Origin of the sequence: Streptomyces composti, assembly GCF_012034205.1 — a bacterium.
GTDB classification, from domain to species: Bacteria; Actinomycetota; Actinomycetes; order Streptomycetales; family Streptomycetaceae; genus Streptomyces; species Streptomyces composti.
Window position 1 is genome coordinate 1 of record NZ_JAATEM010000045.1, and the last position, 40,387, is coordinate 40,387.

29 protein-coding genes are annotated in these 40,387 nt (G+C 72.7%); 15 read left to right on the forward strand and 14 right to left on the reverse strand.

Annotated elements, in window-relative coordinates:
* Window positions 1-10 precede the first annotated feature (10 nt).
* On the forward strand, window positions 11-526 hold the full coding sequence (locus HCJ93_RS27575; protein ID WP_167998572.1) for a putative immunity protein: 516 nt from the start codon (window positions 11-13) through the stop codon (window positions 524-526).
* A 161-nt stretch (window positions 527-687) separates the two neighbouring features.
* Here the strand turns inward: HCJ93_RS27575 and HCJ93_RS27580 are convergent, their stop codons facing one another.
* Window positions 688-1,101 carry an organic hydroperoxide resistance protein gene (locus HCJ93_RS27580; RefSeq protein ID WP_167998548.1) on the reverse strand — a complete coding sequence of 138 codons (414 nt, stop codon included), beginning with the start codon at window positions 1,099-1,101 and terminating at the stop codon, window positions 688-690.
* A 160-nt stretch (window positions 1,102-1,261) separates the two neighbouring features.
* On the opposite strand from HCJ93_RS27580, the gene HCJ93_RS27585 reads away from it, so the two are divergent.
* Together HCJ93_RS27585 and HCJ93_RS27590 are read left to right on the forward strand one after the other, a co-directional pair.
* Complete coding sequence (locus HCJ93_RS27585) at window positions 1,262-1,735, forward strand: MarR family winged helix-turn-helix transcriptional regulator (protein WP_167998549.1); 474 nt, start codon at window positions 1,262-1,264, stop codon at window positions 1,733-1,735.
* 67 nt (window positions 1,736-1,802) lie between these two features.
* Window positions 1,803-3,422: a glycosyltransferase family 2 protein gene (locus HCJ93_RS27590; RefSeq protein ID WP_167998550.1), complete on the forward strand. Its 1,620-nt coding sequence runs from the start codon at window positions 1,803-1,805 to the stop codon at window positions 3,420-3,422.
* An 82-nt stretch (window positions 3,423-3,504) separates the two neighbouring features.
* Here the strand turns inward: HCJ93_RS27590 and HCJ93_RS27595 are convergent, their stop codons facing one another.
* Window positions 3,505-4,149: a TetR/AcrR family transcriptional regulator gene (locus HCJ93_RS27595; protein ID WP_167998551.1), complete on the reverse strand. Its 645-nt coding sequence runs from the start codon at window positions 4,147-4,149 to the stop codon at window positions 3,505-3,507.
* Between the two features lie 203 nt (window positions 4,150-4,352).
* On the opposite strand from HCJ93_RS27595, the gene HCJ93_RS27600 reads away from it, so the two are divergent.
* The 4 genes from HCJ93_RS27600 (at window position 4,353) to HCJ93_RS27615 (ending at window position 10,093) form a co-directional block, all read left to right on the forward strand.
* Window positions 4,353-5,291, forward strand: a complete 939-nt coding sequence (locus HCJ93_RS27600; RefSeq protein ID WP_167998552.1) for an ABC transporter permease — start codon at window positions 4,353-4,355, stop codon at window positions 5,289-5,291.
* Window positions 5,284-6,108 (forward strand): ABC transporter ATP-binding protein, encoded by an 825-nt coding sequence (locus tag HCJ93_RS27605; protein WP_309141524.1) that lies wholly within the window; start codon window positions 5,284-5,286, stop codon window positions 6,106-6,108. The genes HCJ93_RS27600 and HCJ93_RS27605 overlap by 8 nt, the downstream gene beginning before the upstream one ends.
* A gap of 125 nt (window positions 6,109-6,233) precedes the next feature.
* Window positions 6,234-8,429 carry a CDP-glycerol glycerophosphotransferase family protein gene (locus HCJ93_RS27610; RefSeq protein ID WP_167998553.1) on the forward strand — a complete coding sequence of 732 codons (2,196 nt, stop codon included), beginning with the start codon at window positions 6,234-6,236 and terminating at the stop codon, window positions 8,427-8,429.
* On the forward strand, window positions 8,426-10,093 hold the full coding sequence (locus HCJ93_RS27615) for a glycosyltransferase family 2 protein (RefSeq protein WP_167998547.1): 1,668 nt from the start codon (window positions 8,426-8,428) through the stop codon (window positions 10,091-10,093). The genes HCJ93_RS27610 and HCJ93_RS27615 overlap by 4 nt, the downstream gene beginning before the upstream one ends.
* A gap of 28 nt (window positions 10,094-10,121) precedes the next feature.
* On the opposite strand, the gene HCJ93_RS27620 is transcribed toward HCJ93_RS27615, so the two are convergent.
* The 4 genes from HCJ93_RS27620 to HCJ93_RS27635 all read right to left on the reverse strand — a co-directional run bounded on the left by HCJ93_RS27620 (window position 10,122) and on the right by HCJ93_RS27635 (window position 19,038).
* Entirely contained in the window at window positions 10,122-11,624 is a 1,503-nt protein-coding gene (locus HCJ93_RS27620; RefSeq protein ID WP_373563622.1) for a hypothetical protein, read from the reverse strand.
* Between the two features lie 129 nt (window positions 11,625-11,753).
* Window positions 11,754-16,682, reverse strand: a complete 4,929-nt coding sequence (locus HCJ93_RS27625; RefSeq protein WP_167998554.1) for an NAD-glutamate dehydrogenase — start codon at window positions 16,680-16,682, stop codon at window positions 11,754-11,756.
* 1,082 nt (window positions 16,683-17,764) lie between these two features.
* A complete protein-coding gene (locus HCJ93_RS27630) occupies window positions 17,765-18,430 on the reverse strand; it encodes an HAD family hydrolase (protein WP_167998555.1) in 666 nt (221 codons plus the stop codon).
* A gap of 92 nt (window positions 18,431-18,522) precedes the next feature.
* On the reverse strand, window positions 18,523-19,038 hold the full coding sequence (locus HCJ93_RS27635; protein ID WP_167998556.1) for a DUF6912 family protein: 516 nt from the start codon (window positions 19,036-19,038) through the stop codon (window positions 18,523-18,525).
* Window positions 19,039-19,358: 320 nt separating this feature from the next.
* Here HCJ93_RS27635 and HCJ93_RS27640 point away from each other — a divergent pair, with 320 nt between their 5' ends.
* Entirely contained in the window at window positions 19,359-20,024 is a 666-nt protein-coding gene (locus HCJ93_RS27640) for an Rv3235 family protein (RefSeq protein ID WP_167998557.1), read from the forward strand.
* A 174-nt stretch (window positions 20,025-20,198) separates the two neighbouring features.
* Here the strand turns inward: HCJ93_RS27640 and secA are convergent, their stop codons facing one another.
* Window positions 20,199-23,039, reverse strand: a complete 2,841-nt coding sequence (gene secA, locus HCJ93_RS27645; RefSeq protein WP_167998558.1) for a preprotein translocase subunit SecA — start codon at window positions 23,037-23,039, stop codon at window positions 20,199-20,201.
* A gap of 483 nt (window positions 23,040-23,522) precedes the next feature.
* On the opposite strand from secA, the gene HCJ93_RS27650 reads away from it, so the two are divergent.
* Together HCJ93_RS27650 and HCJ93_RS27655 are read left to right on the forward strand one after the other, a co-directional pair.
* Window positions 23,523-24,092 carry a GNAT family N-acetyltransferase gene (locus HCJ93_RS27650; protein ID WP_167998559.1) on the forward strand — a complete coding sequence of 190 codons (570 nt, stop codon included), beginning with the start codon at window positions 23,523-23,525 and terminating at the stop codon, window positions 24,090-24,092.
* Between the two features lie 117 nt (window positions 24,093-24,209).
* Window positions 24,210-25,394: a winged helix-turn-helix domain-containing protein gene (locus tag HCJ93_RS27655; RefSeq protein ID WP_167998560.1), complete on the forward strand. Its 1,185-nt coding sequence runs from the start codon at window positions 24,210-24,212 to the stop codon at window positions 25,392-25,394.
* A gap of 90 nt (window positions 25,395-25,484) precedes the next feature.
* Here HCJ93_RS27655 and HCJ93_RS27660 read toward each other — a convergent pair whose 3' ends face one another.
* The 7 genes from HCJ93_RS27660 to mtnA form a co-directional block, all read right to left on the reverse strand.
* Window positions 25,485-26,231 (reverse strand): response regulator, encoded by a 747-nt coding sequence (locus HCJ93_RS27660; RefSeq protein ID WP_167998561.1) that lies wholly within the window; start codon window positions 26,229-26,231, stop codon window positions 25,485-25,487.
* Between the two features lie 202 nt (window positions 26,232-26,433).
* Window positions 26,434-27,126, reverse strand: coding sequence for a ribosome hibernation-promoting factor, HPF/YfiA family (gene hpf, locus HCJ93_RS27665; RefSeq protein ID WP_167998562.1), 693 nt, complete (start codon window positions 27,124-27,126; stop codon window positions 26,434-26,436).
* Window positions 27,127-27,436: 310 nt separating this feature from the next.
* Window positions 27,437-28,309: a ComF family protein gene (locus HCJ93_RS27670; RefSeq protein ID WP_167998563.1), complete on the reverse strand. Its 873-nt coding sequence runs from the start codon at window positions 28,307-28,309 to the stop codon at window positions 27,437-27,439.
* 127 nt (window positions 28,310-28,436) lie between these two features.
* Entirely contained in the window at window positions 28,437-30,281 is a 1,845-nt protein-coding gene (locus tag HCJ93_RS27675) for an LpqB family beta-propeller domain-containing protein (protein WP_373563623.1), read from the reverse strand.
* Window positions 30,271-32,475 carry an MtrAB system histidine kinase MtrB gene (mtrB, locus tag HCJ93_RS27680; RefSeq protein WP_167998565.1) on the reverse strand — a complete coding sequence of 735 codons (2,205 nt, stop codon included), beginning with the start codon at window positions 32,473-32,475 and terminating at the stop codon, window positions 30,271-30,273. The genes HCJ93_RS27675 and mtrB overlap by 11 nt, the downstream gene beginning before the upstream one ends.
* Before the next feature lies 1 nt (window position 32,476).
* A complete protein-coding gene (gene mtrA / locus HCJ93_RS27685; protein WP_003975799.1) occupies window positions 32,477-33,166 on the reverse strand; it encodes a two-component system response regulator MtrA in 690 nt (229 codons plus the stop codon).
* A gap of 135 nt (window positions 33,167-33,301) precedes the next feature.
* Window positions 33,302-34,450 carry an S-methyl-5-thioribose-1-phosphate isomerase gene (gene mtnA, locus HCJ93_RS27690; RefSeq protein ID WP_167998566.1) on the reverse strand — a complete coding sequence of 383 codons (1,149 nt, stop codon included), beginning with the start codon at window positions 34,448-34,450 and terminating at the stop codon, window positions 33,302-33,304.
* A 140-nt stretch (window positions 34,451-34,590) separates the two neighbouring features.
* Here mtnA and HCJ93_RS27695 point away from each other — a divergent pair, with 140 nt between their 5' ends.
* Genes HCJ93_RS27695 through HCJ93_RS27715 form a run of 5 tightly spaced genes read left to right on the forward strand, consistent with a single transcriptional unit; the run spans window position 34,591 to window position 40,312 of the window.
* On the forward strand, window positions 34,591-36,060 hold the full coding sequence (locus tag HCJ93_RS27695; protein ID WP_167998567.1) for a DUF7847 domain-containing protein: 1,470 nt from the start codon (window positions 34,591-34,593) through the stop codon (window positions 36,058-36,060).
* Between the two features lie 40 nt (window positions 36,061-36,100).
* Window positions 36,101-36,820: a DUF4129 domain-containing protein gene (locus HCJ93_RS27700; protein WP_167998568.1), complete on the forward strand. Its 720-nt coding sequence runs from the start codon at window positions 36,101-36,103 to the stop codon at window positions 36,818-36,820.
* Window positions 36,817-38,013, forward strand: coding sequence for a DUF4350 domain-containing protein (locus HCJ93_RS27705; RefSeq protein ID WP_167998569.1), 1,197 nt, complete (start codon window positions 36,817-36,819; stop codon window positions 38,011-38,013). The genes HCJ93_RS27700 and HCJ93_RS27705 overlap by 4 nt, the downstream gene beginning before the upstream one ends.
* Entirely contained in the window at window positions 38,013-39,002 is a 990-nt protein-coding gene (locus HCJ93_RS27710) for an AAA family ATPase (RefSeq protein WP_206318046.1), read from the forward strand. The genes HCJ93_RS27705 and HCJ93_RS27710 overlap by 1 nt, the downstream gene beginning before the upstream one ends.
* Window positions 39,002-40,312 carry a DUF58 domain-containing protein gene (locus HCJ93_RS27715; RefSeq protein ID WP_167998571.1) on the forward strand — a complete coding sequence of 437 codons (1,311 nt, stop codon included), beginning with the start codon at window positions 39,002-39,004 and terminating at the stop codon, window positions 40,310-40,312. The genes HCJ93_RS27710 and HCJ93_RS27715 overlap by 1 nt, the downstream gene beginning before the upstream one ends.
* Window positions 40,313-40,387 lie beyond the last annotated feature (75 nt).

The following is a 40,387-nucleotide window of genomic DNA, read 5'->3' on the forward strand; positions in this document are numbered from 1 at the left end:
AACCCCTCGCGTGATCCTCCCGAAGGTCAGGGACCCCCGTTTCGTGACGATCCGCCGCGGTGGGACCCTCACCGACGCGGACCACCATCTGCTCGCCCTCTGGGCGGCGGACTGCGCGGAGCACGTGCTCGGCCTGTTCGAGGCTGCCCGGCCCGAGGACCCGCGGCCCCGCGAGGCGATCGAGGCCGCCCGTGCCTGGGTGCGGGGCGAGCTGAAGATGATGCAGGCGCGCGCCGCGGGCGGTCACGCCATGGGTGCCGCCCGGGATCTGCGGGGCGCGCCCCGGTTCGCCGCCTACGCGGCCGGCCAGGCCGCGGTGGTGGCGCATGTCGCCGCGCACGAACTGGGCGCGGCCGCCTATGCGATCAAGGCGGTGCGGGCCTCGGTGCCGAAGCAGGAGAGCGAGGCCGCGGGGCGGCGCGAGTGCCGGTGGCAGCGGGACCGCCTGCCGGAGGCGATCCGCGAGCTGGTGCTCGACGACCAGCGGCTGCGCAACGACATCTGCTGGTCGGTGTTCGACTGCTGAGCGCCTGTCGGTCCCCGTGGGCTGCCCCGGGGCGACACACGGCGGCGCCCCGCCCGGTCGGTGACCGGTGGGGCGCCGTCGTCGTGTCCGTCCGTGCGCTGGTGGTTCCGTGGCGGCCACGCGGCCGCCCGTGCGCAGGTACGCCCGTACGCCGCCGGTGACTACTCGATGACGAGGTCGACCGGGATGTTGCCGCGGGTGGCGTTGGAGTAGGGGCAGACCTGGTGGGCCTGCTCGACGAGCTTGCGGCCGGTCGCCTCGTCCACGTTCTCCGGCAGCTCCACGCGCAGCGTCACCGCGAGTCCGAAGCCCTCGCCCTGCTTGCCGATGCCGACCTCGGCGGTCACCGCGGCGTCGCTGACGTCGATCTTCGCGGCCCGGCCGACCAGGCCGAGGGCGCTGGCGAAGCAGGCGGAGTACCCGGCGGCGAACAGCTGCTCGGGGTTGGTGCCCTCGCCGGAGCCGCCCATCTCCTTCGGGATGCCCAGCTGGAGGTCGAGCTTGCCGTCGGAGGAGACGGCACGGCCCTCGCGGCCGTGGGTGGCGGTGGCGACGGCGGTGTAGAGCGCGTCCATGGGTGAACCCATCCTCTCGTCGGGGCGCGTCGCATCGGCGACAGCGGGGGGCCTCGTCGTGCCGTTTCCGGCGCGACGTCATCGAGTAGAGCACACAATTCGGTTTGACGCAATTAGATTGCGCGCAACTCAATGGCCCGCAGAGGGCTACCCTGGAGGCATGACACCGAGCTCCGCCGACGACTGGCTCCGCCTGGACCAGCAGATCTGCTTCTCCCTGAACGCGGCCTCCCGCGCCTTCAACAGCGTCTACCGCGTGATCCTGAAGGATCTCGGGCTCACCTACCCGCAGTACCTGGTGATGCTGGTGCTCTGGGAACACGGCACCCTGCCGGTGAAGAAGCTCGGCGAGCATCTGCGGCTGGACTCCGGCACACTCTCGCCGCTGCTCAAGCGACTGGAGGGGGCCGGCCTGGTGCGCCGGGAGCGCAGCGCGCACGACGAGCGGTCGGTGGAGGTGCGGCCCACCGAGGAGGGGCTCGCACTGCGCGAGCGCGCCCGCGAGGTGCCTCGTCGGATCGCCGCCGCGACCGGTTTCGATCCGGCCAGGATCCAGTCCCTGCGCGCCGATCTCGACCGGCTCACCGAGGCCCTGGACGCGGCGGCGGCCACGGCCGCGACCAGCGAAGCGTGACGAAACGCCCCGGAAGGGGCAGAAGTCCCATGACCGGCCCGCCACCCCCAGGGATGCCAGGGACGCCATGGAATACCTCCACGCCGCCCAGGTGGCCGTCGTCGTCATCGGGTACGACGACGCCGCCCATGTGACCGACGCCGTGCGCTCGGCGCTCCGCCAGGGACCGGCCGTACGCGAGGTGATCGCGGTGGACGACTGCTCCTCGGACGGCAGCGCGGACCTGCTCGCCCGGCTCGCCGAGCACGAGCCCCGGCTGCGGGTGATCCGGCTCCCGGCCAACAGCGGCGGCTGCGGCACCCCCCGCAACACCGGCCTGGACGCGGTGACCGCGCCCTATGTGATGTTCCTGGACAGCGACGACGTCCTCCCGCCCGGCGCGGTGGAGGCCCTGCTCGCGGCGGCGACCCGGGCGGGCGCGGACGTCGCGGCCGGCCTCTGCGTGCGGCGGGAGCTGCCGTCGGGCCGCGAGGTGCCCTGGGAGCCGGAGCTGTACACCGCTCCCGCCGCCCCCTCCGTCGTGGACCGCCCGGCGCAGTTGCAGCGACTGGTCCGCGACACCCTCTGCGTCAACAAGCTGTGCTCCACCGCGTTCCTGCGCCGGCACGCCGTCCGCTTCCCCGAGGGCCGCTTCCCCTACGAGGACATCGTCTTCACCGCCCGTCTGTGGGCCGCCGCCCCGCGCGTCGCCCTCGTCCCCGACCGGGTCTACATCTGGCACGTGCGCCGCCAGGCGCCACGCCTGTCCATCTCGCTGGACCGCGCCGGCATCGCCAACTGGCAGGCCCGCACCCGTGCCTGCCGCACGGCCTACGACATCCTGCTGGGGGCGGGTCACAAGCGGCTCGCCCGGGAGGCGCGGGCCAAGTTCCTCGACCACGACCTGCGCATGTACGTGCGCGAGCTGGGGCTGCGCGAGGAGGGGTACCGCCGGCAGTGGTGGGCGCACACCCGGGACGTCCTCGCCGAGTTCGACGCGGCCGACTGGGCCCGGGACCCGGTCGCGCCCGGCCGGCTGATCGGGCGGGTGATCCTGCTGTCGCCCGAGCCGCGCGACCTGCCCCGGCTGGCGGAGCTGGCCGCCCGCCCGGCCCGCCTGTGCCCGCCGTACGCGCGCGCCGCGGACGGCTCGCCCTGCTGGTCCCCTGACCTGCCCGCGGTCGGCCTCGAGGGGCTGCTGACCCGCCCGGTGCGGCTGCTCCCGGTGGCCGTCGACGCGGAGCTGCGGCCCTCCGTACGCGGCACCCGGATGCGGCTGCGCCTGCACGAGCTGTACGGGCGGGTGGCGCGTGCGGAGCCCGAGGAGGCGGAGGTGGAGTGGCGCCACCGGGAGGTGGCCGGCGCGGTGGTGCGCCGCACGGTCCCGCTGCGCCCGTCCGGCCGGGGCACGTGGGTCGCGGAGACGGCCCTGCGCCCGGCCCGGCTGGCCCGCCTCGGCACCGGCACCTGGGATCTGCGTCTGCTGCTGCGCTTCAGCGACGGGGCGACCCGCACCACCACGGCCCACGCCCTCACCGGGCCCGGCCTGCTGCGGCGCGGCGCGGTGCCCAGCCTCCGGCACGGCCTGGTCCTGCTCCGCCCCTACGCCACCACCTCGGGCTCTCTGGCCCTGCGTGTGGCGCCCGGCCTGTCCGGCGCCGCCTCGCTGCTGCGCACCCGGCTGCGGCGGCTGACCGGTTCCGCCTGACCGGTTACGCCTGGCCGGTTCCGCCTGACCGGTTGCGCCCGGCCGGTCCTGCCTGACCGGGACCGCCTGGCCGTTCCTGCGGCTACAGCGCCCTGAGTGCCGCCGTGGTGGCGCGGGCCAGGGATGCCAGGTAGTCCTTCGGCAGTTCGGGGGCGCGGATGACCACCGAGCGCCAGTAGAGAGGGCCGGAGATCAGGTCCAGGGCGAGGTCCTGGTCCAGGCCGGGACGGAGGTCGCCGCGGGCCGCCGCCGCGGTGACGATGCCCCGGGCGACCGAGTCCTGGCCTTCGCGCAACGCCTTCTGCAGAGCCTGTGCGATGTCGGGATTGCGGGCCGCCTCGGCCTGCAGGTCGGGGATGATCTGCGAGGCCAGGGGGTGGCGCAGGGCGCGGGCGGAGACCTCGTAGAGCAGGCGCAGATCCTCCTCCAGACAGCCCGTGTCGGGCACGGGCAGGCCCTGGACGGCGAGGGCGGAGACCAGGTCCAGGACCAGGTGCAGCTTGGAGCGCCAGCGGCGGTAGACCGCCGTCTTGCCGACGCCCGCGCGGCGCGCGATCCCCTCGATGGACATGCGGGCGTAGCCGACCGCCGCGAGTTCCTCGAAGACGGCCGCGCGGATCGCCTGGGTCACGTCCTCGCGCAGCACCGCCGCCCCCGCGGGGGCCCGGCGGCGCGGACGGAGGCGCGGCTGCGGCTCGTCGGCGTTGGTCGTCATGCGCGCAAGCATAGGGCCGGTGGCGTTACGACGATACGGTTGCGTTCCGACGGTGGGCGGACTTACGCTCACGTTTCGACGATACGGTCCCGTCCCGACGTGTTCCGTCGACGTGACCCGCCCCGACGCGCCCGCGTCCCGGTATGGCGCGGCCGTCACCTCATGCCCCTCCTCCAGCGAAGCCCAGCGAGAAGCCCCCAGGGAAAGCAGCGGACGTGAGTCAGGTCCTTCACACACCACCCCCCGCACCGGCCGCCCCCGCGCCGGTCCCCGCCGCCGAGCACGACCTCGCGGCGCTCGCCGCCCGCCACGGCCTGAGCGTCAGCGGCGCCCGCCCCTCGCTGCCCGGCTATGTCCGCCAGTTGTGGGCGCGCCGGCACTTCATCACCGCGTTCGCCACGGCCAAGCTCACCGCCCAGTACAGCCAGGCCAAGCTGGGCCAGCTCTGGCAGGTGATGACTCCGCTGCTGAACGCGGCGGTCTACTACTTCATCTTCGGCGTGCTGATGCAGACCAGGGACGGCGTCCCGGACTACGTGCCGTTCCTGGTCACCGGCGTGTTCGTGTGGACGTTCACGCAGAGCTCGCTGCTGGCCGGCACCCGCGCCATATCCGGCAACCTGGGTCTGGTCCGCGCCCTGCACTTCCCGCGCGCCGCGCTGCCGCTGTCGTTCTGCCTCCAGCAGCTGCAGCAGCTGCTGTTCTCGATGGCGGCGCTGGCGGTGATCCTGCTGGCCTTCGGTGTGCCGCCGGCCGCCTCCTGGCTGCTCGCGGTCCCGGCGCTGGTACTGCAGTTCACCTTCAACGCGGGCGTGTCCATGATCCTCGCCCGGATCGGCGCCAAGACCCCCGACATCGCCCAGCTGATGCCGTTCGTGCTGCGCACCTGGATGTACGCCTCCGGCGTGATGTTCAGCATCGACCACATCGTCGCCAAGCACGGCGACGGACTGCCGTCCTGGGTGGGCCCGGTGCTGCAGGCCAACCCGGCCGCCGTCTACATCGACCTGATGCGCTTCGCCCTGATCGACAGCTTCCGAGCGCACCAGCTGCCCGACCACGTCTGGCTGATCGCCACCGGCTGGGCGCTGCTCGCCGGCATCGGCGGCTTCATCTACTTCTGGAAGGCTGAGGAGACCTACGGCCGTGGCTGACATCGCACCGGACACCGCACGCGAGCGGATCCCCACCGTCATCGCCGACGGCGTCGACATCGTCTACCGGGTCAACGGCACCGGCGCGGGGCGCGGCTCCGCCACCGCCGCCCTCAACCGCATTCTGCGCCGCAAGCAGGCCGAGAAGGCGGCCGGGGTGCGCCGGGTGCACGCCGTGCGCAATGTGTCCTTCGTGGCGTACCGGGGCGAGGCGATCGGCCTGATCGGCACCAACGGCTCCGGCAAGTCCACCCTGCTGAAGGCCGTCGCCGGGCTGCTCCCGGTGGAGCGGGGCCGCATCTACACCGACGGCCAGCCGTCCCTGCTGGGCGTGAACGCCGCCCTGATGAAGGACCTCACCGGTGAGCGGAACGTGATCCTCGGCGGGCTGGCGATGGGCATGTCCCGCGAGGAGATCAAGGCGCGCTACCAGGAGATCGTCGACTTCTCCGGCATCAACGAGAAGGGCGACTTCATCACCCTGCCGATGCGCACCTACTCCTCCGGCATGGCGGCCCGCCTGCGCTTCTCCATCGCCGCCGCCAAGGACCACGACGTGCTGCTCATCGACGAGGCGCTGGCCACCGGCGACCGGAAGTTCCAGAAGCGGTCCGAGGCCCGCATCCGCGAGCTGCGCAAGCAGGCCGGCACGGTGTTCCTGGTCAGCCACAACAACAAGTCCATCCGGGACACCTGCGACCGGGTGCTGTGGCTGGAGCGCGGCGAGCTGCGCATGGACGGGCCGACCGACGAGGTGCTCAAGGAGTACGAGAAGTTCACCGGCGACGGCGCGAGCAAGAAGCCGGCGAAGGCCTGAGGCCCACCCACACTCCCCCGCGGGGCGCACACCAGGCAGCCCATGCGTCGCATTGATGCCACTATGACCCGTATCACCCGAAAGGGAGTCCCCCGCAGTGCGACGGCGAGACGGAGGAGCGCCCGATGCCCGAGCTCAGCGTCATCGTCCACGGCCCGAACACGCAGGACCACCTCACCGGTCTGCTGGACTCCCTCGCCGCGCAGCCCCTCGCCGGAGTCGAGGTCGTCGTGGCCGCCGTCGGCGACTGGGCGCAGGAGACCGCCCAGCGGCACGCGCCCGAGCTGCGCATCCTGCCCCTGCCCGAGAGCACCGGCGACGCGGCCTCCCGGGCGGCCGGGGCCCGGCTCGCCACCGGCCGCCGGCTGCTCTTCGTGCACTCCAAGGACGGGCTGCCGCCCGGCAGCGTCCGCACCGTCGCCGAACGCGCCGCCGAGCTGCCGGACACCGTGGACGTGCTGCTCCTCGACCATGTCCGCAGCTCATGGCGCGCCTCCTCGCTGCCCTCGCCGGACGGCCCGCTGCTGGCCCGGGCCGGCCGCACCGGTCTCGCCCTCGACGACAACGCCTACCTGCTCCGGCTCACCCCGCTGCTCGGCACCCGCGTACTGCGCGCCGGCTTCTGGCGCACCCACGAGGCACGGCTCAACACCGACGACGAGGCCTACGCGGCGCTCGCCGCGCTGCTGCTCGCCGACCGCCTGGCCTGCCTGCCCCACCCGGCCCTGGAGGACCGCAGGCTCCGCCCGGCCAGCCTCCCGCCGCCCACCCCCGAGCAGCGCTACGCCCTGATCCGGCGCTACGAGTCGCTGCACGCCCTGGCCCGCGAGCGCCCGGCCGTCCGGTCCGTGCTGTACGAGGTGATGGTCCGGGACCTGCTGCGCACCTTCGCCCGGGGCGGCATGCCCGAGGAGGTGGCCCGCGAGTTCTTCCGGCGCGCCTCCCGCGCCGCCGTCCGGCTGCGCCCCGAGGGGCACCAGCGCCCCGCGGGCCCCGAGGGCGTGCGCCGCGCCCTGCTGGAGCAGGGCGCCTACCGCCGGTACCGCGCCTTCCAGGCCGCCAACCGGGCCCGGCGCACCGTCCGCTCCACGGTACGCACCCGCGGCCGGCGCCTGGGCACCCGGCTGCGTGAGGAGCAGTACCGCCGTGCCCTGCACCGCCCCGTCGACGAGCACCTGGCGGTGTTCGCCGCCTACTGGAACCGCGGAGTCGCCTGCAATCCCGCCGCCATCGCGGCCAAGCTCGCCGAACTCGCCCCGCACATCCACCCGGTGTGGGTGGTCACCGCCGAGAACACGGCGCTGCTGCCGCCCGGCACCGACCACGTCGTCCCCGGCACCCGCCGCTACTGGGAGACCCTCGCCACCGCCAAGTACCTGGTCAACAACGTCAACTTCCCCAACTCGGTGGTCAAACGCCCCGACGCCGTGCACGTCCAGACCCATCACGGCACCCCGCTCAAGCGCATGGGCCTGGACCAGATGTCCTACCCGGCGGCCGCGCAGGGCCTGGACTTCCAGGCGCTGCTCGAGCGCGTCGACAAGTGGGACTACAGCATCTCCAGCAACAGCCACACCACCCGGATGTGGGAGCGCGCCTACCCGTCCCGGTACGTCTCCCTGGACTACGGCTATCCGCGCAACGACATCTACTACACCGCCGGCGCCGACGAGATCCGCGCGGTGCGCGAACGGCTCGGCATCGCACCGGGCCGCCGCGCCGTCCTCTACGCGCCCACCCACCGCGACTACGAGGCCGGCTGGACGCCTCGCGTGGACCTGGCCGCGCTCGCCGACCGGCTCGGCGAGGACACCGTGCTGCTGGTGCGCGCCCACTACTTCTACACCGGCACCGCCTCCCCGCTGACCGGGCTGCGCCGCTCGGGCCGCATCATCGACGTCTCCTCCTACGACCCGGTCGAGGAGCTGTGCCTGGCCGCCGACGCGCTGGTCACCGACTACTCGTCGATCATGTTCGACTACGCCAACCTGGACCGCCCCATCGTCATCCACGCCGACGACTGGGAGACCTACCGCACCACCCGCGGCGTCTACTTCGACCTGATCGCCGACGCGCCCGGCCCGGTCGCCCGCACCCAGGGGCAGCTCGCCGAGATCCTCACCACCGACGCCTGGCGGGACGAGAGCGCCGCCAAGGCGCGCGCGGTGTTCCGGCGCAGATTCTGCGAGTACGACGACGGCCGCGCCGCCGAACGCGTGGTGCGCCGGGTCTTCCTCGGCCAGGACGAGAGCGAACTGCCGCCGGTGCTGCCCCTGGAGCAGCGCACCCCCGCGCCGGCCCCGGAGGAGGTGGACGCGTGACGCCCCCGCCCGATGTGACGGTGACGGTCATCGTGCACAACGACGCCGAGCGCCTGCCCCGCGCCGTGGCGTCCGTGCGCCGCCAGAGCCACCGCGACCTGGAGATCGTCATCAGCGACGACCACTCCACCGACGCCACCCCCGAGGTCGCCCGCCGCCTCGCCGCCCAGGACCCCCGCGTCCGCTATCTGCGCCTGCCGGAGAACAGCGGCGGCTGCAGCGCCCCGCGCAACCGCGCCCTGGAGATCGCCCGGGCGCCGTATCTGATGTTCCTCGACAGCGACGACGAGCTCCCGCCGGACGCCGTCGCCTCCCTGCTCGCCGCGCACCGCGAACGGGACATCGACTTCGCGATGGGCGCGGTGCAGCGGATCCGCGTCGACACCGGGCGCCGCTCCACCTGGATGCCGCACCTGGTGCAGGAGCGCCGCACCCTGGACGGCATCGAGGCCGACCCGCGGCTGTTCTTCGAGCACCTGGCCACCAGCAAGATGTACGCCCGCGCCTTCCTGGACCGGCACCGGCTGCGCTTCCCGGAGGGCATCCACTACGAGGACCAGCTGTTCTCCGCGCAGGCCTACTGCCTGGCCGAACGGTTCACGATCATCCCCGAGCCCGTCTACGTCTGGTACGTCGCCCCGTACGCCTCCTCCGACACGGCGTCCATCTCCAACCAGCGGCACCGCATCGCCAACGTCCGCGACCGCGTCCACGTCCAGCGGCTCATCGACGCCTTCCTCGCCGACAGCGGGCACCAGGCGCTGCGCGAGGACAAGGACCACAAGTTCCTCAAGCACGACTTCCGCATGTACGCCGGTGACCTGCCCTACCGGGACGACGCCTGGCTGGAGGCCTTCGCCGACGTGATGAACCCGTACCTGGACACCCTCTCCCCCGGCGCCTACGCCCGGCTGCCGCGCGCCGAACGGGTGGTGCTCCAGCTGGTGCGCGACCGCCGGCTCGACGAGGCCCGGCTGGCCGCCCGGGGCCTGGGCCGCGGGGTCGCCCCGCGCCGGGTGGTCACCGACCCGGAGGGCCGCACCTACTGGGGCGAGCGCGTCCCCGAGACCGAGGCCGCCCGCCGCGAGCTGGACCTCACCGACCTGGACCTGGACACCCGCCCGTTCTTCAGCGCCCAGTTCCGCCACGAGATCACCGAGATCGTCCGGGGCCCCGGCGCCTCCGTCGACCTGACGGTACGCACCTACGACCCGGCGCTGCGGCTCCCGGTCGGACCCCAGCGCGCGGCCCTGCTCATCGCCCCCGGGCCGCGCCGTCTGACGGTGCCCTTCCGGATGGACCCGGTCCGCCCGGGCGTCTTCGAGGGCCGGGTCCACTTCGACATGGCGACCGCCCCCCTCTCCCCCGCCGGCTTCGCCGGCACCCGCCACCCCCTCCTCCGCCTCACCCACCAGGGCCAGGCCAACACGGGCCTCCTCCTGGCCCCCCTCGACTTCCCCCCGCTGACCACCCGCGTCCCCTACCACTCGGGCGCCGCCCCGCATCGCGTCACCATCGAACCGGAGGGGCACGGCCCCGGTCGTCTCCAGGTCCGCTGGGAGCCGGTCGGAGTGACGGCCCGCGTCCTTCGCCCGGTGGTCCGCAAGGTGGCCCGCCCCGGGGTGAAGCGCGCGGTCCGGCTGGTGGCGAGCGCGGTGCGGTGAGGCACCTGCGGAAGCACGGCGGGGCCGGTCAGGGCCCCGGCACCCGGTAGAGCACCTGGCCGTCCGGGCCGGTGGCGACCGGGCGCAGGCCGGTGTCGTCCAGGACGTGGTAGGCGTCGACCACCCAGCGGGCCCCGTAGGTGCGCTCGACGTCCCGGCGTACGGCAGCGGGCGTGCCCGGGGTGAAATAGCGCTCGACGGCCGATGTGCGGCGGTCCGCGTCGGGCAGGAAGACGTCCGGGTAGCCGGGGGCGACCGTGTAGGGGCCGTAGGCGGGGATGCGGCGGGCGGGATGCTTCTCCGCCAGGACCACGTCTCCGTAGCGGACCCACGGGGTGATCCAGTGGTAGCCGTTCCACGGCTCGCGGTACCGGGCCTCGACCGGCGCGGGGAGTGCGTCGCGCGGCAGGACATAGCCAAGGGTCCCGGACTGCACCCAGGCCCCGGCCAGCAGCACACCGGTGAGGAGGACCGCCCACGCGGCCCGCAACCACCTCCGGCCCGCCTCCAGCGCCTCCAGGGCCAGGGCGAGCTGGGCCGGGATCAGGGCGGCGGGCAGGGCGCGGCCCCATGAGTGGCGGCCGGTCAGCCAGCCCGCCGCGACGAACAGCAGGCCCAGGGCGAAGAAGAGCAGCAGCGGGTCCCGCGGGTCGCGCCGCGCCCGCGCGGCCAGCGCGGCCACTCCGGCGAGCACCAGGCCGTAGCGCACGGGCCAGTCCCGGTACAGCCCCCGGTGCGTGTCCGCCAGGTCGTCGCCGGCGCCGACGAGCGCGAAGAAGTCGTAGTACGGCCAGGCCGCCAGCAGCGCCGCGCCCAGCAGCAGTGCCGCCGCGAGCTGCGGCCAGGGAATGCTGCGGGGGCGGCGGACCGCGAGCAGGGCGGCGAGGGCGCCGATGCTGGCCACGACGCCGGTGAACTGGTGGCAGAGAAGGACGACCGCCCAGACGGCACCCAGGCCGAGCCACGTCCCCCACCCTCCCGCGCCCCTCAGCGCGGTGGTGAGCCGGGCCCACAGGTGGAAGGCGAGGCCGAGCGCGAAGGTGCTCGGGTACGACACGGTCAGCGCCAGCGAGCCGAGCCCGGGGAAGCCGCTCCAGGTGTACGCGGTGGTGCCCCACACCAGCAGCAGGCTGAGCAGCCCCAGCGCGGGCGCCGCCCGGTGCGCGCTCAGTGTCCGTACGTACCGCCACACGCCGGTCACCAGCAGGGCGAGCCCGGCCACGGCGGCGATCCGCAGCACCACGAAGACCGACCAGCCGCTCGCCCGGGCGAGCAGCCCGAGCAGCAGCATCCAGGGCGAGTAGTACGGGCTCGGGGTGTCCGCGTCGACCAGCGGGTTGCCCGGGTGGAGGGGGTCGTGCCGCAGCCGCTGCAGGGTGGCCGCGTGCATGCCCAGGTCACCGGCCCAGGGCAGCCGGACGATCACCGCGAGCAGCAGGACGACCACGAGTCCCGCGGCCGTCCAGGACACCGCGGCCGCCCAGGGCACGGGCACGGCGGACCGGTAGCGGATCCGGGTGCTGACGGACACCTCACAGACATGCCCACAAACCAGACATGTCCACCGCTTCTGGGTGCGAGCCCCACCGAAGGCAGCACAACGCGGGGGCGCCCCGGGCCGGCCGGACCCGGGGCGCCCTCACATCGACGCGGCCGCTGTCTAGGTGTGAGCCCGCAGCAGGGTGCGCATCGTCCGCATGGCCACCGACAGGTTGGCCAGGTCGAAGCTGTCCGAGTTGTGAATCTCGTCGAGCGTCGCGCGGGCCCGGGCGAGCAGCGCCGCATTCTTCTGCTCCCACAGCTTGAACCGCTGGTGCGGGGTGTCGGAGCCGTTGCCGACCGCCAGCACGTCCGCGGTGACCGCCGCGTGCGCCGCGTACAGGTCCTCGCGGATCGCCGCCCGGGCCATGGACTGCCAGCGGTCCGCGCGCGGCAGCTCGATGATGCGGTCCATCAGCTGGGTGATGCGCAGCCGGTCGGCGAGGTCGTAGTACACCTCGGCGACCTCCAGCGGCTCCTTGCCCATGCGGTCGGCCACCGAGACGATGTCGAGCGTCGGGAAGGCCGAGGAGAACCCGGCGACCCGGGTGGCCAGCTCCTCCGGGACCCCGGCGTCGGTGAGCTCGTCGTGGATCTTCTGGTACCAGTCCAGATCGGCGCCGCGCAGCAGCTTCGGCAGCTGCGACCACACCTGCTCGACCCGCTCGGAGAAGAAGTCGACGGTCTCCTGCAGCTCGAGCGGCTGCGGCCGGTTGTTGAGCAGCCAGCGCGTGCCGCGCTCCACCAGCCGGCGCGAGTGCAGCCGGATGCGGGTCTGCACCTCGGCCTGCACCTTGTTGTCGAGCTCCTCCACGGCGTCCCACACCACCGAGGAGCGGAAGATGGCACGGGCCGCGGTCTGCGCCCGGACGATCTCCTCGAGCGAGGCCCCGGTCTCCTCGCGCATCCGGTGCAGATAGGTGGTGCCGCCGGTGTTGACCGTGTCGTTGACCAGCACGGTGGTGATGATCTCCCGGCGCAGCGGGTGGCTGTCGATCCGCTCCGGGAACCGCTCGCGCAGCGCGCTCGGGAAGTACGCGTGCAGCAGGCTCTTCAGATACGGGTCGTCGGGCAGCGAGGTGTACAGCAGCTCCTCGGCGACCGTGATCTTGGTGTAGGCCAGCAGGACGGCCGTCTCCGGGCCGGTCAGGCCGTGCCCGTTGGCGAGCCGCTCCCGGATCTGCCGGTCGGTGGGCAGGAACTCCAGCCCTCGGTCGAGTCGGCCCTCGCGCACCAGGTGCTTCATGAAGCGCGCCTGGGCGTGGACCATGTCCTTGGACTGGGCGAGCGCGTTGGCGATGGCGGTGTTCTGCGCGTAGTTGTTGCGCAGCACCAGCCGGCCGACCTCGTCGGTCATCTCCGCGAGCAGCTTGTTGCGCTGCTTGACGGTCATGTCGCCTTCCGCGACCAGACCGTTGAGCAGGATCTTGATGTTGACCTCGTGGTCGGAGCAGTCGACGCCCGCGCTGTTGTCGATGGCGTCGGTGTTGATCCGGCCGCCGTGCAGCGCGAACTCGATCCGGCCGAGCTGGGTCAGGCCCAGGTTGCCGCCCTCGCCGACGACCCGGACGCGCAGGTCCTTGCCGTCCACGCGGATGGCGTCGTTGGCCTTGTCGCCGACGTCCGCGTGGGACTCGGTGGAGGCCTTGACGTAGGTGCCGATGCCGCCGTTCCACAGCAGGTCCACCGGCGCCTTGAGGATCGCCCGCATCAGGTCGGCCGGGGTCATCTTGGTGACGCCCTGCTCGATGCCGAGTGCCTCGCGGATCTGCGAGTTGACCGGGATGGACTTGGCGGAGCGCGGGAACACGCCGCCGCCCGCCGAGATCAGGTCGGTGTTGTAGTCCTCCCAGGAGCTGCGGGGCAGCTCGAAGAGCCGGCGGCGCTCGGCATAGGAGGTGGCGGGGTCCGGGTCGGGGTCGATGAAGATGTGCCGGTGGTCGAAGGCGGCGACCAGGCGGATGTGCTCACTGAGCAGCATGCCGTTGCCGAACACGTCACCGGACATGTCGCCGATGCCGACCACGGTGAAGTCCTCGGTCTGGGTGTCCAGACCCAGTTCCCTGAAGTGCCGCTTGACGGACTCCCAGGCACCCCGGGCGGTGATGCCCATGCCCTTGTGGTCGTATCCGGCGGAGCCGCCGGAGGCGAAGGCGTCGCCGAGCCAGAAGTTGTAGCTCTGGGCGACCTCGTTGGCGATGTCGGAGAAGGTGGCGGTGCCCTTGTCGGCGGCGACCACCAGGTAGGTGTCGTCCCCGTCGTGCCGGACCACGTCCGCCGGGGGCACGACCTCCCCGCCGACCATGTTGTCGGTGATGTCCAGCAGCGCCGAGATGAAGGTCCGGTAGGCCGCGATGCCCTCGGCCATCCAGGCCTCGCGGTCCACGCTCGGGTCGGGCAGCTGCTTGGCGACGAAGCCCCCCTTGGCGCCGACCGGCACGATGACGGTGTTCTTCACCATCTGCGCCTTGACCAGGCCGAGGATCTCGGTCCGGAAGTCCTCGCGCCGGTCGGACCAGCGCAGACCACCGCGGGCGACCTTGCCGAACCTGAGGTGCACGCCCTCCACCCGCGGCGAGTACACCCAGATCTCGTACGCCGGACGCGGCGCCGGCAGGTCGGGGATGGCCTGCGGGTCGAACTTCATGGAGACGTAGTCGTGCGGCTTGCCGCCGGACGCCTCCTGGAAGAAGTTGGTGCGCAGCGTCGCCTTGATCACCGTGAGGAAGGAGCGCAGGATGCGGTCCTCGTCGAGGCTGGCGACCTGGTCGAGGGCGGCGTCCAGCTCCTCGAGCAGCGCGTCCACCAGCTCGTAGCCGGCGCGCTGCCGGTCCGGCGACATCCGGGCCTCGAAGAGCGAGACCAGCAGCCGGGTGGTGTGCACGTTGTTGCGGAGGGTGTCCTCCATGTAGTCCTGGCTGAAGGTGGAGCCGGCCTGCCGCAGGTACTTGGCGTACGCGCGCAGCACCATCGCCTGCCGCCAGGTCAGCCCGGCGGCCAGCACGAGGGAGTTGAAGCCGTCGTTCTCCGCCTTGCCGGTCCAGGTCGCGGCGAAGGCCTCCTGGAACCGCTCGCGGGCGTCGTCGCCCAGGTAGTCGGCGCCGTCCGCCTTGGGCATGCGCAGCCCGAAGTCGTAGATCCAGGCCACGCTGCGGTCGGCGCAGCGCAGCTCGTACGGCCGCTCGTCCACGACCTCGACGCCGAGCCGCTGCAGCACCGGCAGCACCGCCGACAGCGAGACCGCCTCACCCTTGCGGTAGATCTTGAAGCGCCGCTCCTCGGGGGCCGCGCCCACCGGCTCGTACAGACTGAGCTCGAAGTCCTTGTCCTCGCCGAGCTGCTCCAGGCGCACCAGATCCGCGACCGCGCTGCGCGGGGTGTGGTCGGCCTTGTAGCCCTCGGGGAAGGCGTTGGCGTAGCGGCGCAGCAGCTCTGCGGCGTGCTCCTCGCCGAACTCGGCGATCAGCGCCTCGCCGAAACCGTCGGCCCAGGAGCGGGCGGCCTCGACCAGGCGGGCCTCGATGCGCTCCTTGTCGGCGTCGGACAGCTGCGGCAGCTCGGTGCCCTGCGGTACCCGCACCACGAAGTGCAGCCGGGACAGGATCGACTCGGTGTTCCACGCGGTGAAGTCGACGCTGGTGCCGCCGAGCTCCTCCTTGAGGATGTCGATGATCCGCAGCCGGACGCCGGTGGTGTAGCGGTCGCGGGGCAGGTAGACGAGGGCGGAGTAGTAGCGCCCGTACTCGTCCTGGCGCAGGTAGAGCCGCAGCCGGCGGCGCTCCTGCAGATACAGCACCGAGGTGACGATGGACCGCAGCTCGTCGACCGGCGTCTGGAACAGCTCGTCGCGCGGGTAGGTCTCCAGGATCTGCAGCAGGTCGCGCCCGTCGTGGCTGTGCGGGGAGAAGCCGGCCTGCTCCAGGACCTGCTCGACCTTGCGCCGGATCACCGGCACCCGGCGGACGGACTCGGTGTAGGCGGCGGAGGAGAACAGCCCGAGGAAACGGCGCTCACCGATGACGTTGCCCTCGGCGTCGAACTTCTTGACGCCGATGTAGTCCAGGTACGACGGCCGGTGCACGGTCGCCCGGCTGTTCGCCTTGGTCAGGATCAGCAGCTTGTGCTCACGCGCCTTGGCGCGGACGTCGGCGGGCAGCCGCTCGAAGGAGGGGCTGACGGGGTGGCCCTCCTCGGTGGCGTGGTGCGGGTCGGAGCGCAGGATGCCGAGACCGGTGCCGGGGATGGCCGCGAGGGAGTCGTCCTCGCGCAGCTCGTACTCGCGGTAGCCGAGGAAGGTGAAGTGGTCGTCGGCGAGCCAGTGCAGCAGCTCGCGGGCCTCGTCCACCTGCTGCCGGGGCACGTCGTCCGGGATGGGCTCGTCGGGCAGGGAGTCGGCCAGCGAGGTCGCGGCCTGCCGCATCTTCCCCCAGTCCTCCACGGCCTCACGGACGTCGGAGAGCACCCGCAGCAGATCGGCGGTGATCTGCTTCAGATCGCCGCGGTCGGTCTCGCGGTCGATCTCCACGTGGATCCAGGACTCGACGTGGGCGTCGTGCGGAAGGCTGTCGGCGGCGGGCGGGTCGGTGAGGATCTCGACGAGCTTGCCGGTGACGTCACGGCGCACCACGATCTGCGGGTGGATCACCACATGGATGCCGCGGCCCTGCCGGGTCAGCTCATTGGTGACGGAGTCGACGAGGAAGGGCATGTCGTCGGTGACGACCTCGACCACGGAGTGGCTGCAGGTCCAGCCGTTCTCCTCGACGGTCGGCGTGTGGACCCGCACATTGGCCGTGCCCTGCGGACGGTTCTCGGCCAGCCGGAGGTGCGAGACAGCGGCTCCGAAGATGTCGACCGGGTCGCGGTCGACGAGGTCCTCCGGGGCGGTGTGCAGGTAGTAGCGCTGGAGGAACGCGAGCACGGATTCCCGGTCGGGCATGCCCTCGTCCGCCGTCCCAGTCGGTAGTTTCCCCCCGGCCGGGCTGTTCTCAGCTACCCGGGCAGCCCGATCGAGCAGCTCGGCCTTGGCTTCGTCCAGCTTGGTCTGCATTGTCCTCTGGCTCCTGTCGCGCGCCGTTGCGTGACGTAGAAGGAAATACGGTCTCTGCCCTGGCGGTGCGGTGATACGACACGGGGTGTCCGGTCTGTTCCGACGCTATGCCGCGAGGTGAGATGAGCGGGGGGATATGAGCCACATTTGAGCTGCCGGCCGGTCTCGGCCGTGGCACCGGCAGGTGGATGGATGGCGTCCCGGGAGTGCTGCGCGCCCCCTCCCGCCCGCGAGGACCAGCGATCGCCGCCCGGGCACGGATGTCGTCCGTGCACGCCGGGCGCAGGGCGGGGACACCGATGTCCCCGCGAGCTATCGCGCTGATCACGCCACCAGGCTATCGCCCTGTGCAGGGGGCCCGTCATGAGCCGTATGTGTACAAAACCGGGGGGTGAACTTTGACGTTCTGCACAGTGCGGGCCCCTTGCGGGGGGCGTATCGGCGCGGGGAGGCGCGGTACCCCGCAGCGGGGCCGCACCACTGCCCGCAGCCGCGCACGGCGCTCGACCGGCCACCGGTCCTGGCGTGCCGCAGGCGCGCGCGGCGGGCAGGGGACGGGGTGGTGGTGTCCGCCCGCAGCGGCCGGCGCGTCAGCCGCAGAACCCTTGAAGCGACCGATTCCGCGCCAGACCGAGGACACACACCACCACCCCGGCCCCGACGCACCCACCCCCCGCAGGCGCTACACGCACCCCCACCGGAGCCGCAGCCGCAGGCATCGGACAGCAACCCCCACCGGGCCGCAGACACAACCGAACGCGCACCGCCACGAGTCACCCGCAGACACCGGAGATCACGCACCCCCACCCACCCGCAGGCACAACCGAACGCGCACCGCCACGAGTCACCCGCAGACACCGGAGACCGCGCACCCCCACCCACCCACAGGCACAACCGAACGCGCACCGCCACGAGTCACCCGCAGACACCGGAGATCACGCACCCCCACCCACCCGCAGGCGAGACCGAACGCCCACCCCCACCGGGCCGTCGGCCGCAGACACAACCGAACGCCCGCCCCCACCGGGCCGCGGGCCGCAGGCACAGCCGAACGCACACCCCCGCCGGGCCGCACCCGAGCGTCATGCCGCCAGGCGCTCCGCCTCGGCCACGGCCTCCGCCAGCGTGTCGACCACAGGGACGCCGACCGCCTCCAGGCTGGCCCGCCCGTGCGAGCCGCCGGTGTACAGCACCGCCCGCGCGCCCACGGCCCGCGCGGCCAGCGCGTCGTCCGCCGCGTCGCCGATCACCACCGTCCGCGCAGGATCGACATCCCCCAGCGCCGCCACATGCCGGACCATGTGCTCCGCCTTGCTCCCCCCGGAGGGCCCCGTCCGCCCGTCGACCCGCACGAAGTGCGGCTCGATCCCGAAGGCCCTCACCAGCGGCACCAGCTCCTCGTGCCCGTACATGCTCAGGATGGACTGACTCCGCCCCGCCGCCGCCCACCCGGAGAGCAGGTCCTCCACACCCTCCGCCAGCGAGCACAGCGCCCGGTGCTCCGTGTAGTGCCGGTGGAAGGTCGCATCCATGACCTCCCACTCCTCCTCGCTGGGCAACCGGCCCAGCAGCCGCTCGTAGAACTTCGGCACCGGCACGCAGTACAGCTCCCGGTACCGCTCCAGCGTGATCGGCTCCAGCCCCAGCTCCGTGAAGGCCGCGTTCGTCGCCCCGATGATCGCGTCGACGTCGTGGAACAGCGTCCCGTTCCAGTCCCAGACGATGTGCGCGTTCGCCTGCATCCCCATGAACGCAACCTACCCGCCCTCACCGACAATCAGGAGAACGGCAGGTCAGCAGCACCTTGCGCGCGTGCGCTCCCGCTTCTGCGCGCTCGCCCTCAGCCGGCCTCGCCGGAACCGACGAGGTTCGGGATCTCCTGCGTGGCGTACCAGAGCAGCTCGTGATCCTCCGCACCGTCCACGACGAACTGCGCGTCATCGTCCCCGGCATCCGCCGCCGCAAGCGCCTCGGCCGCCGCGCTCACATCCGCCTCCGCGTCCTCCGCGTCCACATGCACCGCGGCCGCCTTGGACAGCGCGACATCCCCGTCCACCCGCACCTCGCCCAGCGTGGCCGGGTCGAGCCCCGGCTCGGCCGAGGCCGCCTTGTCGGGCACGTCGACGGCGACCACGACCCGCCGCCTGGGCGCGTCGGGGTCCGCCGCCAGCAGCCTGAGCGAGGCCAGCGCCGCCCGGCTCAGCGCGGCGTACTCCAGCTCCTCGAGGTCCTCCGAGACGTACCACTCGCGCAGTGCGGGCGTGACGGCGTACGCAGGGAACGGCCCCTTCGCCAGCTGCCCCGTCCGGTACGCCTCGGCAAGCCCGGGAAGGGTCAGGGGGACGTAGACGCGCATGAAGGCCGCTTTCGTGGTCAGAACCGTTGACGGGGCCTTCAGGATACGCGCGGTCGGTCCCCCTTCGAGTTGCCCTCCACACCCCCGGCCCCGTCCACCACCGTCCGCCCCTTCACCCGCCTCGCCCGCTCCCTCTCGCGGTCTCCCCGGCCCCCGGCCACCCGGATAGGTGAATCTCCGGCCCCTCCCCGGCTCGCCGGCCACGCCTTGCCGCCGCCCCCGCCCGCCCCGTACAAGATCACCGACCACGAAGTTACCGCCCGGTACCGCCGGCCTCCCCCGGCCGGTCACCCACCCCCGGGCCGTCGAACGGGGACCCCATGAACAAGGTCATGACCAGGACCCAGATCAGTGCAGCCGCAACCATCCGCCCCACCGGATCCGCCGTGGCCCGCCCCACCGGCACCACCCCGCCCCGCATCCCCTCCGGCCGCCCTCCGGCCACCACCCCCGCCGGCGGGCGCGGACGCCCCGGCACGTGGACCGGCTCCACCCGCCCCGGCGACAACCGCCCGCCGTCCCACCGGACCCGGACCCCCGCCCAGCACACCCGGACCACCCCCAGCCGGCGCACCCGCCGCTCACCCGCCCGGGTCCCGGCCCCCCGCACCGGAACGCCCACGCTCCCCACCCCGTCCGGCACGGCCGCCCCTCGCCTCCCCCAGCTCCGCCCCACCGACCACTTCGCCGAGCTGCTCCTCGCCGTGCTCAGCGGCCAGCGCCCCGTGCACGCCATGCTGCGGCACACCGCGGGCCCGGCCTACGACGAGCTGGCACGCCTCGCCGAGCTTGGCCCTCTGCGCATCCGGGGCACACGCGGGCTGCGGCCCGTGGTGCGGGACGTCGGCTGGTTCGTCCCCCGCGAGGGCGCCCTGGAGGTCTTCGCCCGGATCGCCGCCGGCGACAGGCTGCGCGCCCTGGCCTTCCGGCTGGAACAGGGCCGCGATCTGCGCTGGCGCTGCACGGCGGTGGAAGTGGGCGCCTGATCGCCCCTCCCCCTGCCCTCAGCGGCCAGAGGTACTGCCCCGAACCCCCGAGGGCCGGGCCGTCTCCTCGACTCAAACCCGAGGGCCGGGCAACCGCACTCGGTTGCCCGGCCCTCGGCCTGCTGCTCAGCACACTCCCCGAAGGGGGACGCTCCCCTCACCGAGGAGCCGCGCTCACTTCTTGCGCCGGCGCCCGCCCCGCGCCTGCTTGCGCCGCTCGGCGCGGGTGAGCCCGTCGGCGGGAGACCGCACCGGCTCCCCGTCCGCCGGGAAGTCGCCCTCGATCGTGCCGCCCTCGCCGTCCACCGTCGGCGCGACGAAGTGCAGGTTGCGTCGCTGCGGCGCCTCCAGGCCCTTCGCGCGGATCTCGGGGCGCGCCCCGGCCTGCGCGGGCACCGCGTCCTGCTTCTCCAGGGACGGCGCGGCCTCCTCGACCGGGACCTCCTCGACCTGCTGCTCGACCTGGACCTCCAGGTTGAACAGGTAGCCGACGGACTCCTCCTTGATGCCCTCCATCATGGCGGTGAACATGTCGAAGCCCTCGCGCTGGTACTCGACCAGCGGGTCCTTCTGCGCCATGGCGCGCAGGCCGATGCCCTCCTGGAGGTAGTCCATCTCGTAGAGGTGCTCGCGCCACTTGCGGTCCAGCACCGACAGCACGACCCGGCGCTCCAGCTCGCGCATGATCTCGGAACCGAGCTGCTCCTCGCGCTTGGCGTACTGCTCCCGGATGTCGTCCTTGATGGACTCGGCGATGAACTCGGCGGTCAGGCCGGCCCGGTCACCGGCGGCCTCCTCCAGCTCCTCGACCGTGACCTGGCACGGGTAGAGCTGCTTGAACGCCTTCCACAGCCGGTCCAGGTCCCAGTCCTCGGGGAAGCCCTCGGCGGTCTCGGCCTGCACATAGGCGTCGATGGTGTCGTCCATGAAGTGCTGGATCTGCTCGTGCAGGTCCTCGCCCTCCAGGACGCGGCGCCGCTCGCCGTAGATGACCTCGCGCTGCCGGTTGAGCACCTCGTCGTACTTCAGGACGTTCTTGCGCGTCTCGAAGTTCTGCTGCTCGACCTGCGACTGGGCGGAGGCGATGGCGCGAGTGACCATCTTGTTCTCGATCGGCACATCGTCCGGCACGTTCGCCATGGACATCACGCGCTCGACCATCTGCGCCTTGAACAGCCGCATCAGGTCGTCGCCGAGCGAGAGGTAGAACCGGGACTCGCCCGGGTCGCCCTGACGGCCGGAACGACCGCGCAGCTGGTTGTCGATGCGCCGCGACTCGTGCCGCTCGGTGCCCAGCACATAGAGGCCGCCGAGCCGCTCGACCTCCTCCTTCTCGGCCTTGACCGCCGCCTCGGCGCGCTTGAGCGCCTCGGGCAGGGCGGCCGCCCACTCCTCGATGTGCTCCTCGGGGTCGAGGCCGCGCTGCCGCAGCTCCGCCTCGGCGAGGTCCTCGGGGTTGCCGCCGAGCTTGATGTCGGTACCGCGGCCGGCCATGTTGGTGGCCACCGTCACGGCGCCCTTGCGGCCGGCCTGGGCGACGATCTGCGCCTCACGGTCGTGCTGCTTGGCGTTGAGCACCTCGTGCTGGATGCCGCGCTTGCTGAGCTGCTGGGAGAGGTACTCGGACTTCTCCACCGAGGTGGTGCCGACGAGGATCGGCTGGCCCTTGCGGTGCTTCTCCTCGATGTCGTCGACGACCGCCTCGAACTTGGCGACCTCGGTGCGGTAGATCAGGTCCGGCTGGTCCTTGCGGATCATCGGCCGGTTGGTCGGGATGGGCACCACGCCGAGCTTGTAGATCTGGTGGAACTCGGCCGCCTCGGTCATCGCCGTACCGGTCATGCCGCACAGACCCGGCAGCTCCTTGCCGTTGTGGTCGTGCCGCTTGTAGAGGCGGAAGAAGTTCTGCAGCGTGATCGTGGCGAGCGTCTGGTTCTCGTCCTTGATCGGCACGCCTTCCTTCGCCTCGATGGCCTGGTGCATGCCCTCGTTGTAGCGGCGGCCGGCGAGGATACGGCCGGTGTGCTCGTCGACGATCATGACTTCGTCGTCGATGATGACGTAGTCCTTGTCGCGCTTGAAGAGCTCCTTGGCCTTGATGGCGTTGTTCAGGTAGCCCACGAGCGGGGTGTTCACCGACTCGTAGAGGTTGTCGATGCCCAGCCAGTCCTCGACCTTCTGGACCCCGGACTCGTGGATGGCGACGGTGCGCTTCTTCTCGTCGACGTCGTAGTCGCCGGTCTCCTCGATGCCCTTGAGCGGCTGTCCGGCCTCACCGCGCTTGAGGCGCTTGACCAGTTTGGCGAAGTCCGCGTACCACTTGGTCGCCTGGTCGGCCGGGCCGGAGATGATCAGCGGCGTACGGGCCTCGTCGATGAGGATGGAGTCGACCTCGTCGACGATGGCGAAGTTGTGCCCGCGCTGCACGAGTTCGTCCTTGGACCACGCCATGTTGTCGCGCAGGTAGTCGAAGCCGAACTCGTTGTTGGTGCCGTAGGTGATGTCGCAGGCGTACTGCTCGCGGCGCTGGGCCGGCGTCTGGTTGGCCAGGATGCAGCCGACGTTCAGCCCCAGGAACTTGTGGACGCGGCCCATCATCTCGGAGTCGCGCTCGGCCAGGTAGTCGTTGACCGTGACGATGTGGACGCCCTCGCCGGACAGGGCGTTGAGATACGCGGGCAGGGTGCCGACCAGCGTCTTGCCCTCACCGGTCTTCATCTCGGCGACGTATCCCATGTGCAGCGCGGCACCGCCCATCAGCTGCACGTCGTAGTGCCGCTGGCCGAGGACGCGCTTGGCGGCCTCGCGGACGGTGGCGAACGCCTCGGGCAGCAGGTCGTCCAAGCTCTCACCGTCGGCGTAGCGCTGCTTGTACTCATCGGTGAGGGCCCGCAGCTCGGCGTCGGAGAGGGCGACGAAGTCCTCTTCGATGGAGTTGACCTGGTCCGCGATGCGGTGCAGCTTGCGCAGGATCTTGCCTTCGCCTGCACGCATGATCTTCGAGAGGACGGACACGGGGGTTGGTCTCCTTGCCGGTCGGGCCTGGGACGGTCGGTTTCCGTTTCAGTGACTGAGCAACGGCCATCGTATGCGAGGACCCCGCCACGCCGGGAGGCCTGCCGTGTCGGCGGTCCTCGGTGCTCGCCACATGGCGGTCATCCATGAGGTCGTCCACGGGGACATGGGTCGGACGGTACAGGTCATGGGTCGGACGGCTGTTTCACGTAGGGACAACGTCCGAGCGTCCCGGAAAGTGCCGCCCCGCCTCCGTGAATGACGCGAAGGGTGACAGGCGGCTCACCCACGGCGAACGTTTCCGGGGCCGGCTCCGCCCACGTCGGGCGAGCCACGGGAACTCTGCCCACGGCGAACATCGGCGGACGTCCCCCCACGGGACTCCGCCGGCGACGTCGCGACAGGCAGGACGGCTGTGGCGGCGCTCACGGCCGGCGACGAAACAGATGGCGGCGTTCCCCGGCCGGGGAGGAGAATCGGCCGATGGAACCCGTCACGCTCACCACCGACCGTCTGACGCTGCGCACCGTGGGTCCGCAGGACACGGAGGCCGTCTACGCGGCTTGTCAGGACCCGGACATCCAGCGCTGGACCACGATCCCCTCCCCGTACCTGCCCGAGCACGCGAAGGGTTTCACCGAGCAGCTGGCCCCGGACGGCTGGGCGAACGGGTCGATGTTCACGTTCGGTGTCTTCCCGACCACGGGGGAGCTGGCCGGCATGCTCGGCATCACCTCGCGCTCCCTCGGCGTGGGCGAGATCGGTTTCTGGGCCGCCAAGGAGCACCGCGGCAACGGCTACATCACCGAGGCCGTCGTCACCGCCGCCCGCTGGGCCTTCACCCGGATCTCCATGGACCGGCTGGAGTGGCGCGCCGAGGTGGGCAACCTGGCCTCGCGCGCGGTGGCCGAACGTGCGGGCTTCACCGTCGAGGGCACCCTGCGTGCGGCGCTCAACAACAAGGGCGTGCTGCGGGACTGCTGGGTCGGCTCCCTGCTCCCCTCCGACCTGGGGCTCACCTCCAGCACCCCCTACGTGCCGGCGCCGCGCTGAGCCACGGGGTCACCGCCCCGTGAGGTCCGGGACGCCTGGCCGGTGAGGTCCCGGATGCCCGACCGGCCGGCTCCGGTCCGGAGGCGTTGTCAGTGGCTGCCTCTATCGTGCGGACGTATGACTCTCGTGCGTCCCACCACGGAACTCTCGGCGGACGAGGCCCGCCGCATCGCCCTGCGCGCCCAAGGACTGCTCGGTGCCCCCGACCGCCGCGCGGGCGTCCGCGGGGTGCTGCGCTCGCTGGGCGCGGTGCAGCTCGACACCATCTCCGTCCTGGCGCGCTCCCACGAGCTGATCCCCTACGCCCGCCTGGGCGCCGTGGGCCGCAGGACGGTGGAGGAGGCGTACTGGACGTCCGGCTCCGAGCCGCCGCACGCCTTCGAGTACTGGTCGCACGCCGCATGCATCCTGCCCGTGGAGGAGTGGCCGCACTTCGCCTTCCGCCGCCGCGCCTACCGCAGCCGCCCGCAGTGGAACCACGAGCTGCCCGACGGCACCTATGAGCAGGTGATCAAGCAGCTGCGCGCGGAAGGCCCGCTGACCGCCACCGAGCTGGGCGGTGCCAAGCGCACCGGCGAGTGGTGGGACTGGTCCAGCACCAAGGTCGCCGTGGAGCGGGCGCTGATGTACGGGGAGGTGGTGTGCGTCGAGCGCCGCGGCTGGAAGCGGGTCTACGACCTGGCCGAGCGGGCCATCCCGGACGCGCTGCTGCACGACGAGCTGGACGACACCGAGTGCCTGCGCCGGCTGGTCCGGCTGGCCGGGAAGTCGTTGGGCGTGGGCACCCGGGCGGACATCGCCGACTACCACCGCCTCAAGGGCGAGCAGGTCGACGCGGTGATCGCGGACTCTGGTCTGGTGCCGGTGACGGTCGAGGGCTGGGGCAAGCCGGCCTGGGCCGATCCGGAGGCCCTGGCGACCCCGCCGCGGGGGCGGCACCGTACGACCCTGCTGTCGCCGTTCGACTCGCTGATCTGGGACCGGGCGCGCACCGAGCGGATCTTCGGCTTCACCCACCGCCTGGAGGCCTATGTGCCCAAGCCGAAGCGGGTGTACGGCTACTTCGCGATGCCGGTGCTGGCGGGTGGCCGTCTGGTCGGCCGGGTCGACCCGGCCCGCGAGGGCCGCACGCTGGTGGCCCGGCAGGTGAGCCTGGAGAGCCGCAAGGCGGTCCCGGCGGTGGCGCAGGCGCTCGTGGAGGCGGCGAGCTGGGTGGACTGCACCGATGTGCGGGTGGAGCGGGTCGAGGCACCGGAGCTGCGCGAGCCCCTGGTGCTCGAACTGGCCCGCGCACTCGGCTGATCCGGCGGGAACCGGGCCGGGCAGAGGCCGGGCCCGGCAGACCCGGCGGAAGCTGAGCCCGGCGGCGGCAAGAGGCCCGGCCGGTGTGCCTCAGCGGATCTCGAGGATCTTCTCCCGCATCGCGTAGACCACGGCCTCCATCCGGGAGTGCAGCTGCAGCTTCTCCAGGATGTTGCGGACGTGGTTCTTCACGGTGTTCTCGGAGATGAACAACTCCTTGGCGATGTCCCGGTTGTTCATCCCGGTGGCGACGAGCTTGAGCACCTCCAGCTCCCGGTCGGTGAGCCGGGGCGCCGGCACCAGCCTGCGCTCGTCGGTGCGCTGGATCATCGACTTGAACTCGGTGAGGAGTTTGGAGGCCATCGAGGGGCTGATCTGCGACTGACCGTCGGCGACCGCGCGGATGGCGGTGGCCACCTCGTCGGTGGAGATCTCCTTGAGCAGATAGCCCGTGGCGCCCGCCTTGATGGCGTCGTAGAGGTCGGCTTCCTCGTCGCTGATCGTCAGCATGATGATCTTGGCGCTGGGCGCGACCTCCTTGATGGAGGTGCAGGCCTCGATCCCGCCCCGCTTCGGCATCCGCACGTCCATGAGGATGATGTCAGGGAGCAGATCCGCGGCTTTCTCCACGGCCTCCGCGCCGTCACCGGCCTCGCCGACGACCTGAATGTCCTCCTCGGCGGCGAGCACGATCTCCAGACCGCGGCGGAACAGCGCGTGGTCGTCGACCACCAGGACTCTGATCGGCTCCTTGCGTGGTGAGCCCGCGTCGGGGCCCGTGCCGACGACGCCGTCGCCGGCGTCCTCGTCACGCATCGGTCCGAAGCTGTCCGCCATCGTTCCTCCCCCTGACGGCTTGGCCTGTGGTCCTGAGCCATCGCCAACCCAAGGCAACGGCCCACCGCTTGAGCCGTTGCAGCCATGATTCCATGCCCGGAGGACACCGGGCGCCGGCATACGGTGCGAAGGGGTCGCACACCGGTGCCCCTGGGGGCGCACACGCGCACCAGGGGCACCGCTCACCTGTCGCCCCGGCAGGTCAGCCGCCGAGGGTTCCGCCCGCCTCGGGGGAATGGGAATCGGTGACCATCGTGTCGGTCCTGAGGTGGATCACGCCGTAGTCGTAGGCGTGGCGCCGGTAGACGACGGAGGGTTCCTTCGTCTCGGAGTCGACGAAGAGGTAGAAGTCGTGCCCGACCAGCTCCATCTCGTAGAGAGCCTGGTCGAGGGTCATCGGGGCGGCGACGTGGGTCTTCTCGCGGACGACGAGGGGCCCGTCTCCCTGCACCTCCAGCGAGCCGATCTTCTTCGTGGGAACGGCCTCGGGTTCCTCCTTGGGGGCGGTCGCGCCCGTGCCGTTGAGTGTCGCCGCGTCCGGGACGTGGGCGGGGACCTCCGCTGCCGGGATCCTGCGCGCCCCGCGCCGCGAGAATCGCTTGTCGTGCTGCTTGCGCAGCCGGGCGTCCAGCTTCTCCGCTGCCAGATCGAGCGCCGCGTACGGGTCGCTCGCCGCCGCCTCCGCCCGGATCACCGGACCGCGGGAGCGGAGGGTGATCTCCACTCGGTCACAGCGGTCGGCCTGTCGGGGGTTGGGCTCCTTGGACACCTCGACGTCGAGGCTGATCACCTTGCCATCGAGCTTCTGGATCTTGTCCAGCTTCAGCTTCTCGGCCACGTGCTTCCGGAACCGCTCGGGCACCTCGGTCTTGCGGCCCTTGACGACGATGTCCACGCAGAACTCCGTTCCCGGATCGCTCCGCTCCGCTGCGGAGCGTCTCCCTTTTGCACCAGATTCCGGTCGCCCCGGAACCTCGGACTGGGTGACTTCCACCTCCTCCCCCGCGGGCGGGATCTCCACTCCCCCAGCGCGGGTGATTACCGAAAACCCGCGTCACGGCATTGGGATTCGTAAGGTGTGGCCTGCGCCTTTCCCTTACAACCGAACATATCTCGCCCGGACGGATGTCGTCACCCTCTACTGCGGCGTACCTCCGTTCAGGTGAATTGGCCCTCTCACTACCTGCAACGACGAAAGATCTCAGTCAGTTCCGGTTTAATTCGAAAGCATCTGGCGAGGCCGCCACGACGGCTGCGCACACCTGTTCGTCGGCCATCCGCCGGCTCACCCTCTCCTGAGCTGCCCGGTGGGGTTGTTCTCCTCTCCTTTCCCGTCTTCCACCCCTGTACACGAACGCGGGCGCCGAATTACTCGATCTCTTCCGGACATCCTGCGCCGCTCTGTACAGCGCCGTCCGCGCCGCCCGCGCGGCCTCCGCCAGGGACGCCCCGGTGGTCATCACGTCGTCGACCAGTACGACCGGTCCCGCGCCGAGCAGCAGCCGCTCTCCGCCGGGGGCCACGGTGAGCGCGCCCGTGAGATTGGCCAGCCGCTGCGCGGCCGTGAGCCCCGCCTGGTCGGCCACGCCCGGCCGCTGCCGCAGCACCGGCGCCACCCGCGCGGGCAGTCCGTCCCGCCGCAGCACGCCCGCGGCGGCCAGCGCGATGCGCCGCCCCGCGTCGTGCCCGCGCGCCCGGACGGCCCGCCCGGACGACGGCACCGGCACCAGCAGCACACCGGCCGCGAGGCGGCCGGCGACCTGCGGGGCCTGCTGCCGCCTCCGTGCGCGCAGCGCGGCCCGCACCGCACCCGCCAGCGCCTCGCCAAGGGGCCGGGCGAGCGCCAGGGCGCCGCGCTCCTTGTGCGCGAGCAGCGCCGCCCGCACCTCGTCGGCGTAGGGGGCCGAGGCGTGCACGACGGGCAGGCCCGGAGGCTCGGGATCCGGCCGCACCGGGCGGGGAGGCGACCCGCTCAGTGCGGCGCGGCACCGCTCGCAGAGCACCGCACGGGGCCTGCCGCAGCCGCCGCACTCGGTCGGGAGCACCAGGTCGGTGAGGTCCTGCCACCAGCCCCGCATGGCCCCACTGTGCCAACGCCCACAGCACCCGGCCACCCCTGTGGAAAACCCCGCCCGTCCCGCCACGCCGGGGACGGCCCGGCGGGCGCCTCAGCGGCTGAGGCGTCCCGGGGGCACCAGGCCGGAATCACCCCGGATACGCCGGCGCGGAGCCCTGGGTCACCTTCTGCCACTGGGCGCCCGACGGGAGCCGGACGATGCCGTCGACCGAGTGGGCGACCAGGGGGACCTGGTCGTCCGCGGAGGCGGTGACGTCCTTGACGCCGGTGAGGGCGGCGGGCGCCGGGATGTCCGGGGTGGAGCCGTCGGCGTCGACGTAGCGCATCTGCTCGACGCCGCCCTCCTCGCGCCCGACCACCACCAGCCGGCTGTCGCCGGTCCACGACACCGCCGTGACCTGCTCCAGCTCGGGCGCCGGGGAGCGCAGTTCCACCACGGTGACGGTGGGCCGCTCGTCGGTCCGCTCCTGCGGCCTGGTGCGTTCGATCCGCCCGATCAGCAGGGAGCGCTGGTCGCCCTTCTCCACCACGAGCGCGATCCGCACCCCGTCGGCGGCCACCCGGACGGACTGGATGCGGCCGTCCAGGCCCGGCGTGCGCACCTCGAGCGGCTCACCGCGGCCCTTCTCCAGCAGATACAGGCCCGGACGCTCCCGGTCCCGGTCGGCCACCCACAGCCCGCCCTGGGCGTCCCAGCTCGGCGTGGTCAGCCGGTCCTTCTCCGACTTGCCCCGGCTGCGCAGCACGGGCTCACCGAGCGAACCGCCCGACACCATCGCCCCCACGTACAGCGACTGGCCGTCCATGGTGACCCCGGCCGCGGTGCGCTCGTCACGGGCGACCGCCACCGAGCGCAGCGCCCGCTCGCCCTCGCCCAGCGCGCCGGGCACCGGCTCGGGACCGGCCTCGGGGTCGCTCGCCGACGCCCGCACCAGCTTGTGGTCCTTGTCGAGGAAATACAGATACTCGGGGGCCCGCTGGGAGCCGCGCACCGCGACGCTCTCCGCGCCGTCCTGGGTGAGCGTGCACAGCTGCTTCTTACCGGCCCGCAGCTCGACCTCCTCCACGACCGGGCTGAGGTTGCGCAGGGTGAACAGCAGCTGGGTGGCCATCTCCTCGCAGCGGTTGAGGCCGGTGCCCGCCGCCCGGCCGTTGAGCGGCACGGTCAGCTTGCCCCGCTCGTCCGGGGCGAGCGCCCCGGCGTCCTTCGCCAGCGCCGTCCCTGTCGGGAAGCTCGACCTGACCACGTGCTTCAGCCAGGTGCTGGGCCCCTTCAGCAGCGAGCGCACCATCTGGGTGGCCGGATCGACATGGCTGCGGACGTACACGGGGTCGGCGACGGCCATCGGGGGCGTGCCGGGCGCGGCGTCCGCGGTGTTCGAGGCGAAGTAGTACTTGTTGACGGACATGAAGTTGCGCTCGAAGTCCGACTTGCCCATCACGATGCCCTGCGGCACCCCGTCGATGCGCCACTGGCGGTTCTCGGTGTCCCGGGTGAGATGCAGCAGCTGGTCGTACTCCCCGGTGGTGGGCGCGTAGGCGCGCTGGGCGTCCACGGTGGCGACCCGGGTGCCGGTGAGCCGGAAGGACCGCACATCGGAGGGGGAGTCGTCGCGCACGGGGCGGTCCTCCCGTGCGTCCGGTCCGTCGGCGAGCACCGTGGTGGACAGCTCCGGCCGCCAGGTCTTCGCGGCGTCCGCGGTCAGATACTGGCGCGCGGTCTTGTACTGCGGGTCGTCGCTGGTGAGCGCCTCCAGGAAGCCCTGCACGATCTGGGTGGGCGTGGCGTCCTCGCTCGGCGGGTTGGGGAACACCCGCACCTGGGTGTCCTGGCGCGGCGTGGACTCGACGTCCTGCAGGTCCCCGCTGTCGGGCATGGAGTAGCACCCGGCCAGCAGCATGGCTCCGAGGGCGGCGCCCACCGCTCGCCGCACCGGCCTGGCCCGGCCGGCCCGGATCCGGCTACCGCCCACGTGTCGCCTCCCCATGCCTGTCCTGTCCGTCGTGCCTGTGCGCCCCGGCGCCTCGCGCCGGGCCGGCCGCGGGTGTCTCGTCCCGGCCGGCTGCGGCCTCAGCGCCCGGGCCCGGTGCGTTCTCCGCATCCTCGGCCGGCGGCGCGGCCGCCGGTGGGGTCCCGTCCGAGGTGACGGGCCCCGCGACGGCAGCCACGGCCGAGGCCTGGCTGCGCTGCCTCTCCGCGGTCGCCTGCCGGGCCACCACGCGGGTGCCGCTGCCGGGCAGGGCGGTCGGGTCGGCGGTGGGTGCCGCCGCGGCCGCACGCTTGGCGAGCGGGTCACGGGGGGAGCGTGCGGTGACGCCGGTGCCCTGCTGCTGGGCCGGCAGCACGGCCCGCTTGGCGCCGTCGCCGCCGCTGGGCAGTCCCGCGTCGTCGAGGCCGCGGTTGCGGCGCGAGTCCTTGGGCTCCAGGGGTATCGGGGATCCGCGCAGCGGCTCGTCCGCCGTCCTCGGCAGTGTCAGCCGGAACTGCGAGCCGCCGCCCGGCTCGCCCCACGCCTGCAGCCAGCCGCCGTGCAGCCGGGCGTCCTCCAGGGCGATGGACAGGCCGAGGCCGGTGCCGCCGGTGGTGCGGGCCCGGGCCGGGTCGGCCCGCCAGAAGCGGCTGAACACCCGCGTCGCCTCGCCCGGCTTGAGTCCCACGCCGTAGTCGCGGACGGCGACCGCCACGGCCCCGCCCGCCGCGGCGAGCTTGACGACGACGTCCTTGCCCTCGCCGTGCTCGACGGCGTTGACGACGAGGTTGCGCAGTATGCGCTCCACGCGGCGCGCGTCCGCCTCCGCCACCACCGGCTGATGGTCGCCGACGATCTTTATCTGCGTGCCCTTGCGCTCGGCGAGCGGCTCGGCCCCGGTGACCACCCGGCGCACCACGTCGCGCAGGTCTATCGGCTCCGCCTCCAGCGCCGCCGCGCCCGCGTCGAAGCGGCTGATCTCCAGCAGGTCGGCGAGCAGCGACTCGAACCGGTCCAGCTGGTCGGCGAGCAGCTCGGCGGAGCGGGCGGTGACCGGGTCGAAGTCCTCGCGGGCCTCGTGGATGACGTCCGCGGCCATCCGCACCGTGGTCAGCGGGGTGCGCAGCTCGTGCGAGACGTCGGAGACGAAGCGGCGCTGCATCCGCGACAGGTCCTCGAGCTGGCTGATCTTCAGCTGGAGGTTCTGCGCCATCTTGTTGAAGGCCTCGCCGAGCCGTGCGATGTCGTCCTCGCCGGTGACCTTCATCCGTTCCTGCAGCCGCCCGGCGGAGAGCCGCTCGGCGATCCCGGCCGCCATCCGCACCGGCGTGACGACCTGCCGCACCACGAGCCAGGCGATGGCCCCGAGCAGCACGACCACGAACAGCCCGGCGGTCGCCAAGGTGCCCTTGACCAGGCTCAGCGTCTTCTCCTCCTGCGTCAGCGGGAAGAGGTAGTAGAGCTGGTAGGGGTTGTTGTTGGGGTCGTTGACCTGCTTGCCGATGACCAGTCCCGGCTGGGACTCGGCCTTCTCGTAGATGATGCGGGTGTAGCTCTGCACGGCCGTGGAGCTGGAGTTGACCCGCTCGCGCAGCTCCTCGGGCACGCTGGAGACGGCGATGACCTGCCCCGTGGCGCGCGGGCCGCGCCCGCCGCCGCTGCCGCTGCCGTCGTCGGCGGGCAGCGTGACCACGTGGAAGGCGCCCTGGCCGCCGCTGGCGAGCGACTCGACAAGGTCGCTCATCCACTGGATGACGCTGGTCGACGGTTTGCCGTCGACGGGCCGGGTGCCGTCGTCGCCGGCGACACCGGAGGCCTGGTCGGCCTTCTGCTCGGCCACCGCGAATCCGCCGACGGCCTGGCTCTGGGCGGCCTTCACCTTGGCGTCCAGCAGGCCGTTGCGCACCTGCCCGATCACCACGAAACCCAGCAGCAGCACCACGCCCAGCGACATCAGCAGCGTGGTCACCACGACCTTGAGCTGGATGTTGCGCCGCCACAGCCGCATCACGGGCAGCAGCGGCCTGCGCACCCACCGCATGAACAGCCGGATCACCGGGCTCCCCTGGACTCCGCCCTGCAGCAGCCCGCCGTCGAGCAGGGCTCCCCAGCGGGAACCCGACGGCTTCCGGCCGACAGGCCGCTCCGGACGGCCCCCGGACCGCCCGGGCGCCGAAGCGGCACTGTCTCGGGACATGTCAGCTCGGTCCTGCCTTGTACCCGACACCACGGACGGTCACCACGATCTCCGGCTTCTCCGGGTCCTTCTCGACCTTGGAGCGCAGCCGCTGCACATGCACGTTCACCAGGCGGGTGTCGGCCGCGTGACGGTAACCCCAGACCTGCTCGAGCAGCACCTCACGGGTGAACACCTGCCACGGCTTGCGGGCCAGCGCGACCAGCAGGTCGAACTCCAGCGGCGTCAGGGCGATCGACTGCCCGTCGCGCTTCACCGAGTGGCCGGCCACGTCGATCACCAGGTCACCGATGGCGAGCTGCTCCGGTGCCGGCTCCTCCGACCTGCGCAGGCGCGCCCGGATGCGGGCGACCAGCTCCTTCGGCTTGAACGGCTTCACGATGTAGTCGTCGGCGCCGGACTCCAGACCCACCACGACGTCGACGGTGTCGCTCTTCGCCGTGAGCATCACGATGGGCACCCCGGACTCGGCCCTGATCAGACGGCACACCTCGATGCCGTCCCGGCCGGGCAGCATCAGGTCCAGGAGCACCAGATCGGGCTTGGTCTCGCGGAACGCGGCCAGCGCCTTGTCGCCGTCGGCCACGAAAGACGGCTCAAAACCCTCACCACGCAGCACAATGCCGAGCATCTCGGCCAGTGCGGTGTCGTCGTCGACGACAAGGACTCGTCCCTTCATAAACGACATCATCCCATTCTCATAACGGTGGCGAAGGTGCAGGTGAGGCACGTCACTGCCCCGTGACGATAGTCGTACGCCACGGTCACTGTCTGCCCCCGGCCGCCGGAGGCAGCCGCCGGGCGGCGGAAAACATCCGGCCGCCGTTCAGCCGGCGGTGGCGGAGCGCGCCTTCGCGCACAGCTCCGCGAGCCCCTCCGCGGTCACCGGCGAGACCACGCCCTCCTCGGTGACGATCGCCGTCACCAGCTCCGGAGGCGTCACGTCGAACGCCGGGTTGTAGGCCTGCGTGCCCAGCGGGGCGACCGGGATCCCGCCGCCCGCCTCCGCGCCGGCCACCGGGACCTGCGGCGCGGTGATCTCGGTGATCTCGTGCCCGGGCCGTTGCTCGACCTCGATGGAGGCCCCGTCCGGGGTGTCCGGGTCCACGGTCGTCACCGGCGCCACCACGATGAACGGGACATGGTGGTAGCGGGCCAGCACCGCCAGCGGGTAGCTGCCGACCTTGTTCGCCACCGATCCGTCGGCCGCGATCCGGTCCGCCCCGATCAGCACCGCGTCCACCTCGCCCGCCGCGAACAGCGATCCCGCCGCGTTGTCCGTGAGCAGCGTGTACGCCATTCCGCTGCGGGCCGCCTCGTACGCCGTCAGCCGGGCGCCCTGCAGCAGCGGACGCGTCTCGTCCACCCACAGCCGCCGCAGCTGGCCCGCCCGGTGCGCGGCCAGCGCCACCGCGAACGCCGTGCCCTGCCCGCCCGACACCAGCGAACCGGTGTTGCAGTGGGTCAGGATGCGGTGCCCGCCGCCGGGCAGCAGCTCGGAGAGCAGCGCCAGCCCGTGCTCGGCCATCCGGGCGCTGGCCTCGGCGTCCTCCTGGTGCAGCCGGCGCGCCGCGGCCAGCGCGGCCCCGGCCGCCTGCCGGGGGTCGCCGGTACGTGCCAGCTCCTCCTGGTAGGCGGAGTGGGCCCGCCGGACCCCCACCGCCAGGTTCACCGCCGTCGGCCGCGCGCTCTTGAGGGCCGACGCCGCGTCGTCCACCTCGAAGCCGCGCACGGCGGCGAGCGCCACCCCGTACGCCCCGGCGATGCCGAGCAGGGGCGCCCCGCGCACGGCGAGCGAGCGGATCGCCTCCACCAGCGCCGACGCATCCGTGCAGACGAGCTCGACCTCCTCGGCCGGCAGCCTGGTCTGGTCGAGGAGGACGAGGACGGGGCCCTCGGGTGGTTCCTCCCAGCGGATCGCCGGGATCTCGGTCGGCCGCTTGGTGTCGCCGCTGTGCGCGTACTGATCAGCCATGCGGTCAGTCTGCCCCCTGAAGCGCGGACAATTGAAGCGGAGCAGCCACTACCTCGCCCGGTCACCCGATGACCACCCCATGGCACGATGGCTGCCAACCTGCCGCCGCGACCGCGGACGGGCACCGTGAAGGAGCGACGATGAACGACACTCCGGGCTGGGCCTCGCCCGGATCCGCCCCGTCCGAGGGGCAGGAGCCCGGCGCGTCCGGCCCTGCCGAGCCCGCCGACCGCAACAGCCCCGGTCCCGCCGGCCACCGGGACACCGGCGAGGTTCCCGCCGACCGGCCCCAGGGGCAGCAGCCCACCGAGGAGCCCCAGGCGCAGCAGCAGCCCGGCAACGCGCCCCAGCAGCCGCAGGAGCCCGGCGGGTGGCCGCAGCAGAACCAGCACCCCGGCGGGTGGCCGCAGCAGCCGGGACCGTCCCCGCAGGACGATCGCCCGGGGCAGACGCCCCAGGGCCCCGGCGTGCGGTGGTCCAAGGAGCAGCCGCCGCCCAGCCAGTGGTCCGCGCCCACCGGCGCACCCGGCTTCCCGCAGGCCGGCCCCGGACAGGCGCCCCCGCCGCCCGCCCCGCACGCTCACCCCGGCTGGGGCGGAGCCTGGGGAGCCGGCTGGGGCGGCCCTCCGCCCGCGGCCAAGCCCGGCATCATCCCGCTCCGCCCGCTCGGCGTGGGCGAGATCCTGGACGGCGCCGTCGCCACCATGCGCACCTACTGGCGCACGGTCCTCGGCATCGCACTGACCCTCGCGGTGATCACCCAGATCGTGATCCTCCCCGTCCAGCGCCTGGTCCTGGAGGCCTCCGGCAGCGAGGTGCTGAACGACCCGAGCCCTTCGCCGAGCGAGGCCGCCCGCGCCCTGGGCGACCTCATGCTCGCCAACGGCCTGATCTTCCTGATCACCCTGGTCGGCGTGGTCGCCGCCACCGGCCTGCTCGCCACGGTCACCAGCCGCGCCGTGCTCGGCCGGTCCGTGACCACCGGCGAGGCCTGGCGGGACGCCCGCCCACAGGTCCTGAGACTGCTCGGCCTGATCGGCGTGCTGCTGCTGATCCCCGCCGTGATCGTCGGCGCCGGCTCGCTGCCCGGCATCCTGGCGGCCGCCGCGGGCGCCACCGGCCCCGGAGTCGCCCTGGGCATCCTGGGCGTCATCGGCACCGGCGTCATCGCCCTGTGGCTGATGGTCCGGCTCTCCCTGGCCGCGCCCGCGCTGATGCTGGAGAAGCAGGGCATCATCCGGGCGCTGAAGCGCTCCGCCCGGCTCGTCCAGGGCTCCTGGTGGCGGATCTTCGGCATCCAGCTGCTCGCCTGGGTGATCGCGAACGTGGTCTCCTCCGTCATCGGCATCCCGTTCACGTTCCTCGCCGCGGCCCTCGGCGACGGCAGCGTCACCGGGTTCCTCGACAACCCGGGCGAGGTCGGCTGGACGTTCCTCCTCGTCAACGCCATCGGCGCGGTCATCGGCACCCTGATCATGTTCCCGATCGTGGCCGGCGTCATCGTGCTGCTCTACATCGACCAGCGCATCCGCCGCGAGGCCCTCGACCTCGAACTGGCCCGCGCCGCGGGCGTACCCGGCTACGGCTCCGGCGCCACCCCCGGGAGCTGATGCGGTGTTGACCACGGGGGGAGTCGCAGCACTGCCGGGCATGCCCGCCGCCGTCTGGCCGGCCCTCGGCTCCGTGCTGCGCGGAGACGAGGAGCCGCCGCTCAGCGTGCCGCGCGACCCCGCGCGGGAGGCGGCCCGGCGCGAGCTGTCCAAGCGCATGTACCACGAGAACGACCCCAGCTGGTTCCAGCGCGCGCTGGACGCCTTCTGGGAGTGGCTCGACGACCTGCTCTCCAGCGCCTCATCCGGCACACCCGGCGGCACCTTCGGACTGATCGTCGTCGTGGTGGCCGTCGTCGCCCTGCTTGCCGCCCTCTGGTGGCGCCTGGGCACCCCCCGCCGCGAACCCGCCTCCGCGCCCGCACTGTTCGACGACCGCCCCCGCAGCGCCGCCGAGCACCGCGCGGCCGCCGAGGCGCACGCCGCCCAGGGCCACTGGAACCAGGCCGTGCAGGAACGCATGCGGGCCATCGTCCGCTCCCTCGAGGAGCGCGCCCTGCTCGACCTCCGCCCCGGCCGCACCGCGGACGAGGCCGCCGCCGAGGCCGGCCGCGCCCTGCCCGCCCACGCCGACGCCCTGCGCACCGCCGCACGGACCTTCGACGACGTGACGTACGGCGGCCGCGCCGCCACCGAGGACGCGTACCGGCGCGTCGCCGCACTCGACCGCGACCTGGAACGCACCAGACCCCTGGCCGGCAGCACCGCCGGCACCACCGACACCCAGGACCGCAACACCCGCCAGGGAGCCGCCGGATGACGACCGAGGTCACGCTCCCGTCCACCTCGGCCTCGCCCGGCGCCCGCCAGGTGTGGACCCGCACGCGCGGCATCGTGCTCGCGCTGGTCGTGCTGCTCGCGGCGGCCGTCGCCATCGCCGTGGTCCGCTCCGACAGCCGGCACGGCCAGCTCGATCCGCGCTCCGCCGACCCCAACGGCAGCCGGGCCGTCGCCGAACTCCTCGCCGACCGCGGCGTGGACACCCGCGTCGTCACCACCCTGGAGGAGGCCGCCGCTGCGGCCGGCCCCGACACCACCCTCCTGGTCGCCGTCCCCGACCTGCTGACCCCCGATCAGCAGTCCCGGCTGCGCCAGGCCTCGGCGGGATCCGGCGGCCGCACCGTACTGGTCGCCTCCGGCAGCCCCTCCGTCGAACGCCTCGCCCCCGGCGTCACCGCCGCCCCCGCGATCAGCCTCGACACCACCCTGGAGCCCCGCTGCTCGCTGCCCGCCGCCCGCCGCGCCGGCCGGGCCGACACCGGCGGCGTCCGCTACACCACCTCCCACGTCGGCGCCGACGAGTGCTACCCCAGCGAGCGCCTGGCCACCCTGCTGCGCATCCCCGCCTCCTCGGGCGACGGCGACACCGTCCTCATCGGCGCGCCGGACATCCTGCTCAACGACCGCCTCGACAAGGAGGGCAACGCCTCCCTCGCCCTCCAACTCCTCGGCTCCCGCCCGCATCTGGTCTGGTACCTCCCCTCGCTCGCCGACAGCTCCGCCACCGAGGACGAGGAACGCGGCGTCTTCGACCTCCTCCCCTCCGGCTGGCTCTGGGGCACCCTGCAGCTGTTCATCGCCGCGGCCCTGGCCGCCCTGTGGCGGGCACGCCGGCTCGGCCCCCTGGTCCCCGAGAAACTCCCCGTCGCGATCCGCGCCTCCGAGACCGTCGAAGGCCGCGCCCGCCTCTACCGCAAGGCGAACGCCCGCGACCGCGCCGCCACCGCTCTTCGCTCCGCCACCCGTACCCGCCTCGCCCCCCTGGTCGGCGTCCCCGTCACCCGGGCGCACACGCCCGAGGCCCTGCTCCCCGCGCTGTCCGCCCGCCTCCACGGCGACGGACAACAAGCCCTGCACGACCTCCTCTTCGGACCACCACCCGGCGACGACGCAGCACTGATCCAGCTCGCCGACCGACTCGACGCCCTCGAAAGTGAGGTACGCCGTCCATGATGGACCCGACCACTGACAACGCCGCGCACACCGGGGACCCGGCCGCAGCCCGCGCCTCCCTGGAGGCCCTGCGCGCCGAGATCGGCAAAGCCGTGGTCGGCCAGGACCCCGCCGTCACCGGCCTCGTCGTCGCCCTGCTCTGCCGCGGCCACGTGCTCCTCGAAGGCGTCCCCGGCGTGGCCAAGACCCTGCTGATCCGCGCCCTCGCCGCCACCCTCGAACTCGACACCAAGCGCGTCCAGTTCACTCCCGACCTGATGCCCAGCGACGTCACCGGTTCCCTGGTCTACGACGCCCGCACCGCCGAGTTCTCCTTCCAGCCCGGCCCGGTCTTCACCAACCTGCTCCTCGCCGACGAGATCAACCGCACGCCCCCCAAGACCCAGTCGTCCCTCCTCGAGGCCATGGAGGAACGCCAGGTCACCGTCGACGGCACCCCGCGCCCCCTGCCCGAGCCCTTCCTGGTGGCGGCCACCCAGAACCCCGTCGAGTACGAGGGCACCTACCCCCTGCCCGAGGCCCAGCTGGACCGCTTCCTCCTCAAGCTCACCCTCCCCCTGCCCTCCCGGCAGGAGGAGATCGACGTCCTCACCCGCCACGCCCACGGCTTCAACCCGCGCGACCTGCGCGCCGCCGGCGTGCGCCCCGTCGCGAACGCCGCCGACCTGGAGGCCGCCCGCACCGCCGTCGCCAAGACGACCGTCTCCCCCGAGATCACCGCCTACGTCGTCGACATCTGCCGCGCCACCCGCGAGTCGCCGTCACTCTCCCTCGGCGTCTCCCCACGAGGAGCCACCGCCCTGCTCGCCACCGCCCGCGCCTGGGCCTGGCTGACCGGCCGCGACTACGTCATCCCCGACGACGTCAAGGCCCTCGCCCTGCCCACCCTCCGCCACCGCGTCCAGCTCCGCCCCGAGGCCGAGATGGAAGGCGTGACCGCCGACGCGGTCATCAACGCCGTCCTGGCCCACGTCCCCGTCCCCCGCTGATGGCACTCACCGGACGTGCCGCACTCCTCGCGGCCCTCGGCTCCCTCCCGGTCGGCATCTGGGAACCCAGCTGGACGGGCATCCTCGCCGTCAACGGCCCCCTGGCCCTGGCCTGCGCCTGCGACTACGCCCTGGCCGCCCCTGTGCGCCGCCTCGGCCTCACCCGCTCCGGCGACACCTCCGCGCGCCTGGGCGACCCGGCCGACGTCACCCTCACCATCACCAACCCGTCCCGCCGGCCACTGCGCGCCCGCGTCCGCGACGCCTGGCCCCCGAGCAGCTGGCAGCCCGGCTCGGAACTCGCGGCCTCCCGCCACCGCGTGGTCGTCCCGCCCGGCGAACGCCGGCGCATCACCACCCGCCTGCGCCCCACGCGACGGGGCGACCGCCACGCCGACCGTGTCACCATCCGGTCCTACGGCCCCCTCGGCCTCCTCGCCCGCCAGGGAACCCACAAGGTCCCCTGGACGGTGCGGGTCCTCCCCCCGTTCACCAGCCGCAAACACCTGCCCAGCAAACTGGCCCGCCTGCGCGAACTCGACGGCCGCACCAGCGTCCTCACCCGAGGCGAGGGCACCGAGTTCGACAGCCTGCGCGAGTACGTACCCGGCGACGACACCCGCTCCATCGACTGGCGCGCCACCGCCCGCCAGACCACCGTCGCCGTCCGCACCTGGCGCCCGGAACGCGACCGCCACATCCTGCTGGTCCTCGACACCGGCCGCACCAGCGCCGGGCGCGTCGGCGACATCCCCCGCCTGGACGCCTCCATGGACGCGGCCCTGCTCCTGGCCGCCCTGGCATCCCGCGCCGGCGACCGGGTCGACCTGCTCGCCTACGACCGCCGCCTGCGCACCCTGGTCCAGGGACGCACGGCCGGCGATCTGCTCCCCTCCCTGGTCAACGCCATGGCCACGCTCGAGCCCGAGCTGGTGGAGACCGACGCCCGCGGCCTCACGGCCGCAGCCCTGCGGACCGCCCCGCGCCGCTCCCTGATCGTGCTGCTGACCGCCCTGGACGCGGCCCCCATCGAGGAGGGCCTGCTTCCCGTGCTCGCCCAGCTCACCCAGCGGCACACGGTGCTGCTGGCTTCAGTCGCCGACCCGCACATCGCCGACATGGCCCGAGCACGCGGCACCACCGACGCCGTGTACGAGGCCGCTGCGGCGGCCCACTCCCACGAGGAGCGCCACCACACGGCCGACCATCTCCGCCGCCTCGGCGTCACGGTCGTGGATGCGACACCGGACGAGCTGGCACCGAAGCTGGCGGACGCGTACCTGGCACTGAAGACGGCCGGCCGGTTGTAGGAAAGGCGCGGGAACGGGGGCCGATAACCGGACCCCCTCTCGCTGTGCATGTTTCTCGCTGTGCAACCGGACCGC

Bases quoted from the DNA above. Each gene is read 5' to 3' on its own strand.
- mtrB (WP_167998565.1), bottom strand. From the start codon at position 32,475: ATGTCCCGAGACAGTGCCGCTTCGGCGCCCGGGCGGTCCGGGGGCCGT.
- HCJ93_RS27695 (WP_167998567.1), top strand. From the start codon at position 34,591: ATGAACGACACTCCGGGCTGGGCCTCGCCCGGATCCGCCCCGTCCGAG.
- HCJ93_RS27595 (WP_167998551.1), bottom strand. From the start codon at position 4,149: ATGCTTGCGCGCATGACGACCAACGCCGACGAGCCGCAGCCGCGCCTC.
- HCJ93_RS27670 (WP_167998563.1), bottom strand. From the start codon at position 28,309: ATGCGGGGCTGGTGGCAGGACCTCACCGACCTGGTGCTCCCGACCGAG.
- HCJ93_RS27640 (WP_167998557.1), top strand. From the start codon at position 19,359: ATGAACAAGGTCATGACCAGGACCCAGATCAGTGCAGCCGCAACCATC.
- HCJ93_RS27660 (WP_167998561.1), bottom strand. From the start codon at position 26,231: ATGGCGGACAGCTTCGGACCGATGCGTGACGAGGACGCCGGCGACGGC.
- HCJ93_RS27635 (WP_167998556.1), bottom strand. From the start codon at position 19,038: ATGCGCGTCTACGTCCCCCTGACCCTTCCCGGGCTTGCCGAGGCGTAC.
- HCJ93_RS27700 (WP_167998568.1), top strand. From the start codon at position 36,101: ATGCCCGCCGCCGTCTGGCCGGCCCTCGGCTCCGTGCTGCGCGGAGAC.
- HCJ93_RS27580 (WP_167998548.1), bottom strand. From the start codon at position 1,101: ATGGACGCGCTCTACACCGCCGTCGCCACCGCCACCCACGGCCGCGAG.
- HCJ93_RS27610 (WP_167998553.1), top strand. From the start codon at position 6,234: ATGCCCGAGCTCAGCGTCATCGTCCACGGCCCGAACACGCAGGACCAC.
- mtrA (WP_003975799.1), bottom strand. From the start codon at position 33,166: ATGATGTCGTTTATGAAGGGACGAGTCCTTGTCGTCGACGACGACACC.
- HCJ93_RS27625 (WP_167998554.1), bottom strand. From the start codon at position 16,682: ATGCAGACCAAGCTGGACGAAGCCAAGGCCGAGCTGCTCGATCGGGCT.
- HCJ93_RS27710 (WP_206318046.1), top strand. From the start codon at position 38,013: ATGGACCCGACCACTGACAACGCCGCGCACACCGGGGACCCGGCCGCA.
- mtnA (WP_167998566.1), bottom strand. From the start codon at position 34,450: ATGGCTGATCAGTACGCGCACAGCGGCGACACCAAGCGGCCGACCGAG.
- HCJ93_RS27650 (WP_167998559.1), top strand. From the start codon at position 23,523: ATGGAACCCGTCACGCTCACCACCGACCGTCTGACGCTGCGCACCGTG.
- HCJ93_RS27655 (WP_167998560.1), top strand. From the start codon at position 24,210: ATGACTCTCGTGCGTCCCACCACGGAACTCTCGGCGGACGAGGCCCGC.
- HCJ93_RS27705 (WP_167998569.1), top strand. From the start codon at position 36,817: ATGACGACCGAGGTCACGCTCCCGTCCACCTCGGCCTCGCCCGGCGCC.
- HCJ93_RS27715 (WP_167998571.1), top strand. From the start codon at position 39,002: ATGGCACTCACCGGACGTGCCGCACTCCTCGCGGCCCTCGGCTCCCTC.
- HCJ93_RS27585 (WP_167998549.1), top strand. From the start codon at position 1,262: ATGACACCGAGCTCCGCCGACGACTGGCTCCGCCTGGACCAGCAGATC.
- HCJ93_RS27590 (WP_167998550.1), top strand. From the start codon at position 1,803: ATGGAATACCTCCACGCCGCCCAGGTGGCCGTCGTCGTCATCGGGTAC.
- HCJ93_RS27630 (WP_167998555.1), bottom strand. From the start codon at position 18,430: ATGGGGATGCAGGCGAACGCGCACATCGTCTGGGACTGGAACGGGACG.